We start from the raw sequence: 51,061 nt of genomic DNA, 5'->3' as shown, positions 1-51,061 counted from the left end.
TTCCTCGCACGGCGTCCGCCGAGATCTTCACATTATCTTACCCTCTTTCCCTCCACGACGCTCTTCCGATCTCGCGGCGGGGCCGGTCGGGGCCAGCGGCGCGCGCGGGGCGGCCGGTGCTGCACCGGCGGGTGCGCTGCGCATGCCTGCCTTGGGATCGAGGACGAACTGGACTTCGATCGGCGTGTTCCAGAATTCGCGGGCCAGATCGGTGATCCGTCCCGAAAACTGGCTCTTGACCCAGTCCAGCTTGAAGCGGTTCGGCGCGGCGATGGACAGCGTGTTCGCCGACGCATCGAAGGCCACCGGGGCCAAGGGTTTGATCCACGTCACGTACTGCTGGGGCGTCAGCTCGCGCTCCAGCAGTGCGGAACAGTGTTGCCAGAAATCGTTCATCAAGTAACTGTCGTTTTTTGCGTGCACAGCGCGGCTCGCCGGCGCCCTTGTCGCGGTAGCGCAACAAGGCCCGAAGCGGTCGTGCGAGCGTGCCTCGGACGCCTGCGTCACAGTGTTGGAGGGGCAGGCGCGAGCCGAAGCGGCGTGCGGGATTCTTGGAGATAAGGCGAGATTCTACCGCCAAACGCGGCCACAGAGCGAGTTATCCACAGGCCGGTTGTGTGGGGCGCGGGGCCGGATCGGCCGGGGCGGGCACAGGCGATCGACTCCTAAAGTATTGACCGTCAACAGAAAAACGGTTTAAATAGCGGGTTCCGCGAAAACCAATCCTGTATTCCCGGCGATTGCGTTCGCCCGAATGCCTCCGGTTAGGGCACGCGGTCCCCTGAATTTCGACATTCTCGAACAAGTGAGAACATCATGAAACGTACTTACCAACCGTCCGTGACGCGCCGCAAGCGCACCCATGGCTTCCGCGTCCGTATGAAGACGGCAGGTGGCCGCAAGGTCATCAACGCTCGTCGCGCGAAGGGCCGCAAGCGCCTGGCCATCTAAGGCAGGTTGCGCGCTGTGTCCGCCGTCCGCAGTCCTGCGGAAGGTGCCGTCGAGCCGGGTGCGAATCCGTCGCAGACGAAAGCCGCCTTCCCGAAAGCTGCGCGACTTCTGAAAACGGATGAATTTTCATCCGTTTTTCGTTTGCGCCCGTGGCGGCGCTCCGCGCACTTCGTGATTTACGGCAGGCCGACGGGTGAGTCCGCGCGTCTGGGGCTCGTCGTCGGCAAGAAGTATGCGCCGCGTGCGGTTACTCGTAACCTCGTGAAGCGGCTGGCGCGCGATGCGTTTCGCCTGCGCCGGGCCGAGTTCGCCGGTTACGACCTGCTGCTGCGGCAGCACACGCGCTTCGACAAGAAAGCGCTGCCGAGCGCGGCTTCCGCCCCGCTCGCGGCGATGTGTGCGGCCGAGATTCGCGAACTGCTCGACAGGGCAGTCCGGGAGATCGCCCGCCGCGCGTCGAAGCCCGCGTCCGAGTGACGCATCCGTCCGCGGTGCGGCGTTCGCGCCTGCCCGGCCGGTTTTGACGCGGCGCCGAACGGCGTCGCCCAAGGTATGGAAACGGTATTGATCGCCTTGCTGCGCTTCTACAAGGTTGCCGTGAGCCCTATGCTCGGCAACCGTTGCCGTTTTTATCCTTCCTGTTCGGATTACGCGCGCGAGGCAATCCAGTATCATGGCGCCGCGCGCGGCACGTATCTCGCCGTCAGGCGCGTGTGCCGATGCCATCCGTTTTCCGCGGGCGGCATCGACCTCGTCCCGCCGCCCAACTCCGACACTCGCGCTCGCGGCGAAGCCGACGCGCGGTCCCATCGACTCTGAGACAACGCATGGATATCAAACGCACCGTCCTATGGGTGATCTTCTTCATGTCAGCTGTCATGCTGTACGACAACTGGCAGCGGTCCCATGGACGCCCGTCGATGTTCTTCCCGAGTGCCACGCAGACGGCCCCCGCGGCCGCTGCCGGCGGTGCATCGGGCACGGGCGCGACGACGACGACCGCAGGTGAAGTGCCTGCCGCCGCAGCCGGCGCCGCACCGTCGACGACGGCACCGGCCGCCCAGGCGCAGCTCGTGAAGTTCTCGACCGACGTGTATGACGGCGAAATCGACACGCGCGGCGGCACGCTCGCGAAGCTGACGCTGAAGAAGCAGGGCGACGGCAAGCAGCCCGACCTGTACATCACGCTGTTCGACCACACGGCCGGCCACACGTATCTCGCACGCTCGGGCCTGCTCGGCGGCGATTTCCCGAACCACAACGACGTCTACACGCAGCTGAATCCGGGCACGACGTCGCTGACGGGTGACCAGAACGCGCTGAAGCTGTCGTTCGAATCGCCGGTGAAGGGCGGCGTGAAGGTCGTGAAGACCTACACGTTCACGCGCGGCAGCTACGTGATCGGCGTCGACACCAAGATCGACAACGTCGGCACGGCGCCTGTCACGCCGACGGTCTACATGGAACTCGTCCGCGACAACACGGCCGTCGAAACACCGATGTTCTCGCACACGTTCCTCGGGCCGGCGGTCTACACGGACGCGAAGCACTTCCAGAAGATCAACTTCAGCGACCTCGACAAGAACAAGGCCGACTACGTGACCTCCGCCGACAACGGCTGGGTCGCGATGGTGCAGCACTACTTCGCGTCGGCCTGGATTCCGCAGCAGGGCGTGAAGCGCGACATCTACGCTGAGAAGATCGATCCGACGCTGTACCGCGTCGGCGTGAAGCAGCCGGTCGCCGCGATCGCACCGGGCCAGTCGGCTGACGTGCAGGCACGCCTGTTCGCCGGTCCGGAAGAAGAGCGCATGCTCGAAGGCATCGCGCCGGGCCTGGAACTCGTGAAGGACTACGGCTGGGTGACGATCATCGCGAAGCCGCTGTTCTGGCTGCTCGAGAAGATCCACAGCTACATCGGCAACTGGGGCTGGTCGATCGTGCTGCTCACGCTGCTGATCAAGGCCGTGTTCTTCCCGCTGTCGGCTGCGAGCTACAAGTCGATGGCGCGTATGAAGGAAATCACGCCGCGCATGCAGGCGCTGCGCGAACGCTTCAAGAGCGATCCGCAGAAGATGAACTCGGCGCTGATGGAGCTGTACAAGACCGAGAAGGTCAATCCGTTCGGCGGCTGCCTGCCGGTCGTGATCCAGATCCCGGTGTTCATCTCGCTGTACTGGGTGCTGCTCGCGTCGGTCGAAATGCGTGGCGCGCCGTGGGTCCTGTGGATTCACGACCTGTCGCAGCGCGATCCGTTCTTCATCCTGCCGGTGCTGATGGCCGTCTCGATGTACGTGCAGACGAGCCTGAACCCGACCCCGCCGGACCCCGTCCAGGCGAAGATGATGAAGTTCATGCCGATCGCGTTCTCGGTGATGTTCTTCTTCTTCCCGGCCGGCCTGGTGCTGTACTACGTCGTGAACAACGTGCTGTCGATCGCACAGCAGTACTACATCACGCGCAAGCTCGGCGGGGCCAAGAAGAAACCGGCCTGACGCCCGTTGCATACGTGGGGCGGCATGTTCGCCCCGCGATGCACGAAAAAAAGCCGCATGGTTCGCCCATGCGGCTTTTTGTTTTTTTACGGGGCCGGGCGGATTCAGGCCTTCTTCGATTCGCCCGAGTCGCCGTAGAACTGCTCGACCAGTTCCTGCACGAGGTAGCGATGATGCGGCGACAACGCCTCGATCTTCGACGCGAGTTCGATCGTCTCGGGCGTCGGCGGATAGCGTTCATCGCGCGGGAGCGGTTGCGGCGTCGGGTGTTCGATCACGCTCGGCGACGGGCCGTAATGCAGCCAGTGGACGTCGACGCGCAGCCATTCGGCGAGCGTGGCGAGTTTGTCCGACGTCGGGATCGTGCGGCCCGTCAGCCATTTGTGCGCGGTTTGCGGCGAAACGGGCTGCGCTCCGCGGTGGCGCAGATTGAATCGGTTCGCCAGCTCAGTCGCACCGGTGACCTTCTCCGGGCTGCGCCGCAGGGCGAATTTGAGGCGTTCCGAGAACGCGGCTTTTTCTTCGGATGTCGGCATGGGGGAGATTGTGCAATTTCACCGCCGCGTTTCAGACAACCATTCGGGATAAACGTATCCTATTCAGACGAATCCCGGTCTTGATCGGGGTGTGCAGTGAAATTGAGGGCCACAGCGTTGGGCCGCTCCAGCAGGCATACTCGTCCGAAACGGTGGCTGTGATATGGCGCCGGGTTGATACTTGGCTTATCCCCGGCGGGATAAATTCGAGCGTGTCCGAATCCTGCGCGGCGGCCGGTGGCGCGTGTGCCGGCACGCTACAATGCCGGCGTTCCGATGCCCGAACTGTTGCGCGGGCGCACCACATTCACTTGATCACCCGATTCATCCGATTCCCATGCTCGCTACCGATTCCGATCCGATCGTCGCCATTGCCACTGCTGCCGGCCGGGGTGGCATCGGGGTTGTCCGCGTGTCGTTCGGGCGCGGCGGCGAGGCGGCCGCGTTGCCGCTGATCGACGCGTTGTGCGGGCAGAAGCTCGCCCCGCGCCACGCGAGCTACGTGCCGTTCCTCGACGAGCACGGCGCGCCGCTCGACCGCGGGATCGCGCTGTATTTCCCGGCGCCGCATTCGTACACCGGTGAGCACGTGCTCGAGCTGCAGGGGCACGGCGGGCCGATCGTGATGCAACTGCTGCTGCAGCGTTGCCTCGATGCGGGGCGCGGTTTCGGGCTGCGGCTCGCGGAGCCTGGCGAATTCACGCGGCGCGCGTTCCTGAACGACAAGCTCGATCTCGCGCAGGCCGAGGCCGTGGCCGACCTGATCGAGGCGAGCACCGAAGCGGCGGCGCGGTCGGCCGGGCGATCGCTCGACGGCGCGTTCTCGCGGCAGATCCATGCGCTCGTCGACGACGTGATCACGCTGCGGATGCTGGTCGAGGCGACGCTCGATTTTCCGGAAGAAGAGATCGATTTCCTGGAAGCGGCCGACGCGCGCGGCAAGCTCGCGAAGATTCGTGCCCAGCTCACGCACGTGCTGGGCGACGCGCGGCAGGGGGCGTTGCTGCGTGAAGGGCTGTCGGTTGTGCTCGCGGGGCAGCCGAACGTCGGCAAGTCGTCGTTGCTGAATGCGCTGGCCGGCGCGGAGCTGGCGATCGTCACGCCGATTGCCGGGACGACGCGAGACAAGGTCGCGCAGACGATCCAGGTCGAAGGGATTCCGCTGCACATTATCGATACGGCCGGGTTGCGCGAGACGGAGGACGAGGTCGAGCGGATCGGCATCGCGCGCACGTGGAGCGAGATCGAGCGGGCGGATGTCGTGCTGCATCTGCTGGATTCGCGCAACGGGATGACGGCGGATGACGAGACGATCGCGGCACGGTTTCCGGGCGGCGTGCCGGTGGTGCGCGTGCTGAACAAGACGGATCTGACCGGTGTGGCGGCGTGCGTCGAGCATCCGGCGGCAGAAGGTGATTTGACCGAGGTGCATCTGTCGGCAAAGCGCGGCGACGGGATCGACATGCTGCGCGCGGAGCTGCTGCGGATCGCAGGGTGGCAGGCGGGGGCCGAGGGTGTGTATCTTGCGCGCGAGCGGCATCTGATCGCATTGCGGGCCGCGCAGGAGCATTTGGCCCAGGCGGCGGATCACGCGGAGCAGCGCGCGCAGTCACTCGATCTGTTTGCCGAGGAACTGCGGCTCGCGCAGGAACAGCTCAATGCGATTACCGGGGAATTCACTTCGGATGATCTGCTGGGGGTGATTTTCAGCAGGTTTTGTATCGGGAAGTGATCAGGTCATCCGAACGTACGGAGACACGCAGTGAGCTACACCGAAGGCGTTTGCATCGCTGACGCCAGGCAGGATTGCGATGCGGCAAAAGATCTCGGAGCGGATGGTCGGTCGACCGAATGCCCGCGTACTCCTCAATACGGCTTGATACCAATGCGAAGGTTTGCGCAGGCATAGGCAAGCGAGAACGCCACGAAGACGAAGAGACACGCGGCAACAATTCTGGCGACTCGATGCGCTTTTTCGACTTTCGTAAACAGGACGCTACCGATGAGAACGAGGGCGATGCCGGTGAAAAAGTCGTTGGCGATGCTGCCGAGACTGCCGTCAGCGTGGCTGTCTGCAAAGCTCATATAGTCGTAACTCAGGAGACGGTGCAACTGATCCAGGTTTCGCAGATGAATGAGCGTCCCGACGACAAAGGCGAGTCCGGCTATCGAGATGATCGACGCGGCGGCTGACAACGCAACTTGGGCTCGTGCTTTCATGCTTCATCCCAGTGTGTAGAGGGCCTGCGTCTGTGCGCAGACCAGGATAACGAGCAAGGCGAGAGCGCAACCAAGCGCAGCGGTGAAGTGCTTGGCGTTGCGGTGAGCTCCAAGCACGGATAGGGCGGCCAGCGCACTAACAGTGGCGAGCAACAGCACGTAAAAGCGGCTTGCAAGCAGTTCGGCTTCCGGGATCGCCCGATCGAAGCGATTTGTCCAGTGGTAGGTGATTGCCTTCAGCGTCAGACCATCAGAGATAACCGCCGGTTTGAGCAGCAAGTGGGCGGCAGGGGCACCCGCACCAAGGTAGCAGAGGGTCAGCGCCAGTAATATCACCACAACCCATTTCAGTCTCATAGATTATTGAATTCAGCGAAGTTCCAGCGTACGTGCTTGTTCATCGTTCCCCAAACGTCACTGTCCCAGTTTTGATAGCTGCCGTAGTGGCGCTGATACATCCACTTGCCGCCGCGCTGCTCATAGCTGGCGTCCTGAACGGGGGCGCCCAGATAGTTCGAACTTTCCCGGTTGCCATCGTTAGTTGAGCGCAGCCACGGACCCAGCTCCAGATAGCTGGCCCATTTTCGCTTCGGTGTTTCTCCGGGGCCCGGGAAGTTGCCTTGCATGATATCGATCTTGCCGGGGGCAACGCCAGTCACGACCTGAATATGACCGCTGTTGAATTCAACGAAAAGGTCACCCGGCAGCAGATCGCTGTCCGCTACTGGTACGGAATTCTTTGGTACGTCGGGAGCACCACTGGCATAGGCAACATCGAGGGCAAACCCGGCCGGTGTCGGTGGGGCTGTTTTGCTTCCGGATTTGTAGTCTTGATCGATGTTCTTGAAGATTGCAGATTCGGTCACAATTTTCAGTGGCAGTTTGTTGCGAGAGGCGAACTCGATCAGTACCTCAAATGCGAAGTCCTCGCACGTGAATCGATTCGTCTCGTTGCCGCCCGTAGGTGAGCCATCGATGGGCTCACTGTCCAGTTTGGACATGTTGACCCGGCGGGCCTGTATTTCTTTGGCCAGCGACGATGCTGCGGTGTGATATTTTGCAATCCACTGTGCATTCCAGTGGTTTTGATGAATCCAGTAGATCTTGTATTGCGCCGTGATGGGCTTTCGTTCATTCTTTGGCGTCATCGGGCCGATGGCTAGCTGCATTATTCGTCCCTCGCGATGTGAAGCAGAAATTGAACCTCATGTGCATCGTTGGCAGAGACCAGTTCAGTGATCCCGGCGGTCGACGTAACGCCCTTCACGATCGTTCCATCAGCACTCTTGAGAAGATAGGGCAGGCCCTCGACGGGCTCGCCATCGCTATTGATGATGCGAAAGTGCTGGTCGTATTCATTGAGTGCGTGCTGAATCGATTCGCCATTTTCTGCAAAACCCATACTAGCCAATGCGCCACCCTCGAATTCCTCGAAGATTTCGGATTGAGATGCAATCATGACTGGCGGCGGCGAGCACTTGCACACGCACAAATCGTTTTCCAGTGCGCGCTCTTTTCCCATCATGGAACCAGGCCATCGAGGTCCGCGAGCGGTGATTATGCCCAGTGACTGACAAGCGGGGCATTGGACTTTCGCACCAAGGAACGTGAGTTCGGTGCCGCCATGTGTCATGCCGGGAATTCCATCAATGACAATACCCCCGACTGACGATTTATCGCCGATTTTTAGGTAGCTGCGTCGCATGTCGAGTCACTGAGTGTTGGTGCGAGTGATTATTTATCATGCAGATAATCCGCTGGCAAGAGAATTACTGTTAACTCTTGCGAACTGAATGGCCGAGTGGCTAGAAGGGAAATGTTTGTACGGTTGACCTGATCGTTGCGAAAAATAATTTGATGGCAATCGTCTTGATGGGGCGTTGTCTTAAATGAGTCATGTCGCGGCTAAAGCTGGAAATTTCCGGATGTGAAGATTTACATACGTGGTTTTCAGCGAAAATCTGCATGCGAGATAGCCGCCTGGCAGTGTTGCCGGATGGCATGCCGTCGGACCTAATGCTAAATTTCGCGAGTTGAATTCGCTGTGAGTTGGTGCCGTGTCAAAGTTGCCAGTTGGCAAAGGGCGTAGACGGTCATCGGCGCCGGCCAACCTGATTTGACCTCACCGTACACCGTTCAACCATGCCACTGCACCGCCGCCAATTTCTGAGCTCGCTCGCTGCGCTGCCGATGCTTGCCGCACGTGTCACATCGAGTTCTTCCGTGCCGCCTGGGCCGGCCGATCGCAACGCGATTATCCGCGCCGTCTTTGCCGATGGAGCATCACTTCCCGATCTGACCTCGCGTCACGCCGCGCTGATCAAGAAGCTGCGAGTGATGTGGCTTCCGGTTGAATCCGGTGCGGGGGGGATCGACCCGATGCGCCCGCTGATCGGTGACGGACCTATGGTCGCTCTGGTCAAAGCGGCAATCCAATCCAACGACGAGGCACTTGCCATCCGCACGCTGGCCGAGCTTGGACATCTCGTACCAGTGTTTGTAACGACTGCCGGCACGCTGGCACCCGGGCGATACACAATCCCGCCGGCGCTTCGCAAGCTGTTCGCGTTCAAGGAAAGCGGCGTCGATGCGTCAGGTCGCTTCGAATTTCGCGCCACGCATCTCGCCGTGCTGAGAGGCGCCAACTGGACGACCGCCGATGCGAACTCGATCGACGATGTGCTGGCTGAAGGGGATATCTGGCCGATGCCCTATATCGACGGCAAGCGGCCTTATGGCGATCGCACCTACTATCAGTTCGACATGGCCGAACTGCTGGGCGAACCTTACAAGCGGGACGGGCGAGGCAACCTGATCAAGGATGCAAAAAAGGATGCGCGGCTCGAACGCCTCCATTATGAAACGCGCGCTGCGCTGCAGGTATTTCTGATGCATGCGGAGCTGACTCGCTCGGCCTGATCGTTTCGTGGATCGGGTCGTCGATTCTGCGTCGGGCGATCCAATCGCCGATGCCGACGAGCATCACCCGCTCGCGACGACGCTTCAGCCATCCATCTGCCAAAGCGTCCCGCAATTCACGGCATCAATCCCAATGACGGTGATGGTAATACCCGCCACCACCGTAGTACCCGCCACCATCAGGCACCACGATACAGCCGCTCAACAGCACGGCGACGCCGGCAATCAGCAAAAGGGTCTTCTTCATCGCGTTCACCTGCTTGGGTTCAATATGAAACCCAGCATAGCGAGCGCCCGCAACACCGGCTGTAAGCGATCGTTTCCCTGTTCCGCAATCCGTAACGGCGGATTATTCCGGTCACAATGACCGTAACAAATAGCCAAACAGCAGACGTTTTCAGGCGGTGACGACCCTGTTTCGCCCCGTATCCTTCGCACGATACAGCGCGGCATCGGCGGCTTCGATCAACGCATCGGGTGTCGACAGATCGTCGGGCGACACGGTCGCGCAGCCGACGCTCACGCTCACGCGTCCGGCGGGTGCGGTCGGCATCGCGAGATCGAGCCGCAGCACCGCTTCGCGCGCTTCCTCGGCGACGACCCGCGCGCCGCGCGCGCCCGTGTTCGGCAGCACGATCGCGAACTCCTCGCCGCCGTAGCGCGCGACGATGTCCGCCGGCCGCCGTACCGCGCCGGCCAGCGCATTCGCCACTGCGATCAGGCATGCGTCGCCCTTCACGTGACCGAACGCGTCGTTGTATGCCTTGAAGCGGTCGACATCGACCATCAGCAGCGACAGCGGCTCGCCTTGCCGTCGCGCCTGCAGGAACAGCGTGTGGAAATGATCGTTGAAGTGCATGCGGTTGAACGCGCCCGTCAAGCCGTCGCGTGCGGACGAACGGATCAGCGTCGCGTGCGCCTCGAGCAGCCGCTGGTACAGCATCGTCACTTCCCACGCGAGCACGCACACGAGCACGCCCGGCGTGAACATGCTGAACACGCGTGCGAGATACCAGCCGACCGTGAAGCGATCGGTGCTCATCAGGTTCAGCGTCGTGTCGGTCAGGCACGCGAGCACCGCGATCGCGAGCCACAGGTCGAGCGTCGTGCGCAGCCGGCCGGTGGCCAGCACGGCCACGAGCGCCAGCGCGTTGAGCAGCCACACGACCAGTGCGACGGCGTTGACGGGCAGCACGGCCGCGTCGCCCGGTGGATGAAACGCGGGCGGCAGCGACACGTTCAGCACGAACAGGCACAGCAGCCCGGCAACGACAGCCGGCCCGCCGATCAGCGCGAGCGTCCACCAGCGTGTCTGCCGCGCGCCGATCGGTGCGCGCGCCAGCCGCTCGCGCGCGAGCAGCGCAACCATCACGAAACTCGGGAAGCCGGCATGCCAGAAGATCCACATCCACGCGGCGCTTTGCGGTTGCGCACCGAACAGCCCGTGCGGCGCGAACACGCCGGGAAAGGTGAGCAGCTGCAGCGCGACGGCGAGTGCGGTGAACGCGTAGGCGCCGCCGAGCGCGCCGAGCACCGGCTGGCGCGTCACGGTGAACTGCGCGCCAAGAAAGAACGCCGCGATGCTCGCGGTGGTGAACACGGTGAGCGCACACATCGGCATGAACGGCTCGACGGCCGGCAGCGCAACGTTCGCGTGCGGCGCGGCGATCCCGAGCGCGAGCACGATGACGAGCGCCGTCAGTGCGCCGAACCAGAGCTGACGGCGTGTCGTGTGCTGGATCAGGATGCCTTCCATGGTGTTCCCCGGGCACGTAGGCGGAAACGCCCGGTCTTGCGCCGGGCGACAGGCAACCGGCCGCTGCGCGACCGGTGCGGCCTGATCCTATCGCGTTATGGGTGCGCGCTCAAACCCCGAGGCCCGGGCCGAAGTTGCCGGCGACCCACTGCGTGACGGCGTTGACGTCCGCGTAGTCCTGTTCGGGCAGGCCGTCGAGCATCGACAGCACGTCGTTGCTGGCGCCGGCGTCGCGCGCGGCATCGACGATCGCATCCTTGTTGGCCGGGTAGCGGACGGCCGCCAGCACGTCGGCGATCTGCAGGTCGATCGTTTCGTTGGGAATGTCGTGCGGAGGCTGGGCGGGCTGGTCGTTCACGGCGGCGTCTCGCGGAGTGAGCGGGTTGGGCGGCTGGTGCGGTATTCGGGTGCGTAACGGGGCGCGTTGTGCGTTCACCTGCCAGGGCGGCCGGGCCGGCACGCGCCGCGGACGAGCGGCGATCGACTCAATGCTCGCGTCGCACGCGGCGCCACGGATGCTTCCAGTCGATGTGCGGTGCGTTTTCGTCGCGCGGATGCTGGCGCCGATGTTCCTGCCAAAGTTCGTCGGAAAACAGCGCCGCTACGATGACGAGCGGCAGCACGAGGAATATTCCGAGTATGACTTGCTCGAACACGATAGCCTCCTTGCGGTGGCAGGAACCCTTGCTCCCATTCTAGGCTCTGAACTTCGCCCGCGTTCAATTTCTTACAGTGCGAAACAGGCCCGGATGCGGCCTTGCCGCACGTGCGCCGGCATCAAAAAGGACATGAACATGCAACTCCAGAACGATACCAACACGCTCGCGCTACGGCCGCTGGAGCGCCAGGACCTGCGCTTCGTCCACGAGCTGAACAACGACGCAAAAATCATGCGCTACTGGTTCGAGGAGCCGTACGAAACCTTCTCGGAACTGTCACAACTGTACGACCGCCACGTGCACGACCAGCGCGAGCGCCGCTTCGTCACGGTCGACGCGCAAGGCGAGCTGGTCGGCCTCGTCGAGCTGATCGAACTCGACTACATCCATCGCCGCGGCGAGTTCCAGATCATCATCGCGCCGCAATGCCAGGGGCGCGGCTATGCGGGGCAGGCGACGCGCCTTGCGATCGAGTACGCGTTCAAGGTGCTGAACATGCGCAAGCTGTACCTGATTGTCGATACGTCCAATGCGGCGGCGATTCACGTGTACGAGAAATGCGGATTCCAGCACGAGGCCGAATTGAAGGAAGAATTTTTCGGAAACGGCGCGTATCACAACGCTTATCGCATGTGCATTTTTCAACGCGATTATTTCGAGCACCAGCAATCCACTCCAAATAAGGCAGGGTAAACACGCTGGCGAAAGGCGCTTGCGGCGGGGCTTCCGCGGGCGCCGAAACCATGCGGAGAACTACGGATAAATACGGATTCGCTTATACCTGGCATTTTTCTTGTATCAGGTAAATGCGATTCCGCGTTGCGGTAAAGTCGAATCGTTTCGGATGACTTTATGTGCAGCGCATCAAAATGATCCGGATAGCGAAATGGATTATCCAAACCGTTCAATCGCCGCATTGTAATTTTGCTGAAAGTCTTGTCGCGCAACGCTTTCCGCCCGGCGGCGCGGGCCCGTTCTCCATGCAGCGCACGTCGTCCCGCCTGCGCATGGTGCGAAAAACGGGCTGCGCACGGGGTGCGACAATCCGCCGCTATTGCGGTCGCACAACAAATGTGCTTGATATCGCTTGCCGGTCTTCTAAAGTGAAAAGCGCGGGTTCACGATCACCTGTAAACGCATAGCTAACCCAAGCCTGGTGCCCGCAAGCCTGGAGACAGAACATGATGAAGCGTACCGGTATCCTTTTTGCCCTCGTCGGCGCATTTTGCGCGGTGTCGATTGCCCAAGCCGGCGGCGATTCGGCCGTCAAGCCGAAGCAGGAAATCCAGTTGACGAAGAACGCATGGGGCTGCCTGTCGAAAGACAATCTGGACTCCGTACTGAGCCACGAGCGTGACGGCAAGTCGCAGGCGAAGCAGCAATACTTCGACGACTACCGTTGCCTGTCGGTGCCGGAAGGCCAGCGCTTCCGCGTGGTGTCGGTCGACCAGGGCGACGTGCAGTTCGTCAGCGCCGACAACAGCGACCAGCAGGGTCTCTGGACCGATTCGCGCTTCGTCAAGCAGTAACCGTCCCTTCATCGCGCCGTCACACGACGCGCGAGCGCGCCGGCCCGATGAGCCGGCGGCGCGAATCGAACACGGCCCGGCACATGCCGGGCCGTTGCGCTGTGGCTGGCCCATGAAGTGGCGCATGACACGCGCCGGACGGCCAGCATTCGGTATCATCACGGCCCGACCGAACCGAATGCCCGCCCGGGCCGCATCCGCATGGCGCTGAAATCCACGATCTACAAAGCCGAACTGCAAATCGCCGACATGGATCGGCATTACTACGCCGATCACGCGCTGACGGTGGCACGCCATCCGTCGGAAACCGACGACCGGATGATGGTGCGCATCGTCGCGTTCGCGCTGTTCGCGCACGAGCGGCTCGAATTCTGCAAAGGGCTGTCGGACGTCGACGAGCCCGATCTGTGGCAGAAGGACCTGACCGGCGCGATCGATGTCTGGATCGAAGCCGGCCAACCCGACGAGCGGCGCATCTCGAAGGCAGCCGGCCGCGCCGGGCAGGTCACGGTGATCGCATACGGCGGCAAGACTTCGGATATCTGGTGGCAGGGCGTGCGCAGCAAGGTCGAGCGGCTGCGCAACGTGCAGGTGCTGTCGCTGAACGACGGTGTCGCGGCCGCGCTCGGGAAACTCGCGGAGCGCACGATGCGCCTGCAGTGCACCGTGCAGGACGGCGCCGCGTGGATCTCGAGCGCCGACCACGATCCGGTGGCGGTCGAATGGACGGTGCTGAAGGCGCGCGCGGACGCGTGACGGCCCGCGCGCCGGCCGCGTTCAGCCGATCGCGGCCGGTGTCCCCTTGAATTCGAGCATGTTGCCTTCCGGGTCGAACAGGTAGATCGACGGCCCGTAGCCGCCTGCGCCGTAGCGCTCCGCGGGCGCGCCCGGCCGTGCGCCATGCGCGGCGAAATGGGCGGTCAAGGCGTCGGGATCGAACGGCTCGACGCGCAGGCACAGGTGATCGAGATTGCGTCCCGTGCCGGGCGGGCCGCTGTCGGGACGGTCGATCGGGCCGCCGACCGACAGCAGGTCGATCAGCGCGTCGCCGGCACGCAGCTGTACCAGGCCCAGATCGGGCTGTTCCTTCTCCACATGGCAGCCGACGGCGTCGCAGTAAAAGCGCGTCATGGCAGCCATGTCGGTCACGCGCAGCACGATGTGATCGATCGCGCGGATGGTCGGTTTCATGGGCAGGCTCTCCTTCGCAGTCCACGAGGATCGAGTGTAGACGCATCGCGCCTGCGCCGCCGGCCGGAACGCGGCACAATCGACGGACGAAAAAAAGCCCGTTCACGCAGAGCGGAACGGGCTTAATCCATATCAGGAGGAGACATGGAGGAGACAGTTCCAACTATACACACGGCGATGGTGCGACGCAATATTTCGAATGCAAAAAAACGTCAGGACGGCGATTTGTCGCATCTGCGGTGCAGCAAAATGGTGACGGGACGATGACGAAATCGGCGCTGTAACGGCCGGCGCGCGCGTTTTGTCAGATTTATTTTCGGTCGATGCGCCCCCGATTATCCGGGGCGAGTCAGAGCAAGAATCACAGAGCAAGATTCAGGGCGCGACGGCACGTGCCGATGTCTAGAGTAGGCACCATCTACACTAGAGAGTGCGAGGTTCAGATGAAAACCGCCTATCCGACCGATGATGCCCGCTGGGGCGCCGTCACCAAGCGCGATCCGCATGCGGACGGCGCGTTCTTCTATGCCGTGAGCACGACCGGCGTGTTCTGCCGCCCGACCTGCGCGTCGCGGCAGCCGCGTCGCGAAAATGTGTCCTTCTTCGCCGATCCGGCCGCCGCGCGTGCGGCCGGCTTCCGGCCCTGCAAGCGCTGCCAGCCGGAAGGGCTGCCGCGCGAGCTCGAGATCGTCAACCGCGCGTGCGCGGTGCTCGACGCGCATGCCGAACGGCTCACGCTGCAGCAACTGAGCGATGCCGTACACGTGAGCCCGTTTCACCTTCAGCGGCTCTTCAAGCGCGTGGTCGGCGTGTCGCCGCGGCAGTACCAGGCCGCGCAGCGCGGCGCCGCGCTGCGGCAGGCGCTGCAAAGCGGGCAGCCGGTCACGCAGGCGGCCGTCGACGCGGGCTTCAACTCGCCGTCGCGGCTCTATGCGTCGGTGCCGCGCGAACTCGGGATGGCGCCGTCGGCGTTCCGCCGCCAGGGTGCGGGTCTCAGGATCGACTATGCGACCGCGTCGACATCGCTTGGCACGGTGCTCGTCGCCGCGACCGAGCAGGGCATCTGCCGGATCGCATTCGGCGACGAACCGGCCGCGCTCGTCGGCGAGCTGAAGGACGCGTTCGCGCGGGCCGAACTGGTCGAAGCGTCGGCACGGCTCGCACCGTTCGTCTCGCAGATTCGCGCGTACCTGGACGGCACGCGTCACGCATTCGACCTGCCGCTCGACATCGCGCCGACTGCATTCCAGCAGCGCGTATGGGAGGCGCTGACGCATATTCCGTACGGCGAAACGCGCAGCTATTCGGAGATCGCCGAGGCGCTGGGTTCGCCGCGCGCGGTACGTGCCGTCGCGTCCGCGTGCGCGTCGAACCCGGTCGCGCTCGCGATTCCGTGCCACCGCGTCGTACAGAAGGGCGGCGCGCTTTCCGGGTATCGTTGGGGCGTGCGCCGCAAGGCGACGCTGCTCGCGTCCGAGGCGCGGCATGTGAACGACGATCAAACCGAGTCCGTTGCGGAGGGCAGTGCAGTTTGAGCATCGCAAAAACAACGATTACGTCCATCGTGAACGGCGGCCAGGTGCCGCCGTCCGCGCAAATGGAGCTGCGCTTCAATGCGCCTTACGACTGGGCGCGCGTGCTGCGCTTCTTCAGCGGGCGCGCGATTCCGGGCGTCGAGCAGGTGGCGGACGGCGTGTATCGACGCATCGTCGACCTGCACGGCGACGCCGGCCGGCTCACGGTCGCGAAACATCCGCGCAAGCATTGCCTGGTTGCGACGGTCGAAGGCGCGGTCGCGCGTCATGTCGATGACGCGTTCGCCGCGCGTGTCGCGACGATGTTCGACCTCGGCGCCGATCCGGCCGCCATCGGCAGCGGGCTCGCGCGCGATCCGTGGTTCGCGCCGCTCGTCGAGGCCGCGCCGGGGCTGCGCGTGCCGGGCGCATGGTCGGGGTTCGAGCTGGCCGTGCGCGCGATCGTCGGCCAGCAGGTGAGCGTGAAGGCCGCGACGACGATCGTCGGCCGGCTCGTCGAGCGGGCCGGAGAGCGAGTGGTTCATGAAGACGACGGCGCGCCTGCGTGGCGCTTTCCGACGCCCGATGCGCTGGCCGCCTGTGACCTCGACAAGATCGGGATGCCCGGCAAGCGAGTGGCGGCACTGACGGGCGTGGCGCGCGCGGTGGCGGCCGGCGACGTGCCGGTCGATCGCGAGCATGCCGATCTCGCGACGCTGCGCAGTGCGTGGCTCGATCTGCCCGGTATCGGCCCGTGGACCGTCGAATACATCGCGATGCGCGCGTGGCGCGATCCGGACGCATGGCCGGCCTCCGATCTCGTGCTGATGCAGTCGATTACCGCGCGCGATCCCGCGCTCGACCGGCTCGCGACCCAGAAGCACCGCACTGAGGGCTGGCGGCCGTGGCGCGCATATGCGGCGCTGCATTTGTGGAATGAAGTGGCCGACCGGGCGGGCGGTGCGCGCGGCGGTTGAGGGCGACGGGTGATCGCTGGGGATCGCGGCCGGGTGCGACGTCGCCAGGCCGCGATGCATCTTGTTGCGCAGGTCGTGCCGACATGTGCAGCCTACCTGCCGGACGCCGGACGCCGGACTCCGGACTCCGGACTCCGTCACCGACACGGACACGGACACGGACACGGACACGGACACGGACACGGACACGGACACGGACACGGACACGGACACGGACACGGACACGGACACCGACACCGACACCGACACCGACACCGACACCGACACCGACACCGACACCGACACCGACACCGACTCCGACACCGACACCGGACATTAGCCGTCACGGCAATTCCGCGCATCCGTCGCCCGCAGGCTGCCGGTCGTGCGATGCCCACTTACCCCTGCTTTCCGCCGTCGGTTTGGCAGCACGGTTGCACCTGCCACCACCCGTCCGCGCGTCATCTTCCATCGGACGAATTCGCGTAACCGGCGCGCCCGTTGCCGCCGCATGGAACCGGTGGCAGAGGTGACGACCGCCGCGACCGGCCCGTCCGGCGGCCCGCTCCGGCCCGCGCACCGTGCCCGGAGCCACCTCAAGCGCGTGTTTCGGCGAGATGTTAAAGTGCCCGCTACCAACGAAGCGACCAACAATCCAGCCGGCCGCGCGCGGCGTTCTGCGCGCGGCCGTCACGCACTTGCGTCTCCATGTCGAACACCATGACTCACCGCCAGTCCGAACTGCTGCTGAATCGCCTCGAAGCGCTGAGCTCGGGCCCGACGCGGCAGCATCTGCCCGACGGCCTGCGCGGCATCGAAAAGGAAAGCCTGCGCGTGACGCGCGACGGGATGATCGCGTTCACGCCGCATCCGCGCGCGCTCGGTTCGGCGCTCACGCATCCGTCGCTGACGACCGACTATTCCGAAGCGCTGATCGAGCTGATCACGCCCGCGGAAGGCGACGCCGCGATCACGCTCGAACGTCTCGACGATCTGCATCGCTACGTGTATGCGTCGCTCGGCGACGAGATGCTGTGGAACGACTCGATGCCCGGCCTGCTGCCGGCCGACGACCAGATCCCGATCGCCGACTACGGCACATCGAACATCGGCCGCCTGAAAACGGTGTACCGGCGCGGCCTCGCGTATCGCTACGGCCGCACGATGCAGTGCATCGCCGGCATCCACTACAACTACTCGCTGCACGAGGAAGTGTGGCGGCGCCTGCATGCGGAAGAGGGCTCGACGGCCACGCTCGTTGACTACCAGTCGGAGCGCTATCTCGCGCAGATCCGCAACTTCCGCCGCCGCAGCTGGCTGCTGATGTACCTGTTCGGCGCGTCGCCCGCGCTCGACACGAAGTTCCTGCGCGGCAAGCCGCACAGGCTCGACACGTTCGACGCCGATACGCTGTACTTGCCGTATGCGACGAGCCTGCGGATGAGCGATCTCGGCTACTCGAACACGACCGCCCAGGCCGCGCTGCACGTCGACTACAACACGCTGCCCGGCTATCTCGATGCGCTGTCGAAGGCCGTGAGCGAGCCGTATCCGGCCTACGAGGCGATCGGCACGCATCGCGACGGCGAGTGGATCCAGATCAACACGAACGTGCTGCAGATCGAGAACGAGTTCTACTCGACGATCCGGCCGAAGCGCGTCACGTACTCGGGCGAGCGGCCGCTGCATGCGCTCGCGTCGCGCGGCGTGCAGTACATCGAGGTGCGTTGCCTCGACATCGATCCGTTCGAGCCGACCGGCATCGCACTGGAAACCGCGCGCTTCATCGACGCGTTCCTGCTCGCATGCGCGCTCGACGAAAGCCCGGCGCTCGATTGCCCCGCGTACAAGGAAGCGAATGCGAACTTCGGCAGCGTGACGATGGAAGGGCGCAAGCCGGGGCTTACGTTGCAGCGCGACGGCCAGCCGGTCACGCTGCAAGCGTGGGCGGACGACCTGATGGCCGATATCGAAACCGTCGGCCGTCGTCTCGACGAAATCCGCGGCGGCGACGAGCACGTGCGCGCGATTGCCGCGCAACGCGAGAAGCTCGCCGATCCGGACCGCACGCCGTCCGCGCACGTGCTGCGCACGATGCGCGAACGCGGTCAGTCGTTCCTCGGGTTCGCGCTGGCGCAGAGCGAAGCGCATGCCGCGCATTTCCGCGCGCATCCGCCGTCGGCGGATACGCTGCGCACCGAGCAGGCGCTTGCCGCGAAATCGCTGGCCGAGCAGGCCGAGCTCGAAGCGAAGGAGGCCGGATCGTTCGACGCGTTCGTCGCGGCCTATCGCGCCTATACGTTGAACCGCTTCAGCGTGTAATGCCTGGCGCATGTGCACCGCGTCGGTCGGCGCGGTGCATGCTGCGTATCTCCGTCGCCGGTCGGGGCGCTCCGTTGTGCGCTCGATCCGGTTCGATCAGCCGTCAATGGTGTGCGTAGGTGCCGCGATCGATCGTGTGCGGCAGCACCGGCTTGCCCGATTCCGCGTTTGCCCCGCCTTCGCTGCCGTAGCCGGCGTCCTCGCCGCGTGCCTGTGCGGCACGGCGCATGATCGCCTGCATGTTGTCCGGAAAGTCGGGACTGCTGGCGAGGCTCGTCCGATAGCCGGCGGCCTGCAGCTCCACGAGTTCCTGGCGGACCTCGGCGCGCGTCAGCGTCGACGCGGCCTGCGCGTGAGCGGCGAAGGCCGCGCCGATCAGCACGCATGCGCATGCCGCCTGTTTCATCGTCTTCATCGTGTTCACTCCGTGAGGTTCCGGTGCCGTGCCTGCCGTGGCCGGCGCGGGCGGAATCGATGCGACCAGTCTAGGCTTCGGACGCCAAACGAAACATCCCGCCCGCCGTCAGGTACCTTTGCCGCATGTGCAACATTGCGCGGGTGAGCCGCTCGCGGCGGGCTTCCTGCCGAACGAGACAGCGGGCTGCCCGCTGCCGGTCAGCGTGTGGCGGCGGGTTCGTATCGGGTCGGCACGCATCGGGCTTGTCCCCCTTGTACAAGCGTCGCGCGCCTCCTAACCTCTTTTAAGCGACCGATCGGTTGGCCGTGCGACGTCGTTGCGTGCGCAAGCGCCTGATCTCGGTCGTGACCGCAGGACATCGCCTTGTACCGAACCCGGGGCATCCCGATGCCAGCTTGGGTCGACTCTGGAGACACGATGAACCCCACCGACGCCCTACCGCCCGGCATCGTCTTCGCACAGCCGTTGACGCCGGTCGCCAACTCGCTGCTGCTGTCCTTCCTCGTCGCCGCGATTCCGATCGCGGTCGCGCTGATCGCGCTCGGCGTGCTGCGCCGGCCCGCATGGCAGGCGTCGCTCGCCGGGCTCGTCGCCGGCCTCGCGGTCGCGATCGGCGCATGGGGCATGCCGGCCGGGCTCGCGTTCAACGCGGTCGGCGCGGGCATGGCGCTCGCGGTCGTGCCGGTGATGTGGATCGTCTTCAACGCGCTGCTGCTGTACAACATCGCGGTGAAGTCGGGCCGCTTCGACCAGTTCCGGCAGTGGATGCTCGACAACCTGCCCGACGACCGGCGCCTCGTGCTGCTCGTCGTCGCGTTCTCGTTCGGATGCCTGCTCGAAGGGATCTCGGGATTCGGCACGCCGGTCGCGATCACGAGCGCACTCCTGATCGCGCTCGGTTTCCCCGCGCTCGAAGCGCTCACCTATACGCTGCTGTTCAACACGGCGCCGGTCGCGTTCGGCGCGCTCGGCGTGCCGATCACCGTGCTCGGCGCGGTCACGTCGCTGCCGCCCGCGACGCTCGCGCAGATGGTCGGCCGACAACTGCCCTTCTTCGCGCTGCTGCTGCCGTTCTACGTGGTCGGCGCGTACGGCGGGCTGCGCTCGATCTCGAAGCTGTGGCCCGCGCTGCTCGTGTCGGGCGGCAGCTTCGCGATCGCGCAGTTCGTCACGTCGAACTTCCTCGGCTACCAGCTCACCGACGTGCTGTCGTCGCTCTCGTCGCTGATCGTCACGATCGGCTTCCTGCAGGTGTGGAAGCCGCAGCCCGATCCGCAATACGCGCTCGCGCGCAGCGTGCCGGCAACGGCCGGCGCCGCGCGCGCGGGCTTCGGCGGCTGGCTGCCGTGGCTCGTCGTGTCGGTGGTCGTGATCGTGTGGGTGCACGCGAACATCGCGGCGATCGGCGACGTGAAGATCAAGTGGCCGGGCCTGCACAACGCCGTGTTCGTGTCGCTGTATCACAAGCCCTATGCGGCGATCTGGGACTTCCAGCCACTCGGCACGGGCACCGCGATCCTGGTCTCGGCGATCATCACGGCCGCGCTGACGCGCACCGGCGTCGGCGCGTTCTTCGAATGCGTGGTCAAGACCTGGCGGCAGACGTGGATCGCGATCGTCACGGTGATGATGATCGTCGGGCTCGCGTACCTGCTGAACTACTCGGGGATCAGCTACACGCTCGGCACCGGCGTCGCGTCGACCGGCGCGCTGTTCCCGCTGGTGTCCGCGTCGCTCGGCTGGATCGCCGTGTTCCTGTCCGGTAGCGACACGTCGGGCAACGCGCTTTTCGGCAACCTGCAGGTCGTCGCCGCGCGGCAGCTCGGCCTCGACCCGGTGCTGATGGCCGCGACCAACTCGTCGGGCGGCGTGATGGGCAAGATGATCTCGCCGCAGAACATCGCGACGGGTGTGTCGACGACGGACCTGAAAGGGCAGGAAGGTGTCGTGTTCGCGCGCACGTTCTGGCACAGCGTGATCCTCACGCTGCTGCTCGGCGTGCTCGTGTTCCTGCAGCAGCACGTACTGACGTGGATGATTCCGGCACTGCCGAAGTGATGTGAGCGCAACGACAGAAGGAAGGCACGAGGAAAAACGAGGGAAGGCGCGGGAAAAGCGCCACTGATGTGCGGTACCGGCGAACGCGCGGCGGTTCAGCGCGCGTTCGCCCGCCGCGCCGTTCGTCCTGCTTCATCCGCCGCGGCCGCGTCGCTGCCGGCCGGCAGGATGCACGCGAGGAATGCGTCGATCGCGGGGCTCTGGCGGCGCGCCTTCAGGTAGTACACGTATTCGTCGATCGTCGTGTCGACGCCGCGCAGCGCGATCACGCGCAAATCCGGATGACGTTCGGCCTCGCCGAGCGGAAACAGGCTGCCGCCCACGCCGTGCAGGATCGCCTCGCGGATCGCTTCGCGGCTGCCGATCTCGGCCACCGAGACGGCCGCGACTCCGGCCGTTTCGAGAATCGTCTCCGTGCAGCGGCGCGTGACCGAGCCTTCTTCGCGAATCAGCAGTCGTACATCGGCGAGCTGCGCCGGATCGATCGCGTCCAAACGCGCGAGCGGATGGTTGCGGTGCACGACGAGCACGAGCGGGTCGGTCGAGATCACCTTGCGTTCGAGGCCGTCGGCATCGTTGCGCTGCGACGAGACGGCGAGGTCGATGCGGAATTCCTGCAGCGCCTGCAGGATTTCCTCGGAGTTGCCGATCCGGCACGTGAGCGCGATCGACGGATGCGCGTTCGAGAAGCGGCCGACCGCGTCCATGATGTAGTACGGCCCCGTCGCACCGATCCGCAGGTGGCCTTCGAACAGGCCGCCGACATTGCGCAGCATGATGTCGGCCTGCGCCTCGAGCGCGATCATCTTCTCGACGAGCGGCAGCAGCTCGATGCCGGTATCGGTGACCTCGAGCTTGCGGCCGCTGCGGTAGAACAGCTCGACGCCGTACACCTGCTCGACCTGCCGGATCTGCGCGGCAATCGTCGGCTGGCTCACGCCCAGGTGGCGCGCGGCGCGCGTGATGCTGCCCTGCCGGACGGTCGCGTGGAACGCCTTCAGCTGATCGAACACGACTCGGCTTCTCCCCTCTGTATCGCGCGTCAGCGTAGCGCATGCGTGTGTCGGCCGGATGAAAGGCGCGTCGTGTGCCGCTTCGAAAAAATTCTTGTGGGTAACCAAAAGAAACCTGCGGTAACCGGTCACGGCCGGGACACGCCGATGCGGGGTAATAACGGCAACGCACCACCGCCGGCCCCGCTCGACCGGCGCCCCACTCCTACCGACAACAGGGTTCTCTTCATGTCTTCGAACAATCGACGCGATTTCCTGCGCCTCGCCGCGCAGTCGGCCGGCGCGATGGCCGCCTACGCGGGCTTCCCGCCCGCGATCCGCAATGCGCTGGCGATGCCGGCCGCCTATCGCACGGGCACGATCCGCGACGTCGAACACGTCGTGATCTTCATGCAGGAAAACCGTTCGTTCGACCATTACTTCGGCGGGCTGCGCGGCGTGCGCGGCTTCAACGATCCGCGCCCGCATCTGCTGCCGAGCGGCGCACCGGTGTGGCAACAGCCGCCCGCATCGGTGTTCACGAAGAACTACCATTCGCGCGGCCTCGATCCGTCGGCGCCGTACGTGCTGCCGTTCTACCTCGATCCGAAGCAGACGACCGAATTCCAGCCGGGCACCAACCACGGCTGGAGCAGCGGCCACCTGTCCTGGAACAACGGCCAGTGGGACCAGTGGGTGAACCAGAAGCAGGACGTGCTGACGATGGGCTACCTGAAGCGCCAGGATCTCACGTACCACTACGCATTGGCCGACGCGTTCACGATCTGCGATTCGTACTTCTGTTCCGCGCACGCCGACACCGCGCCGAACCGCATCTACCTGTGGACCGGCACGGTCGACCCGCGCAACATCTACGGCAATCCGCCGAACGGCCCGGGCATCGGCGAGCGCGACGACGTGAACGGCTATACGTGGACGACCTACGCGGAACGCCTCGAAAACGCGAAGATCAGCTGGAAGGTGTACCAGGGCGGCACGGGCATCCCGGGCGACCCGACCGACAACTACACCGACAACTCGCTGATGTTCTTCAAGCGCTTCCAGGTGAAGGAAGGCGCGAGCGGCCCGCTGGTCGACAAGGGCGCATCGGACCACACGCTCGCCGAGCTGAAGGCCGACGTGCAGGCGAACCGGCTGCCGCAGGTGTCGTGGATCGTGTCGCCGTACAAGTACAGCGAGCACCCGCAGGCCTCGCCGACCGACGGCGCGTTCTACATCAACATGGTGCTCGAGGCGCTGACGTCGAACCCGGAAGTGTGGGCGAAGACGGTGTTCATCCTGAACTACGACGAAAACGACGGGCTGTTCGACCACGTCGTGCCGCCGGTGCCGCCGGTGACGAGCGGCGTGGGCGGCCAGGGCATCGTGTCGTCGAACCTGCTGTCGAATCTTGGCGACGAGCTGCTCGACCTGAACAAGTACCCGGGCGAAATGAGCCCGCTCGTGCCGGGCGCGGACCCGGGCGGCATCCAGCCGATCGGCCTCGGGCCGCGCGTGCCGCTGATCATCATCTCGCCGTGGACGAAGGGCGGCTGGGTCTGCTCGGAGACGTTCGACCATACGTCGGTGCTGCGTTTCCTCGAAGCGCGTTTCGGCGTGAAGGAGCCGAACATCAGCGCGTGGCGTCGCTCGATCTGCGGCGACCTCACGTCGGCATTCGACTTCTCCGCGCGCCCCGACACGCGCACGGTGAGCTTCACGGTGCCGCAGCACATCGCGACGGCCGGCCAGGCGTACCAGGTGCCCGCGCAGCAGTCGATGCCGGCGCAGGAGCCCGGTACGCGTCCGGCACGTGCGCTGCCGTACGAGCTGTTCGTGCACAGCCGCGTGAGCGGGCACGACGACAGCGTGTCGCTCGACTTCGCGAACACCGGTGATGCAGGCGCCGCGTTCTACGTGTACGACCGCCGCAACCCGACGACGCCCCCGCGCCGGTACGCGGTGTCCGCGCACGACCGTTTCGTCGACACGTGGAACACGTCGGCCGCACGCGGCGACTACCATCTCGCGGCCTACGGCCCGAACGGCTATCTGTGCGAGTTCCAGGGCAACACGCGGCTCGCGGCGGACGGCCGCCACGCGAACGCCGAAGCGCGGATCGGCTACGACGTGCGTAACCGTCACGTGTACCTGCAACTGCGCAACAGCGGGCGCGCGACGTGCCGCGTGACGGTCGACAACGCATACAGCCACAAGCATGCGCGGACCTACACGCTGGAGCCGGGCGAGCGTATCGAGGATCACTTCGAGCTGTCGTCGAGCCACGGCTGGTACGATCTGACGATCACCGCGACGACGCTGCGCGGCGGCGACGACAAGGTCGTGCGCCGCTTCGCGGGCCACGTCGAGACGGGCCGGCCGAGCCACAGCGATCCGGGGCCGGTGAAGCACACGACGGCCTGACCGTCGGCACGTGTCGCGCGAGGCGGGCGAGGTCGGCCCGCTGCGCGTCACCCCGCCTGCCGGTTGCGTCTTGGTTGCATTCCGGCAGGCGGAATTGGTTTTTGGAAACTGAAAACTGTTGACAATGTGTCAGGCCGAGGGTATATAAGGATCATTCGCCGATATGGCGCCCTCGCTTTCTACCGCAGCCTTGCTGCCTGCCCGACCATGACAGCCCCGAACGCGCTCAGCGCCATCGAACTCCTGCAAAGCCAGTCGCTCGCGATGATCGTCCAGGACATGCTCGAGCGCGCGATCGTCTCCGGCGAATACGCGCCTGGCGAGAAGCTCAACGAAGTCGAGATCGCGACCAAGCTGAACGTGTCGCGTGGCCCCGTGCGCGAGGCGTTCCGTGCGCTCGAACAGGCCGGCCTGCTGCGCAACGAGAAGAATCGCGGCGTGACGGTGCGCGTCGTGCCGCTGCGCGAGGCCGAGGAGATCTACGAAGTGCGTGCGATGCTCGACGAGTCGGTCGCGCGCGCGCTCGCGAAGCGCATCTCGCCCGACACGCTGAAGGTGCTGAAGGGCATCATCCAGTCGATGAAGGACGCCGCGAAGACGCACGACGTCACGCGCTACACCGAGCTGAATGTGCAGTTCCACGACGCGATGGTCGTCGGCGTCGGCAATACGCACCTCACCGATACCTACCGCCGGCTCGTGCGCCAGCTCGGCCTGCTGCGCCAGGCCGCGATCGAGGCCGAGGAGGATGCGATCGCCGTGTCCGCCGCCGAGCACGACAAGATCGTGCAGGCGCTTGCGGGCGGCGACGGGGAGCAGGCGGTGGCGCTCGTGCGCGAGCACCTCTCGCACGGTCTCGAGCGCATGCGCCGCACGCACGAGCAAGGCCTGCCGGCGGCGGGCAAGGCGGCGCGGGAAAAACCCGTGCGCGCGTAAGCGCCCGGCAACGCTCGCGCGGATTGCCGCGTACAGCACAAAGCACAAAGCAAAGGGACGCTTCGCAGCGTCCCTTTTTCATTGCGTCTTCAAGTCACGCAGGCCCTGCAGATCAACGCAGCGTCACGCCTTGTCGGCCTTCCCGGCCGCGCTCGCGAATTTCGCGAGCCACGTGTCGACAACGGCCGGCTGCCGGCTTTCGTCCTCCGCGCGTTCCTTGCGGCGGATCGCATTGCGCACGACGTGCGCACCGACATAGCGGATCGGCTCCGGCGGGAACGCCCCCAGCGGGCCGCGCACGATCGGGCTGCGCGTCCACGCGTTGTCGAGGCCGAGCACGAGCGACGACAGGATCTGCCCGCCCATATAGGTCGGCCCCACGCCGTTACCCGAGTAGCCGAAGCCGTAGAACACGTTCGGTGCGTCGTCGAGGCGGCCGAAGAACGGGAAGCCGGTGACCGAGCGATCCGACGGCCCATTCCAGCTCGCCGTGACCGGCACGCCCGCGAGCGATGGAAAGAACTCACGCAGGCTTTGCGTGAGCTGCGCCTCGTACGGCGACCGCCGGTCGAACACGTGCGCGATGCGGCTGCGCCACGAGAACGTGTTGCCGCCCTTGCCAAGCATCAGCCGCCCGTCGGCGGTGGTGCGGTAGTAGTAGACGAAGATCCGCGAATCGAGCACGGATACGCCGTCCACGAGCCCGGTTTTCTCGAGCAGCTCCGGGCATTTCTCGGTGATGACCATGTCGCTCGACACGACCGCGATCGTGCGCTCGAATTGCGGGAAGCGACTCGCCATCCACGCGTTGATCGCGAACACGAGCTTGCCCGCGCTCACGCTGCCGGACGGCGTGCGCACGACGGCCGGCTGCCCGGGCGTGAAGTCGAGCATCGGCGTGCGTTCGTAGATCCGGATGCCCATCGCGAGCGCGACGCGGCGCAGCCCGCGCACGAGCTTGCCGGGATGCACGGTCGCTGCGATCGGCGAATAGACGCCGTCGAGATTGCGAGCGGACCCCGAGCGGCGCGCGACTTCGGCGGGCGGCAGCGGCTCGTAGCTGTGGATGCCGCACGCGGCGAGCGCGTCGAGTACCGGCGCGAGCGTGCCGACCTGCGCGCGTGACGTCGCGGTGTACAGCGTGCCGTCGAGCCGCAGCTCGGCATCGATGTCGTGCGCGCGGCAGAAATCGGCGATGTGCTGCACGGCCGCTTCGGATGCCTTCACGAGCCGGATCGCCTCGGCTTCGCCGAACAGCCGCCGCAGCGTCAGGAATTTCGCGGACCACGTGAGCAGGCAGCCGCCGTTGCGACCGCTCGCGCCGGCGCCGCACAGGTCGGCCTCGACGATCGCGATGTCGAGCGCGGGGTTCTGCTGCTTCGTCTGGATTGCCGTCCAGAGCCCGGTGAAACCGCCGCCGACGATGCACACGTCGGCCTGCGTTTCGCCTTGCAGCGCGGGGGCGAGATCGCCGTCGTTGAACAGCGCTTGTTCGATCCAGAAGGGTCGCATGGGAGGGGTCTTCGAAAAGGGGCCGTGTCGCGCACGGCCCGAAGCAACCGGCCGCCGCATGCGAACGTGCATGCGGCGGGGACCATCACGTCAGGTCGTAGTGCATCACGTCACACTGCCGCTTCGGCCGACACGCGGCGCACACCCATCGCGCGCAGCGTGTCGGCGATCGCGGCGACGGCGCCCGGGATGCCGGCTTCGCCGAAGTGGCCGATGCAGCCGACGCGGAACGTCTCGACCTCGGTCAGCTTGCCCGGATACAGGATGTAGCCGCGCTGCTTGACCTCCTGGTAGAACCGCTTGAAGTCGTAGTTCGGATCGTCCGGCGCATGGAACGTGACGATGATCGGCGCCTGGATCGCCGGATCGAGGAACGGCCGGAAGCCGAGCGCGAGCATCCCGTCGATCAGCGCGCGGTAGTTGCGCTGGTAGCGGCCGCCGCGAGCAGCGAGCCCGCCTTCGTCGACGTATTGCCCGACGGCGGCGTCGAGCGCCGCGACCACGTGCGTCGGCGGCGTGAAGCGCCACTGCGTCGTGCGCTGCATGTAGACCCACTGGTCGTACAGGTCCATCGCGAGCGAGTGGCTGTTGCCTTCGCAGCGTTCGAGCGTGCTGCGTTTCGCGATCACGAAGCCGAGCCCCGGCACGCCTTCGAGGCATTTGCCGGACGCGGCGATCACCGCGTCGAACGGCGTCGTGCGCGCGTCGATGTCGATCGCGCCGAACGAGCTCATCGCATCGACGATCAACGCGCGGCCGTGCTTCGCGACGACCAGCGCGATGTCGTGCAGCGGGTTCAGCACGCCGGCGCCCGTCTCGCAGTGCACGAGCGCGACGTGCGTGATGGTCGGATCGGCGACGAGCGCGCGTTCGACGTCGGCCGGATCGACGCGGCGATCCTCGCTGTAGTCGATCGTCGTCAGCTGGCGGCCGAGCACGCGGCAGATCTTCGCGATGCGCTGGCAGTACGCGCCGTTGTTCGGCACGAGCACGTGGCCGTCGCGCGGCACGAGCGTGCCGATGGCCGCTTCGACCGAGAACGTGCCGCTGCCTTGCAGCGGGACGCATTCGTGCGTGCCTTCGCCGTGCACGATCTGCAGCAGGCGTTCGCGCAGCCGCGCGGTGATCGCGTTGAAGTCGCTGTCCCACGATCCCCAGTCGCGCAGCATCGCGTCGCGCGTGGTGTCGGAGGTCGTCAGGGGGCCGGGGGTGAGCAGGATGGGCTGGGCGGCGAGCGTCATGGTGTCTCCTTGATGAAGTCGGGACGTCACGTGAATGCGGCTAAAAAGTCAGTGGCGATGCGGGTTGCGCCAGGCCTGCGTGCGGCGCAACAGTCGATGCGAGATGCACGCGAACAGCACGCAGGCGAACGACGACGTCGCGAGCACGAGCGTGGCCATCGCGGCGGCCGGACCCATCTGGCCCGCGTCGTCGAGGTTCAGGATCGCGACCGAGGCGGGCTGCGTGTCGGGCGAGTAGAGGAACGCGACGGCCGAGACCGTCGTCATCCCGTTGACGAACAGGTAGCGCGCGATCAGCAGGATCGCGGGCAGGCACACGGGCACGGTCACGCGCAGGAAGGTCTTGTAGAACGGCACCTTCAGCGACGCGGACACGGCCTCGAACTCGCTGTCGATCTGCCTGAGCGCGGTGACGGCGGTCAGGTGGCTCGATGCGTAGTAGTGCACCACCGTGACGATCGCGAGCAGCCACAGCGAGCCGTACAGCCCGTTCAGCGGGTTGCCGGGCGCGTTGAACAGGAAGATGTAGCTGATGCCGAGCACGAGCCCCGGCACGCCCATGGGCAGGATCGCGCAGAGCGCGATGAAGCCGCGCAGCCAGCGCGCGCCGCGCGTCTTCTCGATCAGGTATGCGCCGCCGAACACGACGATCGTGCCACCGAGCGCCACGGTCGCGGCCATCCGCAGGCTGTTCTTGTACGCGTCGAAGATGCCGGCGCCGATCAGCCCCATCTTGTAGTGCTGCAGCCCGAGGCTCATCTGGTACGGCCAGAACTTCACGAACGACGCGAACACCGAGATGCCGACCACCGCGATGAAGAACGCGCACACGATGCCGCAGTACGCGAGCATCGCGGCGTCGAAGCCGCGCGACGGCTTCGGCTGGTACGGCGTCGAGCGCGCGCCGAGCTGCGACTGCTGGCGGCGGCGGATGAAGAAGTCGACGCCGAACGCGACGAGTGCCGGGCACAGCAGCATCAGGCTCACGACCGCGCTGCGGTTGAAGTCCTGCAGGCCGATGATCAGCTTGTAGATGTCGGTCGACAGCACGTTGTACGAACCGCCGATTACGACCGGCACGCCGAAGTCGTTGATGCACATCGTGAACGCCACCATCGTCGCGCTGATCAGCCCGTACTTCGCGCCCGGCAGCGTGATCGTGAAGAACTTGCGCATGCGGCGCGTGCCCATCGCGTCGGCGGCCTCGTAGAGCCGGCCGTCGGCGAGCGACAGCGCAGTGACGAGGATCATCAGCACGTGCGGGAACGACGCGTACACCATGCTCAGCACGATGCCCGGCAGCCCGTAGATCGAATGGCCGTGCAGCAGCGGCTTCAACAGCCCCGCGTTGCCGAACCAGTAGATGAACGACACCGCGGACAACAGCGTCGGCGCGAGCAGCGGCAGCAGCGCGACGGTACGCGCGGCGTTCTTGAACGGCATGCACGAGCGGGTCAGCGCATACGCGAACGTGAATGCCATCGGCACGACGATCGACGTGACGAGCGCGCCGACCGTCAGCGAATGCAGCATCGAGCGCAGCACGCCGCTGTCCTCGAGATACTCGATGAAGTTGTGCGCGCCGACGAAGCGCCCGTCCGCATCGACGAAGCATTTCTGTACGACGAGCGCGAGCGGCAGCAGCAGGAACATCGACATCAGCGCGGCCATCGCCAGCAGCGCGAGCTGCGCGATGCGGTCGTGCCAGTGCGTGATCTGCCGCACGTCGGCGGGGGCGGAGGCGCCGCGGCGGCGCTCGGTCAGGACGGTGCTCATTGCAGTCGCTCCTTCGCGCTCGGGAACACGCGGACATGCTCGCGATCGAGCGCGAGGTCGATGCGCGCGCCGGCCTGCACGCCGGTGCGGTCGACGTCGTGATACGACAGGTCGGCGACGATCTCCTGGCCCTCGAGCCCGTCGATCCGGAAGCTCACGCGGCAGAACGCACCGAGGAATTCGAGCTTCTCGACGCGGCCGGCCAGCACGTTGTCGGCCGTCTCGCCCGGTACGCGGATGCGCAGGTCTTCGGGCCGCACGTAGACCGACACCGCCGCGCCTTGCGCGGGGCGTGCCGTGCCATGACGGCAGTCGAGGCCGACCATGCCTGCGCGCAGCGTGCCGTCCAGCGCGACTTCGGCGGGAATCATGTTGACGCGACCGATGAAGTCCGCGACGAACGGCGACGCCGGCTGCCGGTAGATTTCGAGCGGCGTGCCGATCTGCTCGATCACGCCGTGGTTCATCACGACGATGCGGTCGGCCATCGACAGCGCTTCCTCCTGGTCGTGCGTGACCATGATCGTCGTCACGCCGAGCCGCTGCTGCAGCGCGCGGATCTCCTGGCGCAGCCGCACGCGCACCCGCGCGTCGAGCGCCGACAGCGGCTCGTCGAGCAGCAGCAGGCCGGGGGAGGTGGCGAGCGCGCGCGCCAGCGCGATGCGCTGCTGCTGGCCGCCGGACAACTGGCCCGGATGCTTGCGATGGCTGTCGGGCAGGCCGACCAGCGCGAGCAGCGTGTGCACGCGCTCGTGGATCGCGTCGCGCTTCATCTTGCGGTTCACGAGCCCGTACGCGACGTTGTCGTACACCGTGAGGTTGGGGAACAGCGCGTACGACTGGAACACGATCCCGTAGTCGCGCAGTTGCGGCGGCAGCCGCGAGATGTCGCGGCCGTCCTGCATGATGTGGCCGGCGTTCTGCGTCTCGAGCCCCGCGATGATCCGCAGCAGCGTGGTCTTCCCGCAGCCGGACGGCCCCAGGAAGCAGATCATTTCGCCCTTCATCACGCTCAGGTTGATGTCGGTCAGGACCTGCGTGTCGTTGTACCGCTTCTCGATGCGTTCTGCGCTCAGATAAGGTGCCATGCGCGCCTCCATGCTGGGGCGGCCCGGGGGCCGGATTCGACGATAGGAAGGGTGGCGCGGGGCGGCGCGCGGCGCGGCCCCGCGGCGGGTCGCGACGTTACTGCTGTGCCTTCGCGCCGTAGCGCTTCTGCCATGTATCGAGAATCGACTGGCGGTTCTTCGCCGACCACACGAAGTCGTTCTTCACGAGCAGGTCCGAGTAGTTGTCGGGGATGCCGGCCAGCTTCCGTGCGACGCCCGGATACGCGACGATTGCCCACCAGCGCGCGGTGATCTGGTTCGCGTCCTTGCTCGCCATGAAGTCGGCCAGCTTCTTCGCGGCGTCGGGCTGCTTCGTCGTCTTCATGATCGCGGTGCCTTCCATGTCCCAGCCGAGCCCTTCCTTCGGGAACACGAGATCGATCGGCGCGCCCTGCGACTGCAGTTCGTGGCCGCGGAACTCGAATGAGATGCCGATCGGGAATTCGCCGGTGCCGGCGAGCGTGCAGGGCTTCGAGCCCGAGTGCACGTATTGCGCGACGTTCTTGTCGAGCGCGTCCATGAATTTCCAGCCTTTGTCGTCGCCGAAGGTCTGCAGCCACGCGGTCACGTCGAGATAGCCGGTGCCGGATGAAACCGGGCTCGGCATCACGATCGCGCCTTTATAGACGGGCTTCGTCAGGTCTTCCCACGACGTCGGCTTCGGGATGCCCTTCGCCTGCGCGGCGACGCGGTTGTAGCAGATCGTCGCGCCCCACACGTCCATGCCGACCCAGTGCGGCGGCGTGTTGGCGTCGCTGTACTTGCGCGTGAGCTGGTCGAAGCCCTTCGGCGTGTACGGCATCAGCATCCCTTGCAGGTCGAGCAGCGTCAGGCTCGATGCGGCGAGGCCGAGCACGACGTCCGCGCGCGGGTTGTTCTTCTCCGCGAGCAGCTTCGCGGTGACCGAGCCGGTCGAGTCGCGCACCCAGCGGATCTCGATATCGGGGTTCGCTTTCTCGAACGCGTCCTTGTAGGGCTTCATCGCCTCGTCTTCCAGCGCGGTATAGACGAGCAGCGACGTCTTCGCGTGCGCCGCCTGCACCGCGCCGAGCGCGACCGCCGCGGCCAGCGCGAAGCGGGCCGCGCCCGCCGCCCATGCGTTCAAACGCTTGTTTACCGGCACTTCGTTCATCTTCAGACCCCTTGACTGTGGCGCCGCGGCACGCGGCGGATGAGTGGAGACCAGCCCTCTTGCTGCTGCGTTGTTTTGCTTTCTGTTCTCTGCATGTTGTTGACAATCTACAAATCATCAATTTTAATGTCAAGCATGGAAAACACCTCCCTTCGGCGCGACGCGGGCGCCGACGGCTCTACCCTTCGAACTGAAAGGATTGAACGTCATGATTGAAACGCCTGTATCCGTGGAAGTGAACGGCCGCCGCTACAACTGGATGAGCCGGCCCGTGGTGGTCGTCTGCGTCGATGGCTGCGCATACGAATATCTGGAAGAAGCGGCCGAGGCCGGCGTCGCGCCGTTCCTGCGCACGCTGCTGAAGCCGGGCACGGCGCTCAAGGGCGAGTGCGTGGTGCCGAGCTTCACGAACCCGAACAACCTGTCGATTGTTACCGGCGTGCCGCCGGCGATCCACGGGATAAGCGGCAACTACTTCTACGATCGCGACACCGGCGCCGAGGTGCTGATGAACGATCCGAAGTACCTGGTCGCACCGACCGTGCTCGCGACGTTCGCGGAGCAAGGCGCGAAGGTCGCGGTCGTCACCGCGAAGGACAAGCTGCGCCGCCTGCTCGGCAAGGGGCTGAAGGGCATCTGCTTCTCGTCGGAAAAGGCCGACGAGGCGAGCATCGAGGAAAACGGCATCGACAACGTGCTCGAGCTGGTCGGCAAGCCGGTGCCGAGCGTGTACAGCGCGGACCTGTCGGAATTCGTGTTCGCGGCCGGCGTGCGCCTGCTCGAGACGCGCCCGATCGACCTGATGTACCTGTCGACCACCGACTACGTGCAGCACAAGTGCGCGCCCGGCACGGAAGGCGCGAACGCGTTCTACGCGATGATGGACAAGTACCTGCAGCGCCTCGACGAGCTCGGCGCGATCGTCGCGATCACGGCCGACCACGGGATGAACGCGAAGCACGACGATGAAACCGGCGAGCCGAACGTGATCTACCTGCAGGAGCTGTTCGACGAGTGGCTCGGCGAGGATGCGGCGCGCGTGATCCTGCCGATCACCGATCCGTACGTCGTGCACCATGGCGCGCTCGGCTCGTTCGCGACCGTCTACGTGCCGGCGACGGCCGACGCCGAGGCGCTGCGCGCCCGGCTTGCCGCGGTCGACGGCATCGAGGTCGTGCTGACGGGTGCCGAGGGCTGCGCGCGCTTCGAGCTGCCGCCGGCGCGGATGGGCGACCTGATCGTGATCTCGAAGCAGGACGTCGTGCTCGGCACGCGCCGCATCAAGCACGACCTGTCGGGCCTCGACGTGCCGCTGCGTTCGCACGGCGGGATCTCCGAACAGATCGTGCCGCTGATCTTCAGCAAGCCGGTCGCCGGCGACGTGTCGGGCCGCGCGCGGCTGCGCAACTTCGACATCATCGACATCGCGCTCAACCATCTGCAGTGATGCGCACGCATCCGTAAGGGGACACTCATGAACGCCATTGCAGCATCGACGGACGTCCGCGAGATTCGTCGCGAAGCACTGCGAATCGATGGGGAACGGATTCATCGGGACGCGGTAATCGAAGTGCGCAACCCGTACGACGGCTCGCTGGTCGGCACCGTGCCGAAGGCGACGCTGGACGACGTGCGGCGCGCGTTCGCGGCCGCGCGGGCCTATCGGCCGACGCTCACGCGTCACGATCGGGCCGCGATCCTGCGTCGCGCGGCCGACATCGTGCGTGCGCGCACCGCGGAGATTGCGGCGCTGATCACGGCCGAGGCCGGGTTGTGCATCAAGGATTCGACGTACGAAGCAGGGCGCGTGGCCGACGTGCTGACGTTCGGCGCCGGCGAAGTGCTGAAGGACGACGGGCAGATCTTCTCGTGCGACCTGACCCCGCACGGCAAGAAGCGTCGCGTGTACACGCAGCGCGATCCGCTGCTCGGCGTGATCTCGGCGATCACGCCGTTCAACCACCCGATGAACCAGGTCGCGCACAAGATCGTGCCGTCGGTCGCGACCAACAACCGGATCGTCGTGAAGCCGTCGGAGAAGGTGCCGCTGTCGTGCTACCTGTTCGCGGACATCCTGTATGAAGCCGGCCTGCCGCCGCAGATGCTGCAGGTGCTCACCGGCGACCCGCGGGAGATCGCCGACGAGCTGATCACGAACCCGGCGATCGACCTGATCACGTTCACGGGCGGCGTGTCGATCGGCAAGTCGATCGCGTCGCGGATGGGCTACCGTCGCGCGGTGCTCGAACTCGGCGGCAACGATCCGATCATCGTGATGGAAGACGCCGATCTCGACGAAGCGAGCACGCTCGCGGTGTCGGGCTCGTACAAGAACTCGGGGCAGCGTTGTACCGCGATCAAGCGGATGCTCGTGCACGAGTCGGTGGCCGATCGCTTCACGGAACTGGTGGTCGAGAAAACGCGCGCGTGGTCGTACGGTAATCCGGCCGATCCGTCGGTCGACATGGGCACGGTGATCGACGAGGCGGCCGCGAAGTTCTGCGAGCAGCAGGTGAACGACGCGATTGCACGCGGCGCGCGGCTCCTGGTCGGCAACGTCCGCAACGGCGCGCTGTATTCGCCGACGGTGATCGATCGCGTGACGCCCGACATGCCGCTGGTGAAATACGAAACCTTCGGCCCCGTGTCGCCGATCATGCGCTTCAGCGACATCGACGAAGCGATCCGGATGTCGAACAGCACCGACTATGCGCTGTCGTCATCGGTCTGCACGAACCGCTTCGACAACATCACGCGTTTCATCACCGAGCTGGAAGTCGGCAGCGTGAACGTGCGCGAAGTACCGGGCTACCGGCTCGAACTGACGCCGTTCGGCGGCGTGAAGGATTCGGGGCTCGGCTACAAGGAAGGCGTGCAGGAAGCGATGAAGAGCTTCACGAATACGAAGACGTATTCGCTGCCGTGGTAAGTGGCGTGTAAGCCGCGCGCACCGGTTTCGCGGCCGGTGCGCGCGTTATTCGATCGGCTCATATCGATAGCCGATTTGCGTTTTTGCCGGGCCTCGACGCGTCGGTAGAATTCGCGGACCTCTCGAACGGCATGCATGTGCCGCGGGAATATTCCCTCCAATCATTCGGGGTCCGCACCATGAAATTCCTTCGCTCCATCCTGGTCGTCGCCATGCTGCAGGCCGTTTCGGTCACGAGCGCACTGGCTGCCGACGACCTGTCGCAGATCAAGTCGTCCGGCGTGTTCCGGGTCGGTACCGAAGGCACATACGCGCCGTTCACGTATCACGACGAAACAGGCAAGCTGACGGGCTTCGACGTCGACATCGCGACCGCGATCGCGCAGCGCCTCGGCGTGAAGCCGCAGTTCGTCGAAGGCAAGTGGGACGGGCTGATCGCGGGCCTCGACGTGAACCGCTACGACGCGGTCGTCAACGAAGTGTCGATCACCGACGCGCGCAAGGCGAAATACGATTTCTCGACGCCTTACATCACGTCGCGCGCGGTGCTGATCGTGCGCGCGGACAACACGACGATCCGCTCGTTCGACGATCTCAAGGGCAAGAAATCCGCGAACACGCTGACCAGCAATTTCGGCAAGCTTGCAGCCGCACACGGCGCGGACGTCGTGCCCGTGCAGGGCTTCAACGAGTCGATCGACCTGTTGAGCTCGGGGCGCGTCGACGCGACGATCAACCATTCGCTGTCGTACCTCGATTTCCGCAAGCACAAGCCGGACGCGAAGCTGAAAGTCGCGGCGACCGACACGGGCGGCGCGAGCGACGCATCGGGCGTGCTGCTGCGCAAGGGCAGCCCGGCGCTGGTGGCCGCGATCGACAAGGCACTGGCCGACATCAAGGCCGACGGTACCTACGCGAAGATCTCGCACAAGTATTTCGGCCGCGACGTGTCGCAGCCGTGACGCGAGGCTGAACGATGCCGGCCTGGCTTCACCTGATGGCGGAATCGCTGCGGCCCCTGCTGGTTGCGGGGCTCGTGTTCACGGTTCCGCTCACGCTCGCGTCGTTCGCGATCGGCTTGCTGCTCGCATTCGGCGCGGCGCTCACGCGGCTGTTCGGGCCGCGCTGGGCGCAGGGCGCCGTGCGTTTCTACATCTGGCTGTTTCGCGGGTCGCCGCTGCTCGTGCAGCTGTTCGTGATCTTCTACGGCTTGCCGAGCGTCGGCATCGTGCTCGATCCGCTTACGGCCGCGGTGATCGGCTTCTCGCTGAACGTCGGCGCGTACAACGCCGAGGTGATCCGCGGCGTGATCGAATCGATTCCGAAGGGGCAGTGGGAAGCCGCGTACTCGATGGCGATGACGCGCCCGCAGGCGCTGCGCCGCGCGATCCTGCCGCAGGCCGCGCGCGTCGCGCTGCCCGCACTGTCGAATTCGTTCATTTCACTCGTGAAGGACACGTCGCTCGCGGCCGTGCTGACCGTGCCGGAGATCTTCCAGGCCGCGCAGCGGATCGCGGCGGTGACCTACGAGCCGATGATTCTCTATACGGAAGCCGCGCTGATCTATCTGCTGCTCAGCTCGGTGCTGTCCACGCTGCAGCGTCGCCTCGAAATCCGCTTCGGCCGACATGCGCTGTTCCAGGCGGAGTTGCGATGATCCGGCTCGAACGCATCGACAAATCGTTCGGCGCGCATCGCGTGCTGCACGGGATCGACCTCGCGTTGCAGCCCGGGAGCGTGACGGCGCTGATCGGGCCGTCCGGCAGCGGCAAGAGCACGCTGCTGCGTTGCGTGAACCTGCTCGAAGTGCCTGAGGCTGGCGTGCTGACGGTGGGTGACGCACGCATCGACTTCTCGCCGGCGCACCGGCCGGCGCGCGACGCCGTGTTTGCGGTGCGCCGACAGACCGGCATGGTGTTCCAGAACTTTCAGCTGTTTCCGCACCTGAGCGTCGTGCAGAACGTGATGGAAGGGCTCGTCACGGTACAGCGCTGGCCGCGCGAACGGGCCCGCGAACGCGCGCTCGCGCTGCTCGAGAAGGTCGGCATCGCGGACAAGGCCGACGCATGGCCCGGTACGCTGTCGGGCGGCCAGCAGCAACGTGTCGCGATTGCGCGGGCGCTCGCACCGTCGCCGCAGGTGCTGTTGTGCGACGAGCCGACGTCGGCGCTCGATCCGGAGCTGTCCGTCGAAGTGGTCGAGGTGCTGCGCCAGCTTGCACGCGAAGGCACGACGATGCTGATGGCGACGCACGACCTGCGGCTGGCCGCGTCGATCGCGCATGACGCGGTGTTTCTTGCGGAGGGCCGCGTGGTCGAGGCCGGTGCATCGCGCGACCTGTTCGGCGACCCGCGCGATCCGCGCACCGCGAAGTTCATTTCGACGCTCGCGCAGGGTGTGCCGGTGTTCTGACGCGGCGCGCGACACACGAAAAGCGACGTGCGGTACAGCGGGCGTCAGCCGTGCCCTGGCCCGTCGAGCACCGCCGCGACGATCGCCTCCGGCGCATCTTCCTGCACCAGGTGGCCCGCGCGCGGCACCCTGATCAGCTGGCCGTTGGCGATGCGATCGGCCAGCGCCTGGCCCTGTTCGAGCGGAATCCACGCGTCGTCCTCGCCCCACACGATGCGCACCGGAAAGTCCGGCGGCGCGTAACGCGCCTCGACTTCCTCGATGTAGCGCTGGCGCATCTGCGCGATCTGGCGATAGAACGCGGCCTGACCGTCGGGCGTGAGCCACGGCGCGCGGTAGATCGACAGCGCTTCGTCGCTCAGCGGCCGGGCGACCGCATTGCCGAGATAGGCCGACACGAGCGCGTGATGCGCATACGCAGGCAATCCGGTGAAGGCGGCTTCGTGCTGCGCGATGTGGCGCACGAACGGCGAACCCTGCGGCGCGATCGCGACCGGATTCACGAGCGTGAGATCCGCATAGTCGACGCCGTCGAGGAAGTGCGCGCGCAGCACGGTTGCGCCGCCGTAGTCGTGCGCGAGCACGCGCGGGCGCGAAATGTTCCACGCATTGAGCATCGCGCCGAACAGCCGGTTCTGTCGGCCGAGCGACACGTCCGCGTCCGGCATGTCGGATTGACCGTAGCCGAGCAGGTCGTAGAGGAACACGCGATGACGGCGCGCGAGCCACGGTGCGATCCGGCGCCACACCTGCGACGAAAACGGCGTGCCGTGCACGAGCACGAGCGGCGGGCCTTCGCCGAGCGTTCCCCAGGCAATCCGGTGGCCTTCGAAAATGAAGCGGTTGGCGAGTTCGAGCATCGGCATCTCCGTGCTAACCTGTTTTGGTTGTTAATAGGTTACTCCGGATTGTCCGGGTGTGAAACCGATAGGTGCAAATAAATGGTTACTCGACACGAGCCTGCGCGATCCGCGCACGCATGGGGTGCAGCCGATTTCGTCGGCGGCCATCCGGCGCTCGACTTCCTCAACACGGTGGCCGACACGGGCAAGACGCGCGACGCGGACAAGCTCGTCGACTGGCCGGCCGTGCATGCGTGGGCGGAGCGATCGGGGCTGCTGGCGCCAGCCGATCTGGCGCGGCTTCTGCGTCATGCACGGCAGGACGACGCGGACGCGCTGGCGGCGCTGCATCGCTTTCGCGAGGATGCGTACATCGCAGTCGCGCACCTGACGACCGGAGGCGGTAGCACGGCCGGCGCGCGCGCGGCGGACCGGCTCACCGTTGCGATCCGCGAGGCGATCGCGCGCAGCGCGTTCGATGCGGTCGACGGCCGGTTCGCGTGGCGACCCGACGCGCGCGCCGCGTCGCGCTGGGTCGATGCGGCCGCACTCGGTTTCGAGCAACTGCTGCGCAGCGGCGACTTCACACGCGTGCGGCAGTGTGGCCGGTGCACGTGGTTCTTCGTCGATCGCGGCCGCGGTGTCGGGCGCCGCTGGTGCGACATGCGCACGTGCGGGAACCGCGCGAAGGTGGAAGCGTTCAGGGAGCGGTGATGCGCGCGCCGTGCCGGATGTCGTGCCACGCGGAGCACGGCCGGCGCGCGAACGTCATGGAGCGGCTTCGTGTGCCGGGTGTTCCGGCCACAGCGTCGCGGCGATGAACAGCCCGGCCACGAGGAACGGTGCGCCGATCGCGAACAGGATGGCCGCGAGGCCCCAGCGATCCCAGAAGCGGTCGACGACCGCGCGCTCGGGCGTGACGGGGTCGTACAGCACGCTGACCGCTTCGCCTTCGCGCAGGCCCGGATGCGATGACGACGAGCCTTGGGCGAATGTAATCTGGCGGCCGCTGTCGGTCGTGAACGCGACGATCGCTGAATACAGCGACGTGCGCGAGCGGGTTGGGCGCGCGTTTTTCGCGATCTCGACGACATGGCCGGTCGAACGTGCGTAGTGGTGGGCGATCTGCCACTGACGCAGGCCGGCTGCACCGGCGCCGGCGATGAAACCCGTGCCGATCGAGATTGGAATCAGCACGATCGCGACGTTCCAGCGGCTCGATGTGGGCTTGCGGGCAGGTTGGGCGGGCGGTGGCTCGGATGACCGGCGACGGCGCCCGCCAGCGATCAGCAGGCCCCCGATCGCGAGCGACGCCATGGCGAGCAGCGCCGCGACGGCCGCCGGAAACCAGCGTTGCGTGAAATCGTCGATCAGTGCGGGGCGTTCGGGGTGGTTGGGGTCGAGCCATACCTCGACGTTCTCGCCGATATCGTAGGCGGGGACGGTCGATGCGGTATTGCCGGCGACTTCGCGGCGCTGGCCGTCGTTCGCGAGGTACGCGACGATCGGCCGGTACGCGCGCATCGCGTCGCTGTCCTGCACGATGCGCACGACCGTGCCCGGCGCGCTGACCAGTTGGCCGGTCGCCTGGCCGGCCGTGACGGCGAGCATGCCGGCCAGCACGAGCAGCACGACGCCGAGCGCCGTGGCGACGAGCGCGTCCTTACCCGGCATGACCGGATCCGGTTCGTGCGTCGCACTGCGGATGCCGGCGTGATCGTGGGAGTGGCGTGTCTCGACGGACTCGCCGATATCGGCGCAACCAGGCTCTCTGAATGGTCGCGTCTCGGGTACATGCTTCCATGTCTGACGTCCCATGTTCTCTCAGTGCCGGCGGGCAAACGGCAGTGCCTGCGCCGGTCGTGTGATATTTGTCGGACGATTCTAGCGGAAACGATGCGCAGCAGGCGTACGGTGGCGTACTGCGACAGGACGCGCGCCGCGAGTGCGGCGGCGGAAAAGGAAAAAGCCCGGTTAGCTTTCGCTAACCGGGCTTCGGAATTCCTGGTGGGGCGTGAGTGACTCGAACACTCGACCTACGGATTAAGAGTCCGCTGCTCTACCAACTGAGCTAACGCCCCCAACAGAAGAAAGATTATGCATGGGTATTTGAGGTCTTGCAAGCTCTTTCTGCAAATCTCCTGAAAATATTTCGTCACGACAACGGCGGCTGTCGGTCCGATAACGAGCGATCGGAGATTCCTCGCTCCCGGTATGATGACGCCACACGTGTTGCGCGGCGGTCGCGCAACGCTTTCTGGGCTTTCGATGATGGACGAAAACGCAGTCCGCGAATTGCTGGATCGCCTGCTGGCCCCCTGGGTTCGCTCGCTCGGTCTGGTCCCCGTGTCGATCGGCGACGACAGCGTCACGCTGCGCCTGCCGTTTTCCGGCGAATTCCGTCATTCGGGCGGCATCATCTGCGGCCAGGTATTCACGGCGGCCGCCGATACGGCGATGGTGGTTGCGATCTCGGCCGCGCTTGGCGAGTTCCGGCCGATGACGACCGTATCGTTGAACACGAACTTCATGCGTCCCGTGCGCAAGGGCGACGTGCTCGTCACCGCGCGCGTGCTGCGGATGGGCCGCAATCTCGTATTCGGCGAAGTCGAGTTGTTCGACGAAGACGGCAAGATGGCCGTTCACGCGACGTCGACCTACGCGCTCGTCAGCTGAGCGGCGCGATGTTCGACCAGATCGTCTTTGCGGGCGGCGGCAATCGCTGCTGGTGGCAGGCCGGCTTCTGGGACGTCGCCCAGCCGGCGCTCGGCCTGCGCCCGCGCGTGATCACCGGCATCTCGGCCGGCGCGGCAACCGCGTGCATGCTGTATACACGCGATGCCGCCTGGGTGATGCGCTATTACGAAGAGGCGCTGCGCCACAACCGGAAGAACGCGTACTGGGGCAACCTGTTCGGGCGCGAGCCCGTGTTTCCGCATTACCGGATTTACCGCCAGGCGCTGCTCGACATCTACGGCGAGCCGTTCGCGAAGCTTGCAGCGGCGCCGGAGATCCGCATCGGCGTGTCGCACGTGCCGCGCTGGCTCGGCGCGCGCAGCGCGGTGGCCGCCGGCCTCGTCGCGTACAACATCGAGAAGTACGTGCGCAAGACGCTGCACCCGACGCTCGGGCGCACGCTCGGCTTTCGGCCGGAATTCGTGCGCGCGCAGGCCTGCACGCGCGTCGACGAACTCGCCGACCTGATCCTGCAGTCATCCTGTACGCCGCCGTTCACGCCGGTGCTGCGCCGCGGCGGCCGGCCCGTGCTCGACGGCGGGATGGTCGACAACGTGCCGGTCGACGCGCTCGACCCGACGCCGGGCGACGTGCTGGTGCTCGTCACGCGGCTGTACCCGCGCCCGCAGATGTTCACGGTCGCGCACGGCGAGCAGCGGCGGCTGTATGTCCAGCCGTCGAGCAAGGTGCCGATTTCGAGTTGGGATTACACGAGCCCGTCGCAGATGCGGCATGCGTACGACCTCGGGCGGCGCGACGGCGAGCATTTCCTCACGCGCGTCGGCGCGATGACGGGCGGCCGCGTGGCCGCCTGAAGGCGGGAAGCAGGAAGCGGGGCCGCGCGGCGGGCGCGGCCCGCGGCGCTCAGCGCACGCGGCGCGGCGTCAGGGCTTCCGGATTGACGACGCTCGACATGTCGCCCTGGTCGAACGCCAGGATGTTCCGGAATGCCGCGCTGAAGTAGAGCTCGTAGCTTTCGCGCTCGACGTAGCCGATGTGCGGCGTGCAGATCACGTTTTCCATCCGCAGCAGGCTGTAGCCCTGCAGGATCGGCTCGCTCTCGAACACGTCGATCGCGACCATCCCCGGACGGTTGTGCGACAGCGCGTTGACCAGGGCATTTTCCTCGAGCAGTTCGGCGCGGCTCGTGTTGACGAGCAGCGACGTCGGCTTCATCCGCATCAGGTCTTCCTGCTTCACGATCCCGCGCGTGTCGTCATGCATGCGCAGGTGCAGCGACAGCACGTCGCTCTGCTCGAACAGCGCTTCGCGGCTTTCGGCGGCCGTATAGCCGTCAGCCCGCGCGGCCTCGAGCGAATGCTCGCGGCCCCAGATCAGCACGTTCATCCCGAATGCCTTGCCGTAGCCGGCGACGAGCCGGCCGATCTTGCCGTAGCCCCAGATGCCGAGCGTCTGGCCGCGCAGCACCTGGCCGAGGCCGAAGTTCGGCGGCATGGCCGACGTCTTCAGGCCCGACTGCTGCCACGCGCCCTGTTTCAGGTTCGCGACGTACTGCGGAATGCGGCGCTGGGCGGCCATCACGAGCGCCCAGGTCAGCTCGGCGGGGGCGATCGGCGAGCCCGTGCCTTCGAGCACCGCAATGCCGCGGTCGGTACAGGCTTCGAGATCGATGTGGCTCGAAATGCGGCCGGTCTGGCTGATCATGCGCAGGTTCGGCAGCTTGGCGAGCAGTTGCGACGAAATCGGGGTCCGTTCGCGAATCAGCACGAGCGCCTCGACTTCCGCCAGACGGCTGGCGAGTTGTCCCAATCCGCGCACCGTATTGTTGAAGACCTTCACGTCGTGGTCGGCAAGCATCTCGAAGCAGTTCAGCTTGCGGACGGCGTCCTGGTAGTCGTCGAGGATGGCAATTTTCATGGTGAGCGGGTGTCGCGCGTTGAAAGCGGCGGCGGCGGCGGCGGCGCACGTCGCGCACCCGTCCCGCCCGGCCGGGGCCGACATGATGCTACGTCGGCCGCTGCCATGGTGTCTTTTTAACAGGTTGTTACGCTCCGCCGCAATTGGCGGGAGCCTGACCCGGAGCCGCTCGCGCGACGGGCGGAAGGGTGCGCTGTTGTGTCGCATCAAATACGTCCTTCCTGATTCGGCCGCTTACTCGACGAGGTTCACCCAATTGTTGCTCCAATCAGAATAATTGGATCAACTATCCGCAGAAGGCGAGGATTTTTGACTATTTTTATCGTCTACAAGGGCCTTGTTGAGCAACTCTGCATCATTTCCGCTGTCGTAGGAGAATTACGCATTTGCTTCATCTTTTTGAAGTTGTAACAGCGGCAGGAGTCGTTTATGGATCATTTGCAGTCGATGCGCGTGTTCGTCAAGGTTGCAGATCTCGGCAGTTTTGCGCGGGCCGCGAGTGCAATGGATATCTCCAACGCGGTCGCGACGCGTCACGTCGCCGATCTGGAAGGCCGGCTCGGCACGCGTTTGCTGAACCGCACCACGCGCAGCCTTTCCCTGACGGAGTCAGGCCAGGTCTATCTGGAGCGTGCTCGCCAGATCCTCGATGAGCTCGAGGACGTCGAGCAGATGGTCGTTGCGCGCAATCATGAGCCGGTCGGAACGTTGCGCATCGTTGCGCCGGTCGTGTTCGGCCTGCATAACCTCGCGCCCGTGTTGCAGTCGTACACGGAGAATTTCCCGAAAGTGGTGCCCGATCTCACGCTGGTCGACCGGCAGGTCGATCTCGTCGAGGAAGGCTTCGACGTCGGCATCGTCGTCACGCGCCAGATGCGCAGCGCGAGCATCGTCACGCGGCGCCTGACCACCGGCTGCATGACCGTGTGCGCGACGCCGAGCTACCTGGAGAAGCACGGTGTGCCGACCCATCCGGAGCATCTCGCCGAGCACCCGAGCCTGAGCCTGCCGACCGAATACTGGGGCGACGAGCGCGTGTTCACGGGGCCGGACGGTGAAGTGCGCGTGCGCCCGACCAACGTGATCGTCGCGAACAACACCGCGATGCTGCGCCAGTTCGCACTGCTCGGGATGGGGGTCGCGATCCTGCCGAGCTACCTGATCGGCAGCGACATCGCGCGCGGCGCGCTCGTGCGGCTGCTGCCGGATTTCCGGCTGCCGCAGGTCGAGATCAACATCGCTTACCCGAGCCGGCGCCATTTGCCTGCGAAGGTGCGCACCTTCATCGACCACCTCGTCGAGCATTTCAGTCATTCGACCGATGCGACGATGGGCGAGCAGTGGGCCGCGCAGAATTCGGCGCTTCCGCCGATCGGTGTCGAGACGCGTGCGGAGCAGCCGGAATCGGCCGACCCGAACCTGTCGCCGCGCCTGCCGCGTTCGCCGCGCCCGCGCGTCGCGGTGCCGTCGCCACTGTAACGGCGCGACGGCCGGGCGGCGGTTGCCGCCGGCACAAAGAAAAACGCGGATCGAGCAATCGATCCGCGTTTTTTTATCGCTGCCTGCCGGAATCCGGCGTGGCCGGGAGAACCCCGGCCGTCAGGCCGTCACGAGCCCGTCTTGCGCGCCGTCGTCTTGCGGGCGGCGGTCTTGCGAGCCGGTGCCGGTTTCTCTTCGGCGCCTTCCGTCACGGTTTCGGCATCCTTCGTCGCCGATTTTGCCGTCTTCTTCGCGGCAGCGGCCTTCGGCTCCTTCTTCTCGAACTCGAAGCCGATCTTGCCGTCGGGCTGCTTCACGAGGAAGGCCTTGAAGTTGCGGCCCGTGCGTGACGACTTGAAGTTCGGCAGCAGATCCGTGCGGCCGTCGGCAAGCAGCTTGCCCATCTGCTCGCGCGTGATTTCCTGCTGCAGGATCACCTTGCCCGAGCGGAAGTCGCAGGTCTTCGGGTTGGCCACCGAGTGCTCGCACACGTAGCTCATCCCGTGCTCGAACACGCGGCCCTTGCACTTCGGGCATGCGCCGACCGGCTCCTGCGCGGAGAAGTCGGGCGCCTCGCCTTCTTCACCACCGGAATCCTGGCCGAAATCGAACTCGAGCTTGTAGTTCTTCGTCTCGTCGTCGAAGGACAGCTTGAGGATCGCCGAGAACGGGCGGCCCATCTTGCTGCGGAAGCCGGACAGCGGGCCGATCGTCTTCTCGCGCAGCAGCTCCTCGACTTCCGCGATCTCGAACTGCCGGCTGCCCGGGATCTTCGAGATCGAGAACTCGCACTTCGTGCACGCGAAACGGCGGTAGTTTTCCTTCACCTGGCCGCCGCAGTTCGGGCACGGCGTCTCGAGCGTCGCGTAATCGCCGGGGATCGTGTCGGAATCGTATTCCTTCGCGCGCTTGACGATTTGCTGCGTCATGCGGGCAATTTCCTGCATGAACGCTTCGCGCCCGAGGTTGCCGCGCTCCATCTGCGACAGCTTGTATTCCCATTCGCCGGTGAGCTCGGGCGCGGTGAGTTCCTTCACGCCGAGCCCGCGCAGCAGCGTCATCAGCTGGAATGCCTTCGCGGTCGGGATCAGCTCGCGGCCTTCGCGCACGAGGTATTTCTCGCCGAGCAGGCCTTCGATGATCGCCGCGCGCGTGGCCGGCGTACCGAGGCCCTTCGCGGCCATCGCCTCGCGCAGTTCGTCGTCCTCGACGAGCTTGCCCGCGCCTTCCATCGCGGACAGCAGCGTCGCTTCCGAGTAGCGTGCGGGCGGCTTCGTGACGAGCGCGACGGCGGCGATTTCGTCCGTCTTCACCTTCTCGTCCTTCTGCACCGGCACCAGGTTCGCATCCGCGCCTTCGGCGTCGCGGCCGTACACCTGCAGCCAGCCCGGCTCGACGAGCACCTTGCCTTCGGTCTTGAAGTGATGGCCGGCGACTTCGGTGATTCGCGTCGTGACGCGGAATTCGGCGGCCGGGAAGAACACGGCGAGGAAGCGCTTCACGACCATGTCGTACAGCTTCTGCTCCGGCTCGGACAGCGACTTCGGCGCCTGCAGCGTCGGGATGATTGCAAAGTGGTCGCTGATCTTCGAGTTGTCGAAGATCCGCTTGTTCGGCTTCACCCAGCCCTTGTCGAGCACCTGCTTCGCATGCGGCAGGTAGTTGTTGCTCTCCTTGAGCATCTCGAGCGTGGACTGGACCGTCGACAGGTAGTCTTCCGGCAGTGCGCGCGCGTCGGTACGCGGGTAGGTCAGCACCTTGTGCTTTTCATACAGCGCCTGCGCGAGGCCGAGCGTGTTCTTCGCGGAGAAGCCGAAGCGGCTGTTCGCTTCACGCTGCAGGCTCGTCAGGTCGAACAGCAGCGGCGACAGCTGCGTCGACGGTTTCGATTCCTCGGAGACCGTGCCGACCTGGTCGCGACACGCGGCGACGATCGTTTCGGCAGCCGGCAGGCTCCACAGGCGGGAGTCACGCTTTTCCGGATCGAATTCGTCGCGCTTGAATTTCGGGTCGTACCACTTGCCTTCGTAGAAGCCGCCCGCGCACGCGAATTCGGCCTTCACTTCCCAGTAGTCGCGCGGGATGAAGCGGCGGATTTTCTCTTCGCGTTCGACGACGATCGACAACGTTGGCGTCTGAACGCGGCCAACTGTCGTCAGGAAGAAGCCGCCGCCCTTGCTGTTGAACGCGGTCATCGCGCGGGTGCCGTTGATCCCGACGAGCCAGTCGGCTTCCGAGCGGCAGCGTGCGGCGTCGGCGAGCGGCAGCATGTCCGCGTCGCTGCGCAGGTTCGCGAAGCCGTCGCGGATCGCCTGCGGGGTCATCGACTGCAGCCACAGGCGCTGGACCGGCTGCTTCGCCTTCGCGTGCTGCGCGATCAGGCGGAAAATCAGCTCGCCCTCGCGCCCCGCGTCACATGCGTTGATCAGGCGGTCGACGTCCTTGCGCTTCAACAGCTTCGTGAGCACCTTGAGGCGCGACTCGCTTTTTGCGATCGGGTTCAGGTCGAAATGCGGGGGGATGACGGGCAGATGCGCGAAGCTCCATTTCCCGCGCTTGACCTCGTACTCTTCCGGGGCGGCGATTTCCAGCAGGTGGCCGACAGCGGACGAAAGGACGAAATCGTCGCTTTCGTAATACTCGTCATGCTTGGTAAAGCCGCCCAAAGCGCGTGCGATGTCGTTCGCGACAGAAGGCTTTTCCGCAATGATCAGTGCTTTGGACATGACAGGTGTGTGTTGGTAGACCGGGTTCGCCGGTTGTGGGTCCCTTTTACGACCGCTTTATAGCACACGCCGCAGCGATGGCGGCTCAGCGTGTAAAAAGCGGCCCATCATAGAGGGGGGCTGCAACGGCGGCAAGCGCCCGGCGCGGCGGGGCGCGCAAAACCACCGGGCCGGCTTGCGAATTCAGGCTTCGACGGCCAGGACGTTGCGCAATTTCGGTGCGTGCGGCGCACCGGGTACTGCGCTCAGGTCGGACAGCATCCGCTCGACGATCGCCGCATGCGGCAGCACCGTGCCGAAGAAGCGTGCGGTGTGGGTATCTTCGATCAGGATCGTCGGGAAGTTCTCGACGTCGAGATCGTCGAGCTGGTCGGCATGCGTTTCGATGTCGATCCAGGCGAAGCAGGCGTCCGGGTGCGCGTCGGCAAGCTGGTCGAAGGCCGTCCGGTAGTCGCGGCAGGTGCCGCACCACTCGGCGCACAGGCACGCGACGAGCAGCGTGCCGGGATCGGCGAGGCGCTCGGCGATCCGATCTGCATCGGTGTCGAGATTCAGCGCGGGCATGGGTTTCCTTGGGTATCGTTGGCGGCCTGGCCGCCCCTATGCGGGGGAATGTAGCACGCCGTGCACGGGCGGGGTGCGCGCTGCGTCAAGCCGCGCGAAGCGTCCGCCGGGGACGCTGGCGACGCGGCCGGCCAGTTCCAGCGCAAGCAGCGCGCGGTGCAGCACGTCGTCGGACAGGCCGCTGTGCTCGGCGAGCCATTCGTAGGTGACGGGGCCGTATCCCAATGCGGCCAGCACGGCCTGTTCGGATGGAGTGCCGGGCAGCGGCGGCGCCGGCGCCGGTGCTTCGTCTCGGGCGGGCGCGGCGGCCGGAGCGGCGTCGCCAGTCGGGATAACCCCGGTAGCGGCGCGCTGAGTGGCGGCTTCGGTTTCGCGGAGGTCGCCGGTGTCCGCGCACGGATGCCCGGAACACGCCGCACCGCCTGCCACGCCGGCTTTCGATTCGCCCAGCCCGTATTCCTCGAGCACGTCGAGCGGTGCCGACGTCAGCTTCGCGCCGTCGCGGATCAGTGCGTGGCAGCCCTGTGCGAGCGGCGCATGGATCGAGCCCGGCATCGCGAACACGTCGCGCCCCAGTTCGTTCGCGAGTCGCGCGGTGATCAGCGAGCCGGAGCGCGGCGCAGCCTCGACGACGAGTGCGCCGATCGCGAGCGCGGCGATCAGCCGGTTGCGCTGCGGGAAGTGCGCGGCGCGGGCCGGTGTGCCGAGCGGCCACTCCGAGACGATCGCGCCGTGTGCGGCGATCTCGTGGGCGAGTGCGCGGTGTCGCGCCGGATAGACGAGATCGGCGCCGGTCGCGATCACCGCGACCGTGCCCGACCGGCCGTCGAGCCCGCCGCGATGCGCGGCGCCGTCGATCCCGAGCGCGAGCCCCGACACGATCGGAAGCCCGGCGTCGGACAGTTCGCGTGCGAAGCGCGTCGCGTCGGCGAGCCCCTGCGGCGTGGCGTGACGGCTGCCGACCACGGCGAGACTGCGCGCGTGCAGCAGGTCGAGCCGGCCCTTTACATATAGCAGTGGCGGCGGATCGTGCAGGTCGCGCAGCCGCGGCGGGTAGGCTGGATCGTTGAGCGTGACGAGCGTATTGCCCGGCGTGTCGAGCCACGCGAGCACGGCGCCGGTGCGGGTGTCGAGATCGTCGCGCTCGCTTGCGCGCACGGCCTGGGCGGCGGCAGGGCCGGTAACGGCGGCGATGGCCTGGTCGGGCGCACGCAGCAGCGCGTCCGGCGAGCCGAACGCATCGAGCAGTGCCTGCAGTACGGCGGGTGTGAGGCCGGGTGCGTGCGCGAGCTGCAGCCACGCGCGCGCGGCGGAGGTGGTCAGCGCTTGCGGCGACATGAGGCGCCCCTCGAATGCGGTGGCCAGCGGACCGCGTGGCGCCATGATAAAATTTTCATCATCCGAAATACTCGACAGGGCCGCGCGCGCAGGCGCCCGGCCAATTGCAGGAGGCATGATCCGCGGCATTGATTCGCCGCGCGTCCGCCTCATCTTCATTGCATCCCGGCGGCAGCGCCAGCTGGCCGGATGGCCGATGCGGCACGCCGCTCCACCGAATACCGAACACCATGGCTTTACTCAATATTCTTCATTACCCCGACAAGCGGCTGCACAAGGTCGCGAAGCCCGTCGACAAGGTCGACGACCGGATCCGCAAGCTCGTCGCCGACATGGCCGAAACCATGTACGCGGCGCCGGGCATCGGCCTGGCGGCCACGCAGGTCGACGTGCACGAGCGCGTGATCGTGATCGACGTCTCCGAGGAGAAGAACGAGCTGCGCGCGTTCATCAACCCCGAGATCGTGTGGTCGAGCGACGAGAAGCAGATCTATGAAGAGGGCTGCCTGTCGGTGCCTGGCATCTACGATGAAGTCGAGCGTCCCGACCACGTGCGCGTGCGCGCGCTCAACGAGCAGGGCGAGACTTTCGAGCTCGACTGCGAAGGCCTGCTGGCCGTGTGCGTCCAGCACGAGATGGATCACCTGATGGGGCGCGTGTTCGTCGAATACCTGTCGCCGCTCAAGCAGACGCGCATCAAGACGAAGATGAAGAAACTCGAACGCGCGATGTAATGCGTGTTCGCCCAGCCCGATCCCGAACGCTGTCATGACCCATACGTTGCGCGTAGTTTTTGCCGGCACGCCGGAATTCGCCGCGGCTGCCCTCGCCGCGATCCACGAGGCCGGTTTTCCGGTGCCGCTCGTGCTCACCCAGCCCGATCGCCCTGCCGGGCGCGGGATGAAACTGCAGGCCAGCGCGGTGAAGCGCTACGCCGTCGAGCACGGGATGCCCGTTGCGCAACCGCCGTCGCTGCGCCGCGCGGGCAAGTACCCGGCGGAGGCGGCCGACGCGATCGAGCTGCTGCGCTCGACCCCGCATGACGTGATGGTGGTCGCCGCATACGGCCTGCTGCTGCCGCAGGAAGTGCTCGACATTCCGCGTGACGGCTGCATCAACATTCACGCGTCGCTGCTGCCGCGCTGGCGCGGCGCCGCGCCGATCCACCGCGCGATCGAGGCCGGCGACGCCGAAACGGGCGTCACGCTGATGCAGATGGACATCGGCCTCGACACCGGCGCGATGATCGAGGAAGCGCGCATCGCGATCGCGCCCGACGAGACGACCGCAACGCTGCACGACCGGCTCGCCGCCGAAGGCGCGCGACTGATCGTCGACGCGCTCGTGCAGCTCGAGCGCGACGGCGTGCTGCCGGCGACGCCGCAACCGGCCGACGGCGTGACCTATGCGGAAAAGATCGGCAAGCACGAAGCGGCGCTCGACTGGCGCAAGCCGGCCGACGTGCTCGCGCGCCAGGTGCGTGCGTTCGATCCGTTCCCGGGCGGCGTCGA

Annotated in this window: 49 protein-coding genes, 1 tRNA gene and 1 pseudogene; 27 read left to right on the top strand and 24 right to left on the bottom strand. The window is 65.9% G+C overall.

Annotation, left to right across the window (positions count from 1 at the left end; all coding sequences use genetic code 11):
- Positions 1–72: 72 nt before the first annotated feature.
- Positions 73–396, bottom strand: a pseudogene (locus G3O00_RS10245) (DnaA N-terminal domain-containing protein); the annotation flags it as partial.
- A gap of 420 nt (positions 397–816) precedes the next feature.
- Here G3O00_RS10245 and rpmH point away from each other — a divergent pair.
- The 4 genes from rpmH (at position 817) to yidC (ending at position 3,446) form a co-directional block, all read left to right on the top strand.
- Positions 817–951, top strand: coding sequence for a 50S ribosomal protein L34 (gene rpmH, locus G3O00_RS10240; protein ID WP_004198824.1), 135 nt, complete (start codon positions 817–819; stop codon positions 949–951).
- 15 nt (positions 952–966) lie between these two features.
- Positions 967–1,428 (top strand): ribonuclease P protein component, encoded by a 462-nt coding sequence (gene rnpA / locus G3O00_RS10235; RefSeq protein ID WP_206142891.1) that lies wholly within the window; start codon positions 967–969, stop codon positions 1,426–1,428.
- Positions 1,429–1,503: 75 nt separating this feature from the next.
- On the top strand, positions 1,504–1,770 hold the full coding sequence (gene yidD / locus G3O00_RS10230) for a membrane protein insertion efficiency factor YidD (RefSeq protein WP_006750110.1): 267 nt from the start codon (positions 1,504–1,506) through the stop codon (positions 1,768–1,770).
- An 8-nt stretch (positions 1,771–1,778) separates the two neighbouring features.
- Positions 1,779–3,446, top strand: coding sequence for a membrane protein insertase YidC (gene yidC / locus G3O00_RS10225; RefSeq protein ID WP_011353615.1), 1,668 nt, complete (start codon positions 1,779–1,781; stop codon positions 3,444–3,446).
- Positions 3,447–3,550: 104 nt separating this feature from the next.
- Here yidC and G3O00_RS10220 read toward each other — a convergent pair whose 3' ends face one another.
- Complete coding sequence (locus G3O00_RS10220; protein WP_011353614.1) at positions 3,551–3,982, bottom strand: transcriptional regulator; 432 nt, start codon at positions 3,980–3,982, stop codon at positions 3,551–3,553.
- A 337-nt stretch (positions 3,983–4,319) separates the two neighbouring features.
- Between G3O00_RS10220 and mnmE the strand changes: the two genes are divergently transcribed.
- Positions 4,320–5,714 carry a tRNA uridine-5-carboxymethylaminomethyl(34) synthesis GTPase MnmE gene (mnmE, locus tag G3O00_RS10215; protein WP_206142890.1) on the top strand — a complete coding sequence of 465 codons (1,395 nt, stop codon included), beginning with the start codon at positions 4,320–4,322 and terminating at the stop codon, positions 5,712–5,714.
- A 134-nt stretch (positions 5,715–5,848) separates the two neighbouring features.
- Here mnmE and G3O00_RS10210 read toward each other — a convergent pair whose 3' ends face one another.
- From G3O00_RS10210 to G3O00_RS10195, 4 genes are read right to left on the bottom strand one after another with little or no spacing between them, the layout of a single operon-like run.
- Positions 5,849–6,202 (bottom strand): hypothetical protein, encoded by a 354-nt coding sequence (locus G3O00_RS10210; protein WP_174933722.1) that lies wholly within the window; start codon positions 6,200–6,202, stop codon positions 5,849–5,851.
- A gap of 3 nt (positions 6,203–6,205) precedes the next feature.
- Positions 6,206–6,559 carry a hypothetical protein gene (locus tag G3O00_RS10205; RefSeq protein WP_174933724.1) on the bottom strand — a complete coding sequence of 118 codons (354 nt, stop codon included), beginning with the start codon at positions 6,557–6,559 and terminating at the stop codon, positions 6,206–6,208.
- Positions 6,556–7,371: a hypothetical protein gene (locus G3O00_RS10200; protein ID WP_174933726.1), complete on the bottom strand. Its 816-nt coding sequence runs from the start codon at positions 7,369–7,371 to the stop codon at positions 6,556–6,558. Before G3O00_RS10200 ends, G3O00_RS10205 begins: the two co-directional genes overlap by 4 nt.
- On the bottom strand, positions 7,371–7,907 hold the full coding sequence (locus G3O00_RS10195) for a PAAR domain-containing protein (protein ID WP_174933728.1): 537 nt from the start codon (positions 7,905–7,907) through the stop codon (positions 7,371–7,373). Before G3O00_RS10195 ends, G3O00_RS10200 begins: the two co-directional genes overlap by 1 nt.
- A gap of 437 nt (positions 7,908–8,344) precedes the next feature.
- On the opposite strand from G3O00_RS10195, the gene G3O00_RS10190 reads away from it, so the two are divergent.
- Positions 8,345–9,121: a hypothetical protein gene (locus G3O00_RS10190; protein ID WP_241025073.1), complete on the top strand. Its 777-nt coding sequence runs from the start codon at positions 8,345–8,347 to the stop codon at positions 9,119–9,121.
- A gap of 124 nt (positions 9,122–9,245) precedes the next feature.
- Here the strand turns inward: G3O00_RS10190 and G3O00_RS43925 are convergent, their stop codons facing one another.
- The 3 genes from G3O00_RS43925 to G3O00_RS10180 all read right to left on the bottom strand — a co-directional run bounded on the left by G3O00_RS43925 (position 9,246) and on the right by G3O00_RS10180 (position 11,235).
- Positions 9,246–9,368, bottom strand: coding sequence for a hypothetical protein (locus G3O00_RS43925; protein ID WP_021157980.1), 123 nt, complete (start codon positions 9,366–9,368; stop codon positions 9,246–9,248).
- Positions 9,369–9,518: 150 nt separating this feature from the next.
- Entirely contained in the window at positions 9,519–10,877 is a 1,359-nt protein-coding gene (locus tag G3O00_RS10185) for a sensor domain-containing diguanylate cyclase (protein ID WP_011353610.1), read from the bottom strand.
- A gap of 109 nt (positions 10,878–10,986) precedes the next feature.
- Positions 10,987–11,235, bottom strand: coding sequence for a DUF2795 domain-containing protein (locus G3O00_RS10180; RefSeq protein ID WP_011353609.1), 249 nt, complete (start codon positions 11,233–11,235; stop codon positions 10,987–10,989).
- A gap of 436 nt (positions 11,236–11,671) precedes the next feature.
- Between G3O00_RS10180 and speG the strand changes: the two genes are divergently transcribed.
- From speG to G3O00_RS10165, 3 genes are all read left to right on the top strand, one after another.
- Positions 11,672–12,229 (top strand): spermidine N1-acetyltransferase, encoded by a 558-nt coding sequence (speG, locus tag G3O00_RS10175; RefSeq protein WP_011353608.1) that lies wholly within the window; start codon positions 11,672–11,674, stop codon positions 12,227–12,229.
- 488 nt (positions 12,230–12,717) lie between these two features.
- Positions 12,718–13,065, top strand: coding sequence for a hypothetical protein (locus G3O00_RS10170; RefSeq protein WP_011353606.1), 348 nt, complete (start codon positions 12,718–12,720; stop codon positions 13,063–13,065).
- A 201-nt stretch (positions 13,066–13,266) separates the two neighbouring features.
- The gene (locus tag G3O00_RS10165; RefSeq protein ID WP_039364653.1) at positions 13,267–13,821 is read left to right on the top strand and encodes a YaeQ family protein; all 555 of its coding nucleotides are present in this window, start codon (positions 13,267–13,269) and stop codon (positions 13,819–13,821) included.
- Between the two features lie 21 nt (positions 13,822–13,842).
- Here G3O00_RS10165 and G3O00_RS10160 read toward each other — a convergent pair whose 3' ends face one another.
- Positions 13,843–14,256: a VOC family protein gene (locus G3O00_RS10160; RefSeq protein ID WP_206142889.1), complete on the bottom strand. Its 414-nt coding sequence runs from the start codon at positions 14,254–14,256 to the stop codon at positions 13,843–13,845.
- Positions 14,257–14,699: 443 nt separating this feature from the next.
- On the opposite strand from G3O00_RS10160, the gene ada reads away from it, so the two are divergent.
- The 4 genes from ada to gshA all read left to right on the top strand — a co-directional run bounded on the left by ada (position 14,700) and on the right by gshA (position 19,048).
- Positions 14,700–15,791: a bifunctional DNA-binding transcriptional regulator/O6-methylguanine-DNA methyltransferase Ada gene (gene ada, locus G3O00_RS10155; RefSeq protein ID WP_206142888.1), complete on the top strand. Its 1,092-nt coding sequence runs from the start codon at positions 14,700–14,702 to the stop codon at positions 15,789–15,791.
- On the top strand, positions 15,788–16,747 hold the full coding sequence (locus tag G3O00_RS10150; protein WP_206142887.1) for an AlkA N-terminal domain-containing protein: 960 nt from the start codon (positions 15,788–15,790) through the stop codon (positions 16,745–16,747). Before ada ends, G3O00_RS10150 begins: the two co-directional genes overlap by 4 nt.
- A gap of 85 nt (positions 16,748–16,832) precedes the next feature.
- Positions 16,833–17,066, top strand: coding sequence for a hypothetical protein (locus G3O00_RS10145; RefSeq protein ID WP_206142886.1), 234 nt, complete (start codon positions 16,833–16,835; stop codon positions 17,064–17,066).
- A gap of 368 nt (positions 17,067–17,434) precedes the next feature.
- Positions 17,435–19,048, top strand: a complete 1,614-nt coding sequence (gene gshA / locus G3O00_RS10140; protein ID WP_206142885.1) for a glutamate--cysteine ligase — start codon at positions 17,435–17,437, stop codon at positions 19,046–19,048.
- A 103-nt stretch (positions 19,049–19,151) separates the two neighbouring features.
- On the opposite strand, the gene G3O00_RS10135 is transcribed toward gshA, so the two are convergent.
- The gene (locus G3O00_RS10135) at positions 19,152–19,463 is read right to left on the bottom strand and encodes a DUF4148 domain-containing protein (RefSeq protein ID WP_206142884.1); all 312 of its coding nucleotides are present in this window, start codon (positions 19,461–19,463) and stop codon (positions 19,152–19,154) included.
- Positions 19,464–19,883: 420 nt separating this feature from the next.
- Here G3O00_RS10135 and G3O00_RS10130 point away from each other — a divergent pair, with 420 nt between their 5' ends.
- Positions 19,884–21,524, top strand: a complete 1,641-nt coding sequence (locus G3O00_RS10130) for an L-lactate permease (RefSeq protein WP_174933742.1) — start codon at positions 19,884–19,886, stop codon at positions 21,522–21,524.
- Positions 21,525–21,619: 95 nt separating this feature from the next.
- Here G3O00_RS10130 and G3O00_RS10125 read toward each other — a convergent pair whose 3' ends face one another.
- Entirely contained in the window at positions 21,620–22,537 is a 918-nt protein-coding gene (locus tag G3O00_RS10125) for a LysR family transcriptional regulator (protein ID WP_206142883.1), read from the bottom strand.
- 228 nt (positions 22,538–22,765) lie between these two features.
- Here G3O00_RS10125 and G3O00_RS10120 point away from each other — a divergent pair, with 228 nt between their 5' ends.
- Together G3O00_RS10120 and G3O00_RS10115 are read left to right on the top strand one after the other, a co-directional pair.
- Positions 22,766–24,940: a phospholipase C, phosphocholine-specific gene (locus tag G3O00_RS10120; protein WP_174933747.1), complete on the top strand. Its 2,175-nt coding sequence runs from the start codon at positions 22,766–22,768 to the stop codon at positions 24,938–24,940.
- A 207-nt stretch (positions 24,941–25,147) separates the two neighbouring features.
- Positions 25,148–25,876 carry a phosphonate utilization associated transcriptional regulator gene (locus G3O00_RS10115; RefSeq protein ID WP_174933749.1) on the top strand — a complete coding sequence of 243 codons (729 nt, stop codon included), beginning with the start codon at positions 25,148–25,150 and terminating at the stop codon, positions 25,874–25,876.
- A gap of 123 nt (positions 25,877–25,999) precedes the next feature.
- On the opposite strand, the gene G3O00_RS10110 is transcribed toward G3O00_RS10115, so the two are convergent.
- The 5 genes from G3O00_RS10110 to G3O00_RS10090 all read right to left on the bottom strand — a co-directional run bounded on the left by G3O00_RS10110 (position 26,000) and on the right by G3O00_RS10090 (position 32,646).
- A complete protein-coding gene (locus G3O00_RS10110; protein WP_206142882.1) occupies positions 26,000–27,388 on the bottom strand; it encodes an FAD-dependent oxidoreductase in 1,389 nt (462 codons plus the stop codon).
- Between the two features lie 110 nt (positions 27,389–27,498).
- Entirely contained in the window at positions 27,499–28,629 is a 1,131-nt protein-coding gene (locus G3O00_RS10105; protein WP_206142881.1) for a 2-aminoethylphosphonate--pyruvate transaminase, read from the bottom strand.
- 48 nt (positions 28,630–28,677) lie between these two features.
- The gene (locus G3O00_RS10100) at positions 28,678–30,405 is read right to left on the bottom strand and encodes a putative 2-aminoethylphosphonate ABC transporter permease subunit (RefSeq protein ID WP_206142880.1); all 1,728 of its coding nucleotides are present in this window, start codon (positions 30,403–30,405) and stop codon (positions 28,678–28,680) included.
- The gene (locus G3O00_RS10095; protein WP_206142879.1) at positions 30,402–31,493 is read right to left on the bottom strand and encodes a putative 2-aminoethylphosphonate ABC transporter ATP-binding protein; all 1,092 of its coding nucleotides are present in this window, start codon (positions 31,491–31,493) and stop codon (positions 30,402–30,404) included. Before G3O00_RS10095 ends, G3O00_RS10100 begins: the two co-directional genes overlap by 4 nt.
- 97 nt (positions 31,494–31,590) lie before the next feature.
- Complete coding sequence (locus G3O00_RS10090; RefSeq protein WP_174933759.1) at positions 31,591–32,646, bottom strand: putative 2-aminoethylphosphonate ABC transporter substrate-binding protein; 1,056 nt, start codon at positions 32,644–32,646, stop codon at positions 31,591–31,593.
- 208 nt (positions 32,647–32,854) lie between these two features.
- Between G3O00_RS10090 and phnA the strand changes: the two genes are divergently transcribed.
- From phnA to G3O00_RS10065, 5 genes are all read left to right on the top strand, one after another.
- Positions 32,855–34,093, top strand: coding sequence for a phosphonoacetate hydrolase (gene phnA, locus G3O00_RS10085; RefSeq protein WP_174933761.1), 1,239 nt, complete (start codon positions 32,855–32,857; stop codon positions 34,091–34,093).
- Positions 34,094–34,120: 27 nt separating this feature from the next.
- Positions 34,121–35,575 carry a phosphonoacetaldehyde dehydrogenase gene (gene phnY, locus G3O00_RS10080; protein ID WP_206142878.1) on the top strand — a complete coding sequence of 485 codons (1,455 nt, stop codon included), beginning with the start codon at positions 34,121–34,123 and terminating at the stop codon, positions 35,573–35,575.
- A gap of 179 nt (positions 35,576–35,754) precedes the next feature.
- Entirely contained in the window at positions 35,755–36,537 is a 783-nt protein-coding gene (locus tag G3O00_RS10075) for an amino acid ABC transporter substrate-binding protein (RefSeq protein ID WP_206142877.1), read from the top strand.
- 14 nt (positions 36,538–36,551) lie between these two features.
- A complete protein-coding gene (locus G3O00_RS10070) occupies positions 36,552–37,232 on the top strand; it encodes an amino acid ABC transporter permease (RefSeq protein ID WP_206142876.1) in 681 nt (226 codons plus the stop codon).
- Positions 37,229–37,987 carry an amino acid ABC transporter ATP-binding protein gene (locus tag G3O00_RS10065; RefSeq protein WP_206142875.1) on the top strand — a complete coding sequence of 253 codons (759 nt, stop codon included), beginning with the start codon at positions 37,229–37,231 and terminating at the stop codon, positions 37,985–37,987. The genes G3O00_RS10070 and G3O00_RS10065 overlap by 4 nt, the downstream gene beginning before the upstream one ends.
- Positions 37,988–38,031: 44 nt before the next feature.
- Here the strand turns inward: G3O00_RS10065 and G3O00_RS10060 are convergent, their stop codons facing one another.
- Complete coding sequence (locus G3O00_RS10060; protein WP_206142874.1) at positions 38,032–38,847, bottom strand: alpha/beta fold hydrolase; 816 nt, start codon at positions 38,845–38,847, stop codon at positions 38,032–38,034.
- Positions 38,848–38,928: 81 nt separating this feature from the next.
- Here G3O00_RS10060 and G3O00_RS10055 point away from each other — a divergent pair, with 81 nt between their 5' ends.
- Positions 38,929–39,543, top strand: a complete 615-nt coding sequence (locus tag G3O00_RS10055; RefSeq protein ID WP_206142873.1) for a CGNR zinc finger domain-containing protein — start codon at positions 38,929–38,931, stop codon at positions 39,541–39,543.
- A gap of 54 nt (positions 39,544–39,597) precedes the next feature.
- Here G3O00_RS10055 and G3O00_RS10050 read toward each other — a convergent pair whose 3' ends face one another.
- Positions 39,598–40,647: a DUF3592 domain-containing protein gene (locus G3O00_RS10050; RefSeq protein WP_206142872.1), complete on the bottom strand. Its 1,050-nt coding sequence runs from the start codon at positions 40,645–40,647 to the stop codon at positions 39,598–39,600.
- A gap of 187 nt (positions 40,648–40,834) precedes the next feature.
- Positions 40,835–40,910 (bottom strand) — tRNA-Lys (locus tag G3O00_RS10045).
- A gap of 190 nt (positions 40,911–41,100) precedes the next feature.
- On the opposite strand from G3O00_RS10045, the gene G3O00_RS10040 reads away from it, so the two are divergent.
- Together G3O00_RS10040 and G3O00_RS10035 are read left to right on the top strand one after the other, a co-directional pair.
- A complete protein-coding gene (locus tag G3O00_RS10040) occupies positions 41,101–41,505 on the top strand; it encodes a PaaI family thioesterase (RefSeq protein WP_006477449.1) in 405 nt (134 codons plus the stop codon).
- 8 nt (positions 41,506–41,513) lie between these two features.
- Entirely contained in the window at positions 41,514–42,380 is an 867-nt protein-coding gene (locus tag G3O00_RS10035) for a patatin-like phospholipase family protein (protein WP_174916659.1), read from the top strand.
- A 49-nt stretch (positions 42,381–42,429) separates the two neighbouring features.
- Here G3O00_RS10035 and G3O00_RS10030 read toward each other — a convergent pair whose 3' ends face one another.
- Positions 42,430–43,443 carry a D-2-hydroxyacid dehydrogenase family protein gene (locus tag G3O00_RS10030; protein ID WP_011353578.1) on the bottom strand — a complete coding sequence of 338 codons (1,014 nt, stop codon included), beginning with the start codon at positions 43,441–43,443 and terminating at the stop codon, positions 42,430–42,432.
- A gap of 429 nt (positions 43,444–43,872) precedes the next feature.
- On the opposite strand from G3O00_RS10030, the gene G3O00_RS10025 reads away from it, so the two are divergent.
- Positions 43,873–44,922, top strand: coding sequence for a LysR family transcriptional regulator (locus tag G3O00_RS10025; RefSeq protein ID WP_011353577.1), 1,050 nt, complete (start codon positions 43,873–43,875; stop codon positions 44,920–44,922).
- A gap of 128 nt (positions 44,923–45,050) precedes the next feature.
- Here G3O00_RS10025 and G3O00_RS10020 read toward each other — a convergent pair whose 3' ends face one another.
- The 3 genes from G3O00_RS10020 to dprA form a co-directional block, all read right to left on the bottom strand.
- Positions 45,051–47,648 carry a DNA topoisomerase III gene (locus tag G3O00_RS10020; protein ID WP_174933773.1) on the bottom strand — a complete coding sequence of 866 codons (2,598 nt, stop codon included), beginning with the start codon at positions 47,646–47,648 and terminating at the stop codon, positions 45,051–45,053.
- Positions 47,649–47,831: 183 nt separating this feature from the next.
- Positions 47,832–48,212, bottom strand: coding sequence for a thioredoxin family protein (locus tag G3O00_RS10015; RefSeq protein WP_011353575.1), 381 nt, complete (start codon positions 48,210–48,212; stop codon positions 47,832–47,834).
- Between the two features lie 36 nt (positions 48,213–48,248).
- Complete coding sequence (dprA, locus tag G3O00_RS10010) at positions 48,249–49,595, bottom strand: DNA-processing protein DprA (protein ID WP_241025072.1); 1,347 nt, start codon at positions 49,593–49,595, stop codon at positions 48,249–48,251.
- 185 nt (positions 49,596–49,780) lie between these two features.
- Here dprA and def point away from each other — a divergent pair, with 185 nt between their 5' ends.
- Together def and fmt are read left to right on the top strand one after the other, a co-directional pair.
- A complete protein-coding gene (gene def, locus G3O00_RS10005) occupies positions 49,781–50,284 on the top strand; it encodes a peptide deformylase (RefSeq protein ID WP_011353573.1) in 504 nt (167 codons plus the stop codon).
- 34 nt (positions 50,285–50,318) lie between these two features.
- Positions 50,319–51,061: methionyl-tRNA formyltransferase (fmt, locus tag G3O00_RS10000; protein WP_206142870.1), on the top strand; the 743-nt coding region annotated here is incomplete at its 3' end.

This window comes from Burkholderia sp. Ac-20384, from assembly GCF_017104605.1.
Taxonomy (GTDB): Bacteria; Pseudomonadota; Gammaproteobacteria; order Burkholderiales; family Burkholderiaceae; genus Burkholderia; species Burkholderia lata.
Note: the sequence above shows the minus strand (reverse complement) of the source record. Positions and strands in the feature narration are given on the sequence as shown.

Bases quoted from the DNA above. Each gene is read 5' to 3' on its own strand.
- rpmH (WP_004198824.1), top strand. From the start codon at position 817: ATGAAACGTACTTACCAACCGTCCGTGACGCGCCGCAAGCGCACCCAT.
- yidD (WP_006750110.1), top strand. From the start codon at position 1,504: ATGGAAACGGTATTGATCGCCTTGCTGCGCTTCTACAAGGTTGCCGTG.
- yidC (WP_011353615.1), top strand. From the start codon at position 1,779: ATGGATATCAAACGCACCGTCCTATGGGTGATCTTCTTCATGTCAGCT.
- G3O00_RS10220 (WP_011353614.1), bottom strand. From the start codon at position 3,982: ATGCCGACATCCGAAGAAAAAGCCGCGTTCTCGGAACGCCTCAAATTC.
- mnmE (WP_206142890.1), top strand. From the start codon at position 4,320: ATGCTCGCTACCGATTCCGATCCGATCGTCGCCATTGCCACTGCTGCC.
- G3O00_RS10210 (WP_174933722.1), bottom strand. From the start codon at position 6,202: ATGAAAGCACGAGCCCAAGTTGCGTTGTCAGCCGCCGCGTCGATCATC.
- G3O00_RS10205 (WP_174933724.1), bottom strand. From the start codon at position 6,559: ATGAGACTGAAATGGGTTGTGGTGATATTACTGGCGCTGACCCTCTGC.
- G3O00_RS10200 (WP_174933726.1), bottom strand. From the start codon at position 7,371: ATGCAGCTAGCCATCGGCCCGATGACGCCAAAGAATGAACGAAAGCCC.
- G3O00_RS10195 (WP_174933728.1), bottom strand. From the start codon at position 7,907: ATGCGACGCAGCTACCTAAAAATCGGCGATAAATCGTCAGTCGGGGGT.
- G3O00_RS10190 (WP_241025073.1), top strand. From the start codon at position 8,345: ATGCCACTGCACCGCCGCCAATTTCTGAGCTCGCTCGCTGCGCTGCCG.
- G3O00_RS43925 (WP_021157980.1), bottom strand. From the start codon at position 9,368: ATGAAGAAGACCCTTTTGCTGATTGCCGGCGTCGCCGTGCTGTTGAGC.
- G3O00_RS10185 (WP_011353610.1), bottom strand. From the start codon at position 10,877: ATGGAAGGCATCCTGATCCAGCACACGACACGCCGTCAGCTCTGGTTC.
- speG (WP_011353608.1), top strand. From the start codon at position 11,672: ATGCAACTCCAGAACGATACCAACACGCTCGCGCTACGGCCGCTGGAG.
- G3O00_RS10170 (WP_011353606.1), top strand. From the start codon at position 12,718: ATGATGAAGCGTACCGGTATCCTTTTTGCCCTCGTCGGCGCATTTTGC.
- G3O00_RS10165 (WP_039364653.1), top strand. From the start codon at position 13,267: ATGGCGCTGAAATCCACGATCTACAAAGCCGAACTGCAAATCGCCGAC.
- G3O00_RS10160 (WP_206142889.1), bottom strand. From the start codon at position 14,256: ATGAAACCGACCATCCGCGCGATCGATCACATCGTGCTGCGCGTGACC.
- ada (WP_206142888.1), top strand. From the start codon at position 14,700: ATGAAAACCGCCTATCCGACCGATGATGCCCGCTGGGGCGCCGTCACC.
- gshA (WP_206142885.1), top strand. From the start codon at position 17,435: ATGTCGAACACCATGACTCACCGCCAGTCCGAACTGCTGCTGAATCGC.
- G3O00_RS10135 (WP_206142884.1), bottom strand. From the start codon at position 19,463: ATGAAGACGATGAAACAGGCGGCATGCGCATGCGTGCTGATCGGCGCG.
- G3O00_RS10130 (WP_174933742.1), top strand. From the start codon at position 19,884: ATGAACCCCACCGACGCCCTACCGCCCGGCATCGTCTTCGCACAGCCG.
- G3O00_RS10120 (WP_174933747.1), top strand. From the start codon at position 22,766: ATGTCTTCGAACAATCGACGCGATTTCCTGCGCCTCGCCGCGCAGTCG.
- G3O00_RS10115 (WP_174933749.1), top strand. From the start codon at position 25,148: ATGACAGCCCCGAACGCGCTCAGCGCCATCGAACTCCTGCAAAGCCAG.
- G3O00_RS10110 (WP_206142882.1), bottom strand. From the start codon at position 27,388: ATGCGACCCTTCTGGATCGAACAAGCGCTGTTCAACGACGGCGATCTC.
- G3O00_RS10105 (WP_206142881.1), bottom strand. From the start codon at position 28,629: ATGACGCTCGCCGCCCAGCCCATCCTGCTCACCCCCGGCCCCCTGACG.
- G3O00_RS10100 (WP_206142880.1), bottom strand. From the start codon at position 30,405: ATGAGCACCGTCCTGACCGAGCGCCGCCGCGGCGCCTCCGCCCCCGCC.
- G3O00_RS10095 (WP_206142879.1), bottom strand. From the start codon at position 31,493: ATGGCACCTTATCTGAGCGCAGAACGCATCGAGAAGCGGTACAACGAC.
- G3O00_RS10090 (WP_174933759.1), bottom strand. From the start codon at position 32,646: ATGAACGAAGTGCCGGTAAACAAGCGTTTGAACGCATGGGCGGCGGGC.
- phnA (WP_174933761.1), top strand. From the start codon at position 32,855: ATGATTGAAACGCCTGTATCCGTGGAAGTGAACGGCCGCCGCTACAAC.
- phnY (WP_206142878.1), top strand. From the start codon at position 34,121: ATGAACGCCATTGCAGCATCGACGGACGTCCGCGAGATTCGTCGCGAA.
- G3O00_RS10075 (WP_206142877.1), top strand. From the start codon at position 35,755: ATGAAATTCCTTCGCTCCATCCTGGTCGTCGCCATGCTGCAGGCCGTT.
- G3O00_RS10070 (WP_206142876.1), top strand. From the start codon at position 36,552: ATGCCGGCCTGGCTTCACCTGATGGCGGAATCGCTGCGGCCCCTGCTG.
- G3O00_RS10065 (WP_206142875.1), top strand. From the start codon at position 37,229: ATGATCCGGCTCGAACGCATCGACAAATCGTTCGGCGCGCATCGCGTG.
- G3O00_RS10060 (WP_206142874.1), bottom strand. From the start codon at position 38,847: ATGCTCGAACTCGCCAACCGCTTCATTTTCGAAGGCCACCGGATTGCC.
- G3O00_RS10055 (WP_206142873.1), top strand. From the start codon at position 38,929: ATGGTTACTCGACACGAGCCTGCGCGATCCGCGCACGCATGGGGTGCA.
- G3O00_RS10050 (WP_206142872.1), bottom strand. From the start codon at position 40,647: ATGGGACGTCAGACATGGAAGCATGTACCCGAGACGCGACCATTCAGA.
- G3O00_RS10040 (WP_006477449.1), top strand. From the start codon at position 41,101: ATGGACGAAAACGCAGTCCGCGAATTGCTGGATCGCCTGCTGGCCCCC.
- G3O00_RS10035 (WP_174916659.1), top strand. From the start codon at position 41,514: ATGTTCGACCAGATCGTCTTTGCGGGCGGCGGCAATCGCTGCTGGTGG.
- G3O00_RS10030 (WP_011353578.1), bottom strand. From the start codon at position 43,443: ATGAAAATTGCCATCCTCGACGACTACCAGGACGCCGTCCGCAAGCTG.
- G3O00_RS10025 (WP_011353577.1), top strand. From the start codon at position 43,873: ATGGATCATTTGCAGTCGATGCGCGTGTTCGTCAAGGTTGCAGATCTC.
- G3O00_RS10020 (WP_174933773.1), bottom strand. From the start codon at position 47,648: ATGTCCAAAGCACTGATCATTGCGGAAAAGCCTTCTGTCGCGAACGAC.
- G3O00_RS10015 (WP_011353575.1), bottom strand. From the start codon at position 48,212: ATGCCCGCGCTGAATCTCGACACCGATGCAGATCGGATCGCCGAGCGC.
- dprA (WP_241025072.1), bottom strand. From the start codon at position 49,595: ATGGCGCCACGCGGTCCGCTGGCCACCGCATTCGAGGGGCGCCTCATG.
- def (WP_011353573.1), top strand. From the start codon at position 49,781: ATGGCTTTACTCAATATTCTTCATTACCCCGACAAGCGGCTGCACAAG.